46 protein-coding genes and 2 pseudogenes (2 of these 48 only partly in view) are annotated in these 57,671 nt (G+C 41.1%); 23 read left to right on the top strand and 25 right to left on the bottom strand.

Annotated elements, in window-relative coordinates:
* Positions 1-18 (top strand): annotated as a pseudogene (locus tag IPH84_02920) (SMP-30/gluconolactonase/LRE family protein); it begins 854 nt to the left of the window's first position.
* Between the two features lie 701 nt (positions 19-719).
* Here IPH84_02920 and IPH84_02915 read toward each other — a convergent pair.
* Complete coding sequence (locus tag IPH84_02915) at positions 720-2,516, bottom strand: alpha-L-fucosidase (GenBank protein MBK7172191.1); 1,797 nt, start codon at positions 2,514-2,516, stop codon at positions 720-722.
* Between the two features lie 116 nt (positions 2,517-2,632).
* On the opposite strand from IPH84_02915, the gene sbcD reads away from it, so the two are divergent.
* The 10 genes and pseudogenes from sbcD to IPH84_02865 all read left to right on the top strand — a co-directional run bounded on the left by sbcD (position 2,633) and on the right by IPH84_02865 (position 14,215).
* On the top strand, positions 2,633-3,853 hold the full coding sequence (sbcD, locus tag IPH84_02910) for an exonuclease subunit SbcD (protein MBK7172190.1): 1,221 nt from the start codon (positions 2,633-2,635) through the stop codon (positions 3,851-3,853).
* A 60-nt stretch (positions 3,854-3,913) separates the two neighbouring features.
* On the top strand, positions 3,914-4,855 hold the full coding sequence (locus IPH84_02905; GenBank protein MBK7172189.1) for an AAA family ATPase: 942 nt from the start codon (positions 3,914-3,916) through the stop codon (positions 4,853-4,855).
* Positions 4,856-4,932: 77 nt separating this feature from the next.
* Positions 4,933-6,987: a hypothetical protein gene (locus IPH84_02900; GenBank protein MBK7172188.1), complete on the top strand. Its 2,055-nt coding sequence runs from the start codon at positions 4,933-4,935 to the stop codon at positions 6,985-6,987.
* A gap of 133 nt (positions 6,988-7,120) precedes the next feature.
* Positions 7,121-9,158 (top strand): annotated as a pseudogene (locus IPH84_02895) (M13 family metallopeptidase).
* A gap of 120 nt (positions 9,159-9,278) precedes the next feature.
* Complete coding sequence (locus tag IPH84_02890) at positions 9,279-10,004, top strand: SIMPL domain-containing protein (protein MBK7172187.1); 726 nt, start codon at positions 9,279-9,281, stop codon at positions 10,002-10,004.
* 32 nt (positions 10,005-10,036) lie between these two features.
* Positions 10,037-11,206, top strand: a complete 1,170-nt coding sequence (locus IPH84_02885) for an ATP-grasp domain-containing protein (GenBank protein MBK7172186.1) — start codon at positions 10,037-10,039, stop codon at positions 11,204-11,206.
* A gap of 59 nt (positions 11,207-11,265) precedes the next feature.
* Positions 11,266-11,817, top strand: coding sequence for a sigma-70 family RNA polymerase sigma factor (locus IPH84_02880; protein ID MBK7172185.1), 552 nt, complete (start codon positions 11,266-11,268; stop codon positions 11,815-11,817).
* Between the two features lie 72 nt (positions 11,818-11,889).
* On the top strand, positions 11,890-12,174 hold the full coding sequence (locus tag IPH84_02875) for a hypothetical protein (protein ID MBK7172184.1): 285 nt from the start codon (positions 11,890-11,892) through the stop codon (positions 12,172-12,174).
* A gap of 155 nt (positions 12,175-12,329) precedes the next feature.
* Entirely contained in the window at positions 12,330-12,695 is a 366-nt protein-coding gene (locus IPH84_02870; GenBank protein ID MBK7172183.1) for a hypothetical protein, read from the top strand.
* Positions 12,696-13,870: 1,175 nt separating this feature from the next.
* Entirely contained in the window at positions 13,871-14,215 is a 345-nt protein-coding gene (locus IPH84_02865) for a hypothetical protein (GenBank protein MBK7172182.1), read from the top strand.
* 71 nt (positions 14,216-14,286) lie between these two features.
* Here the strand turns inward: IPH84_02865 and IPH84_02860 are convergent, their stop codons facing one another.
* Positions 14,287-15,648: a glycoside hydrolase family 47 protein gene (locus tag IPH84_02860; protein ID MBK7172181.1), complete on the bottom strand. Its 1,362-nt coding sequence runs from the start codon at positions 15,646-15,648 to the stop codon at positions 14,287-14,289.
* A gap of 224 nt (positions 15,649-15,872) precedes the next feature.
* Between IPH84_02860 and IPH84_02855 the strand changes: the two genes are divergently transcribed.
* The 5 genes from IPH84_02855 to IPH84_02835 all read left to right on the top strand — a co-directional run bounded on the left by IPH84_02855 (position 15,873) and on the right by IPH84_02835 (position 20,808).
* Positions 15,873-16,076, top strand: a complete 204-nt coding sequence (locus IPH84_02855) for a hypothetical protein (protein ID MBK7172180.1) — start codon at positions 15,873-15,875, stop codon at positions 16,074-16,076.
* 4 nt (positions 16,077-16,080) lie between these two features.
* Complete coding sequence (locus IPH84_02850) at positions 16,081-16,275, top strand: hypothetical protein (GenBank protein MBK7172179.1); 195 nt, start codon at positions 16,081-16,083, stop codon at positions 16,273-16,275.
* A gap of 74 nt (positions 16,276-16,349) precedes the next feature.
* Positions 16,350-17,141, top strand: a complete 792-nt coding sequence (locus tag IPH84_02845; GenBank protein ID MBK7172178.1) for a hypothetical protein — start codon at positions 16,350-16,352, stop codon at positions 17,139-17,141.
* A 10-nt stretch (positions 17,142-17,151) separates the two neighbouring features.
* Positions 17,152-18,126, top strand: coding sequence for a chorismate synthase (locus IPH84_02840; protein ID MBK7172177.1), 975 nt, complete (start codon positions 17,152-17,154; stop codon positions 18,124-18,126).
* A 60-nt stretch (positions 18,127-18,186) separates the two neighbouring features.
* A complete protein-coding gene (locus IPH84_02835) occupies positions 18,187-20,808 on the top strand; it encodes a hypothetical protein (GenBank protein ID MBK7172176.1) in 2,622 nt (873 codons plus the stop codon).
* A gap of 95 nt (positions 20,809-20,903) precedes the next feature.
* Here the strand turns inward: IPH84_02835 and IPH84_02830 are convergent, their stop codons facing one another.
* Positions 20,904-21,122, bottom strand: a complete 219-nt coding sequence (locus IPH84_02830) for a hypothetical protein (GenBank protein ID MBK7172175.1) — start codon at positions 21,120-21,122, stop codon at positions 20,904-20,906.
* 490 nt (positions 21,123-21,612) lie between these two features.
* On the opposite strand from IPH84_02830, the gene IPH84_02825 reads away from it, so the two are divergent.
* Positions 21,613-22,428, top strand: coding sequence for a ZIP family metal transporter (locus IPH84_02825; GenBank protein MBK7172174.1), 816 nt, complete (start codon positions 21,613-21,615; stop codon positions 22,426-22,428).
* 105 nt (positions 22,429-22,533) lie between these two features.
* Positions 22,534-23,484 carry an AraC family transcriptional regulator gene (locus IPH84_02820; protein ID MBK7172173.1) on the top strand — a complete coding sequence of 317 codons (951 nt, stop codon included), beginning with the start codon at positions 22,534-22,536 and terminating at the stop codon, positions 23,482-23,484.
* On the opposite strand, the gene IPH84_02815 is transcribed toward IPH84_02820, so the two are convergent.
* Positions 23,471-23,608 (bottom strand): hypothetical protein, encoded by a 138-nt coding sequence (locus IPH84_02815; protein ID MBK7172172.1) that lies wholly within the window; start codon positions 23,606-23,608, stop codon positions 23,471-23,473. The two genes, IPH84_02820 and IPH84_02815, sit on opposite strands and share 14 nt — an antisense overlap.
* Before the next feature lie 137 nt (positions 23,609-23,745).
* On the opposite strand from IPH84_02815, the gene yfcC reads away from it, so the two are divergent.
* From yfcC to IPH84_02795, 4 genes are all read left to right on the top strand, one after another.
* Positions 23,746-25,140 carry a putative basic amino acid antiporter YfcC gene (gene yfcC, locus IPH84_02810; protein MBK7172171.1) on the top strand — a complete coding sequence of 465 codons (1,395 nt, stop codon included), beginning with the start codon at positions 23,746-23,748 and terminating at the stop codon, positions 25,138-25,140.
* A gap of 9 nt (positions 25,141-25,149) precedes the next feature.
* Complete coding sequence (locus tag IPH84_02805; GenBank protein MBK7172170.1) at positions 25,150-26,139, top strand: endo alpha-1,4 polygalactosaminidase; 990 nt, start codon at positions 25,150-25,152, stop codon at positions 26,137-26,139.
* Between the two features lie 69 nt (positions 26,140-26,208).
* A complete protein-coding gene (locus IPH84_02800; protein ID MBK7172169.1) occupies positions 26,209-27,309 on the top strand; it encodes a PQQ-like beta-propeller repeat protein in 1,101 nt (366 codons plus the stop codon).
* Positions 27,310-27,487: 178 nt separating this feature from the next.
* A complete protein-coding gene (locus tag IPH84_02795) occupies positions 27,488-28,510 on the top strand; it encodes an NAD-dependent epimerase/dehydratase family protein (protein ID MBK7172168.1) in 1,023 nt (340 codons plus the stop codon).
* 7 nt (positions 28,511-28,517) lie between these two features.
* On the opposite strand, the gene IPH84_02790 is transcribed toward IPH84_02795, so the two are convergent.
* The 21 genes from IPH84_02790 to IPH84_02690 form a co-directional block, all read right to left on the bottom strand.
* The gene (locus IPH84_02790) at positions 28,518-29,630 is read right to left on the bottom strand and encodes an ABC transporter permease (GenBank protein ID MBK7172167.1); all 1,113 of its coding nucleotides are present in this window, start codon (positions 29,628-29,630) and stop codon (positions 28,518-28,520) included.
* A 14-nt stretch (positions 29,631-29,644) separates the two neighbouring features.
* Positions 29,645-30,742 carry an ABC transporter permease gene (locus IPH84_02785; protein ID MBK7172166.1) on the bottom strand — a complete coding sequence of 366 codons (1,098 nt, stop codon included), beginning with the start codon at positions 30,740-30,742 and terminating at the stop codon, positions 29,645-29,647.
* Positions 30,743-30,779: 37 nt separating this feature from the next.
* The gene (locus IPH84_02780) at positions 30,780-31,541 is read right to left on the bottom strand and encodes an ABC transporter ATP-binding protein (GenBank protein ID MBK7172165.1); all 762 of its coding nucleotides are present in this window, start codon (positions 31,539-31,541) and stop codon (positions 30,780-30,782) included.
* On the bottom strand, positions 31,538-32,476 hold the full coding sequence (locus IPH84_02775; protein MBK7172164.1) for an ABC transporter ATP-binding protein: 939 nt from the start codon (positions 32,474-32,476) through the stop codon (positions 31,538-31,540). The genes IPH84_02780 and IPH84_02775 overlap by 4 nt, the downstream gene beginning before the upstream one ends.
* A gap of 122 nt (positions 32,477-32,598) precedes the next feature.
* Entirely contained in the window at positions 32,599-33,021 is a 423-nt protein-coding gene (locus IPH84_02770; GenBank protein MBK7172163.1) for a DUF2147 domain-containing protein, read from the bottom strand.
* A 214-nt stretch (positions 33,022-33,235) separates the two neighbouring features.
* Complete coding sequence (locus IPH84_02765; protein ID MBK7172162.1) at positions 33,236-34,117, bottom strand: HlyD family efflux transporter periplasmic adaptor subunit; 882 nt, start codon at positions 34,115-34,117, stop codon at positions 33,236-33,238.
* 16 nt (positions 34,118-34,133) lie between these two features.
* On the bottom strand, positions 34,134-35,402 hold the full coding sequence (locus IPH84_02760) for a TolC family protein (GenBank protein MBK7172161.1): 1,269 nt from the start codon (positions 35,400-35,402) through the stop codon (positions 34,134-34,136).
* Positions 35,399-36,007, bottom strand: a complete 609-nt coding sequence (locus IPH84_02755) for a helix-turn-helix transcriptional regulator (protein ID MBK7172160.1) — start codon at positions 36,005-36,007, stop codon at positions 35,399-35,401. The genes IPH84_02760 and IPH84_02755 overlap by 4 nt, the downstream gene beginning before the upstream one ends.
* Positions 36,008-36,117: 110 nt before the next feature.
* Positions 36,118-37,119, bottom strand: coding sequence for a DUF4837 family protein (locus tag IPH84_02750; protein MBK7172159.1), 1,002 nt, complete (start codon positions 37,117-37,119; stop codon positions 36,118-36,120).
* 60 nt (positions 37,120-37,179) lie between these two features.
* A complete protein-coding gene (locus tag IPH84_02745) occupies positions 37,180-38,925 on the bottom strand; it encodes a LysM peptidoglycan-binding domain-containing protein (GenBank protein MBK7172158.1) in 1,746 nt (581 codons plus the stop codon).
* Positions 38,926-39,281: 356 nt separating this feature from the next.
* Positions 39,282-39,458, bottom strand: a complete 177-nt coding sequence (locus IPH84_02740) for a twin-arginine translocase TatA/TatE family subunit (protein ID MBK7172157.1) — start codon at positions 39,456-39,458, stop codon at positions 39,282-39,284.
* Between the two features lie 90 nt (positions 39,459-39,548).
* A complete protein-coding gene (locus IPH84_02735; protein MBK7172156.1) occupies positions 39,549-40,895 on the bottom strand; it encodes a peptidoglycan DD-metalloendopeptidase family protein in 1,347 nt (448 codons plus the stop codon).
* A gap of 7 nt (positions 40,896-40,902) precedes the next feature.
* Positions 40,903-41,700, bottom strand: coding sequence for a DUF4292 domain-containing protein (locus IPH84_02730; GenBank protein MBK7172155.1), 798 nt, complete (start codon positions 41,698-41,700; stop codon positions 40,903-40,905).
* A gap of 44 nt (positions 41,701-41,744) precedes the next feature.
* Positions 41,745-43,502: a tetratricopeptide repeat protein gene (locus IPH84_02725; GenBank protein MBK7172154.1), complete on the bottom strand. Its 1,758-nt coding sequence runs from the start codon at positions 43,500-43,502 to the stop codon at positions 41,745-41,747.
* Between the two features lie 55 nt (positions 43,503-43,557).
* Positions 43,558-43,992: a dUTP diphosphatase gene (dut, locus tag IPH84_02720; protein MBK7172153.1), complete on the bottom strand. Its 435-nt coding sequence runs from the start codon at positions 43,990-43,992 to the stop codon at positions 43,558-43,560.
* 20 nt (positions 43,993-44,012) lie between these two features.
* Entirely contained in the window at positions 44,013-45,497 is a 1,485-nt protein-coding gene (locus IPH84_02715) for an oligosaccharide flippase family protein (GenBank protein ID MBK7172152.1), read from the bottom strand.
* Between the two features lie 58 nt (positions 45,498-45,555).
* Positions 45,556-49,101 carry a HAMP domain-containing protein gene (locus tag IPH84_02710; GenBank protein ID MBK7172151.1) on the bottom strand — a complete coding sequence of 1,182 codons (3,546 nt, stop codon included), beginning with the start codon at positions 49,099-49,101 and terminating at the stop codon, positions 45,556-45,558.
* A 303-nt stretch (positions 49,102-49,404) separates the two neighbouring features.
* Positions 49,405-50,286, bottom strand: coding sequence for a class I SAM-dependent methyltransferase (locus tag IPH84_02705; protein ID MBK7172150.1), 882 nt, complete (start codon positions 50,284-50,286; stop codon positions 49,405-49,407).
* Positions 50,287-50,396: 110 nt separating this feature from the next.
* A complete protein-coding gene (gene mnmG, locus IPH84_02700) occupies positions 50,397-52,268 on the bottom strand; it encodes a tRNA uridine-5-carboxymethylaminomethyl(34) synthesis enzyme MnmG (protein MBK7172149.1) in 1,872 nt (623 codons plus the stop codon).
* Positions 52,269-52,321: 53 nt separating this feature from the next.
* Positions 52,322-52,750 carry an rRNA maturation RNase YbeY gene (ybeY, locus tag IPH84_02695; protein ID MBK7172148.1) on the bottom strand — a complete coding sequence of 143 codons (429 nt, stop codon included), beginning with the start codon at positions 52,748-52,750 and terminating at the stop codon, positions 52,322-52,324.
* Between the two features lie 6 nt (positions 52,751-52,756).
* Positions 52,757-56,086 (bottom strand): hypothetical protein, encoded by a 3,330-nt coding sequence (locus IPH84_02690; GenBank protein ID MBK7172147.1) that lies wholly within the window; start codon positions 56,084-56,086, stop codon positions 52,757-52,759.
* Between the two features lie 191 nt (positions 56,087-56,277).
* Between IPH84_02690 and IPH84_02685 the strand changes: the two genes are divergently transcribed.
* Positions 56,278-57,671 carry the 5' portion of a glutamate--tRNA ligase gene (locus tag IPH84_02685; protein MBK7172146.1) on the top strand. Its footprint extends 130 nt past the window's final position, so the window shows 1,394 of its 1,524 coding nt (coding positions 1-1,394); the start codon lies at positions 56,278-56,280; its stop codon lies off the right edge, out of view.

Raw genomic sequence — 57,671 nt, 5'->3', positions numbered from 1 at the left:
ACTGCCGGGGCAAGATAGGGTTGCGATTGAGTGGGTAGTCTATTTAAAAACAAAACCCTTATTAATTGGGGGCTTTCATTTTTCCTCACATTCCCCATAGTCGCCATCATTTGCTTCTTCCTTACATCATACTATTGAAGCCTGAAAATGTAAAATTGCGGTACATAACCCTTTCAGGTTTCGAAAACCTGACAGGTTAAAATAGCCCTAATGCTATCGTCCGTCCCCCTTTTTCTCAAAGGGGGTGTCCGCCCCCGTCGATGACGGGGATTTACCGCAATCTCTGTAAAAAAATTTTTCCCAAGAGTATCCATTACTAGTTTTATCTGGATAAAGCCTGAAAATGCAAAATTGCGGTTCTTAAACCTGTCAGGTTTCGAAAACCTGACAGGTTTAAATTACCATAAAGATTGTCACCAATTTTTCAAAAGGGGAGTCAACCCCCGGAGTATATTTTATCTTTATCTCAGAAGTAGACACGTAAATCTAAATTCTAATTCCTCCAACTCTCCCACTCTCCCCTTCTCATAATCTCCTCATCTTCAAGCCAAAGGCTCCCCTCCGGACATCTCCTCATCCCTTCATCTCCCCATCTCCTCATCCTATCATCTCCTAGCCAAAGGCTCTCCCCCATCTCCTATCTCTTCTCCCTCATCTCCTCATCTCCTCATCTCCTCATCTCCTCATCTCCTCATCCAACATTTAGGCACATCTCCCCCCTAATTACCGATCCTGAACACCCACGCCCATTCACAGGGTAATTCTGCAATTTTAATACTACTCAAATCAACACTGATGCCTTTTGATTCCCTTTTCCAGGGAAGTTCTCCGGGCCGGCCCAGCAGCTCAATTTTTGCCTGATCAGCCAGGTCCAGGTTTAACCGGAGCACATTATCTTTTGGCCATTCAAGGGCAATAGCATAGGTATTTTCATTCTGACGGGTATAACAATGCCAGGTTGCTTTTGAACGATAGGTGGCCTGCAAGCCCGGTTGTGAGCCTCTGTCGGCTTTGAGCGAAAAACGATCTGCCGGTATCACTTCTTTTAACTGGCTGGCTGATGACCAACGCAGAAATAGGTGCGCATTCTGGGTTTTTTCCTGGTATTCTACCCTTACAGGATACTTTCTCCCGGCCTGAAGTTTTATCATTCCATTGTTTTTCAATCCTTTACCCGCTTCCATCACATTGCTCTGGGTTCCGTCAACTGACTGATTTCCGGCATCAACAACCAAAGTATTGTCAATCCATACCTTTACTGCATCATCTGCTTCTGCTTCAAATTGATAGGTTTCAGAATAAAGGGGCTCTATATATCCGTTCCATTCTGCAGTAAAATGGTCCTCGGATATAGGTTTACCCGGAGAATTCCTGACCCAGTCAAAATTGAGTTCCATATCCACTCTTTCGAATGTCACATCCTTTTCTTCCATGGTAATCGGACAGGGCGTTGAGCCGTAGATAGCTTCCCCGTTGATTTTGAGCCATTCCCCCAATTGCATGAGCCGCTCCTGCTGGAGTAAGGGTATCTGTCCATCGCAATACGGCCCAACATTCAGGATCATTCCGCCTCCATTGGAAACGGCTTTTACAAAGAAATGGATAAGGTCGCGGGGGGTAAGATAAGCTTCCAACGCTTCATTCCTGTTTAGTCCGAAACTCCTTCCCAGTCCTCTTACCTCTGCCCATGGCCGGTCGCTGTTAACAAGCCCGGAGCTATATTCAGGAGTGCGAAAGCCAATGCCATCGCTGCCACCTCCCCAACGGTCGTTCACAATCGCCTCCTCCCCAATGAGTTGATAGTACCATGAGATTAATTCCGCCGAATGCCAAACGGAGGCAGGATGATCCCATTCGCCATCTGCAAAAATGAGTGAAGGCTTATAGGTTGAAACCAGCTCCCGGAATTGAGGAATCATGTGTTTTTCAACGTAATTGTTCACCCTTGCCGGTTCATCGGTTCCCCAACGATAGAGGGGGTGATTCCATTCAGGCAGTGAGTAATACAGTCCCATTTTCAGGCCTCTGCCCCTCACTGCTTCACTCAATTCCCCGACAATATCACGATGGGGACCGGTTTCCATGGTATTCCAGCCTGGAGCATACTTACTAGGCCATAAACAATAACCATCATGGTGCTTTGAAACCAGCACCACATACCGGGCACCCGCTTCTTCAAATAATTCCGCCCATTCCTGGGCATCAAACAATTCTCCTTTGAAGAGTGCCGCATAATCTTCATACTTGAAATCCTCTCCAAAAACCTCTTGTTGAAAACGGATCCTGGCAGAATCACCTGTTAATAATCCCCTTAGGAACCACTCGGCATACTGCTCTTTACCGCTCCAGGCCGGGACGGCACTCAGGCTCCAATGAATAAAGATGCCCAGTTTGGCATCCCTGAACCATTGTGGATCGGGCCTTTTTCTTAATTCATCCCATTCATTCCCTGTTGATTGGGAAAACAATTGTCCGATAAGTGTCAGCAGAAAAAGGGAAATGAAAAGTCTTTTCATGAGAAGAAAGGATTATAACTGTAAAAATAAAGAAAGAAGCTTAAGTTATAAACATTCGCAGGAGTCATGGTAATTCTTAAGAAATTTGAAAAAACTATGAATTCAAGAAGCATATGATAAGAATTCTCCATACTTCCGACTGGCACCTGGGAAAGCGGCTGGAACGTTTTTCGCGCCACGGGGAACAGGTTGAGATCCTGGAAGAGATCAGGCATATTGCTGATGAGCATAAAGCGGATGTGATTGTGATTGCCGGCGACCTGTTCGACACCTTTAATCCCCCGGCTGAATCGCTTGACCTGTTTTACAGTAGTCTTAAAAAGCTTGCCTCCGATGGGAAAAGGCCTGTTATCGCCATAGCCGGAAACCATGATATGCCGGAAAGAATTGAGGCTCCCGACCCTTTAGCCCGTGAATGCGGGATTATTTTTGCCGGTTTCCCTGATACCAGTATCCCTGAATATTCACTGGACGGCAAATTTACAATAGCTGCTTCTGAACCGGGATTTATGAATCTTCAACTACCCGGAAAGCCCGCGCTCAGGGTTTTGTCAACACCCTATGCCAACGAAATCCGGCTGCGCAAAGGCCTCAGCCAGGAAAAGGATCTACAGGATATACTGGCTGATCACTGGGGGATGTTAGCTGAACGGCATTGCGACGACAAAGGCGTTAATATTCTACTAACTCACCTGTTATTCATGAATGAAGGGGGTGAAGTTCCTGAAGAGCCTGAAGATGAGAGGCCGATCAACCATATCGGGGGAGCCCAGGCCATTTACACCTCAGCAATACCTGCTTCATTACAGTATGTTGCACTTGGTCATCTGCACAGGACACAGACTGTTACTACTGCACCATGCCCGGTGATTTACTCAGGTAGCCCCCTGTCATATTCATTCAGCGAAGCCGGTCAACAAAAACATGTCGTACTTATTGATCTCGAGCCAGGCAAGGCAGCCCGGGTTGAAATGATACCGCTTAAAGGAGGAAGGCCTCTGTTCAGGAAGCGTTCAGAAACTCTTCAGGAAGCAGAAGAATGGTTGCTGGCTAATCCAGATGCCCTGGTAGAGCTCACTCTGGTAAGTGACACCTATTTATCTGGCGAAAACCGCCGAAAATTGCAGGAATTACATGGTGGAATCATTGCCATCATTCCCGAAATCAGGAATTCAGTAGAAAATGCAGAACCGGCAGATTCAAGGGCAAACCATGTCCAGGCTGGCATTCAGGAGCTGTTTTGTGAATTTTTCAGCGCCAGGAAAGGCCAGGCACCTGATGATGGACTGCTTGAAGTCCTCAGGGAGGTGATTGCCGAAACAGAACAGGCCGACTAGTCAGATATTTAATTATTCCTTTCACTCCAAACCGCCGTCGATAAAGAAATCAACGAATCCATGATCCCTATCCGACTTAAAATATCCGGCATTTATTCATACCTGAAAGAACAGGATATAGATTTCAGTATGCTGACCTCCGCCCACCTTTTCGGGATTTTCGGAGCAGTAGGCAGCGGGAAAAGTGCGCTGCTGGAAGCCATTGTATTTGCTCTTTACGGAGAAAGCGAACGCCTTAATTCGCGTGAGTTAAGGGCTTACAACATGATGAACCTCAAGAGCAATGAGGCTTTTATTCAGTTCGACTTCCAGGCTCCCGGAAACAAAGGGCTTTACAGGGCCATTGCCAAAGGGAAAAGACATAACAGGAATAAAGAAGATGTAAAATTCGACCGGGCCCTTTATAAAATAGAAAACAATCAGCCCATTCCTGTTGAAACATCTACCATTCAATCCATTATTGGCATTAGCTACGAAAACTTCAGGCGTACAATCATCATCCCCCAGGGGAAATTCCAGGAATTCCTTCAATTAGGAGTAAAAGACCGCACGGAAATGGTGAAGGAGTTGTTTAACCTCCACCGCTTCGACCTTTCATTTAAAACTGGCCGGCTTCAGAAGAAAAACGATGAAGCACTGAATATTTGTGGTGGACGACTACAGCAACTTGGTGAAATCTCCCAGGAGGATATCGACAGGATCACCCAGGCAATCAAAGACCTGGCTGTTGAGCTGGAAGGCCTTGGACTGAAACTCAGGAACATGGAAATTGAGGAGGTAGAAATCCGGAAAACCAGGGACATTCTTATTTCTTTGAATCAATATCAGCAGAAATTACAGCAGCTTCAGGCAAGAAAAGGTGACATTCTTGAGGCTGAAAAGAGGCTTGCTGATTATGATGATTGTGTGTCGCAGTTCAAATCGGATCTCGATCTTTTTGATAGCCGGAAAACACAAATTCATGAATTAGAAGGGCGACTGGAAAAATCAATGCTGATCTGAACCTTGCCAATACCCGCCTGTCGCAGGCTGAAAAACAACTTGAAGAAGCCAGGATTCAATTTGATAAGAGGGAAGATTTGCTTAAAGAATCACTGGAATTGAAGATTTGTGCCGGCATCAACCAACGCAATAAGAAAGCTGCAGGGCTGGCTGAAAGAATTGCAAATGGAGAGAAACAGATTGCTGACACTGTTGCAAACCGCGACAGCCTGAAGGAACAATCGGCATTAATGCTGCAGACCCGCGACACCCTCAAAAAGCAATTGCCGGATCTTGAAAGGATCAAGTTAGCTGAGAATTGGTTTTCCACCTTCAGGCTGCTAAAAGAGAAATATGACGCTCAGCTTGCAATCAGGGAAAACACCCTGAAAGCTGTTGAACGAATCGACAATGAAATTCAGGCAATTATTAAACAGGCCAATTTGCCCGAAGGAGAATCAAAGCCCGAAATCGGTGTAATTTGCAACCTTCTGGAAGAAAAACTAAGCTCTGCTGAAGAAGAACTTAAAAATGTCCAGTCAGCCAATTTACAGTTGGAAGTTCAATTGCAGCTCCAGTCGTTTGCCAGTGAATTGAAAGAGGGTGACCCCTGCCCCTTGTGCGGCTCAACCGAACACCCCGGTTTAAGGGCACATGAGGATATTGGCACTCAACATGAGAAAAATATTCACCAAAAAAATGAGCTTGAACTCAAAACGAATGAACTACGGTCCCTGCTTACAAAAGCCAGGTTACTAGGAGATGAAGTTTCAAGAGTAAAGCGGGAGGAAGTCCAGGCCCTTGCCGGCATTGAGGACGCCAGGCAAATGCTCGAAAAGCACAGGCTTTCAAATACTTACCCTGAACTCTCAGAAGAGAAAATTAAGGAAGAATGGTCTGTATATTCGAAAATACAGCAGGAAAGCGGGCTAATTGAGCAGCGTATTTCTGAAATATCCTCAACACTTGAAAAAGAGGAAGATAACCTGAAAAAATTCAACGATTTACTGGGAGGAATCAGGATAGAGTTTGAAAAAACCCGGCAGGATGCTGAAACGTTGAAATCTCAACTAAAACTCGTTGATTACACACACCAGGCTTCAATTACCGAAGAAGCCTTACTTGAGAAGTCCGCTGGGTTGAAACTTCAGTATGAAAAAGCCGGTGAGCAGTTCCAGCAGGCAGAATCAGCCTTGAAAGAAGCCTTGTCACTTCAGAAATCCCTGGCAGGTTCCAGGCAAAATACCGAAGAATCGCTTGCCGGTATCCGATTATCCAATGAGGAACTGAAGAAGCAGCTGGAAGTGCGTTTTCTCTCTTCACGATTTAAGGATGAAACCACAGTCCGCTCAATTTTGCAGGCTGAAATTGACCGCACAAAAGAACAACAGGAAATCAGGCGTTTTTATGATGAGTGGTCGGGGGTTAATGCCGCTATTCAGCAATTGCAGGCACAGCTGAACAACAAAACTTACGATGAAGCGACCCACCAACTATTGCAACAGGATATTCAGGAATTAAAAACCCTGACTGACAAGAAGAAGGAAGAAAAGGGTGCACTTGACGGACTGTTGCTGGAGATGAATAAAGACCTGGCTGAATCCCTTCAGCTGAAAGCAGAATTCAGAAAACTTGAAATCCGGCGAGACAATTTGAAGACGCTTTCTGATTTATTCAGGGGACAGTCGTTTGTTAATTATGTGTCGACGATATACCTTCAGAACCTGGTTGCATCTGCCAATGAACGATTCTATCGTCTTACCCGGCAGCAGCTTAAACTGGAACTGGATGAGGAAAACAACTTCAGGATCAGGGATTACTTAAATGACGGCCAATGGAGGAGTGTGAAAACCCTTTCCGGGGGGCAGACATTCCAGGCTTCACTTTGCCTGGCACTGGCCCTGGCTGATAACATACAACAACTGAATGAGGGCGGGCAAAACTTCTTCTTTCTGGATGAGGGTTTTGGAACGCTCGACAGAGAATCACTCGAACTTGTATTCGACACCTTGAAATCACTGAGAAGGGAGAACCGCGTTGTTGGGGTAATTTCCCATGTTGAAGACCTTCAGCAGGAGATAAATGCCTGGCTGAAGATTACCCGTGACGAAGAAAACGGAAGCCAGGTTCAGCCAAGCTGGCAACTTGAATAAAAAGCCTTTTGCCGATTGCTAACCACAAATCACCGATTCGTCATTTGTATTGAATCCATATTCCCTACTTTTGAACTTCCACCCTTCCAGCGTGGCCTTTAAATTTATGCACCACCCATAAAACAGCTGAAAAATGAAATTTGCCGCATTGCTTTTATTTGTATCCCTGGCTCTGATTTCCTGTAAATCTAATCAAAGCTTACCGGTTGGGCAGGACCCCATGGCCTCACATGTCGATTCAACGATTAGTCCGGGAGCCGACTTCTTCTCCTTTGCAAATGGTGCATGGTTCAAATCTCATCCCATTCCGGCTTCAGAACAAAGTAATGGCTTGTGGCAAATGATCCAGGATACGATCAATGATCAGATCAGGAATATCTGTGTTTCGGCAGCAGGACTTAAAAACGAAGCCAAAGGCAGTGATAAGCAGAAAATAGGGGATTTCTATTTCTCTGGGATGGATAGTATCGGCTTGAATAAGAGAAAATTATCAGATATTTTACCTGACCTGAAGGCAATTGATGCCATTACCGACTTACAAGGACTAGCCAGGGAATCAGCACGGCTGAGGCCTTATGCCGGTTCTGCCTTTTTTGGTTTTTATATTTTCCCTGACGACCGCATCAGCTCAAAAAATGCCATCCGACTGCAACAGGGTGGCCTAAGCCTATACGACAGGAGCTATTACCTCGATATGGATGAGCGTTCCGTTTCCCTGAGGAAAGATTTTGAATCCTATGCATCAAAAGTATTTGTGTTACTGGGGTACGAAAAGAAAGCCGCTGAGAAAGCCGCCGGACAACTGCTTCGGATTGAAACCAGCCTCGCAACTTCCTCCAGGAAAATTGAAGATACAAGAGATCCTTTGACCAACTATAACAAAGTATCCCTGGGCGGGTTGAATAAACTGTCCCCCGATTTTAACTGGACACTCTTTATGCAGGATATGGGATTGAAGGCTGTTGACTCAGTAATTATTGGCCAGACAGAATTCATCACTGCTTTTAACCGCTATTTTAAAACTTATTCGGTTGCCGACTGGAAAGACTATCTTAAGTTTCATTATTTCAACGGATTGGCACAATACCTTGATGATGAATCCTATGCAGTATTCTTTGATTTCTATGGAAAAACCCTTTCAGGAGTGCCTGAGCCCAAACCCCGCTGGAAGAGGGTGGTGGAACAAACCGATGGTTCATTGGGTGAACTTATTGGGAAGGTTTATGTGGCTGAATACCTGCCAAAAGGAACAAAAGAGAAGCTGCTGGAAATTGGTGAAGCAATCAGGGTTGTTTATGCAGAGCGGATCAAGACGCTTGACTGGATGAGTCCTGAGACCAAAGAGAAGGCCCTTGACAAGCTTTCTGGCATCGTAATGAAAGTTGGTTATCCTGATCAATGGAAAGACCTGTCAACACTTGAAATCAGCAGGGAATCCTATACCCGCAATGTGATGAATGCCTTTAAATGGCAGTTCGATTACATGATTGCCAAATATGGAAAACCCGTTGACCGCACCGAATGGGATATGTATCCACAAACCTATAATGCCTATTACAATCCTTCAAACAATGAAATCTGTGTGCCCGGATGCAATATCCTTGTGCCCGGTTACGAGCATGTAATGGCCGATGATGCCATCCTTTACTCTATCATAGGTGGTTCAACCTTCGGGCATGAAATTACCCATGGCTTTGACGACCAGGGTTGTAAATATGATAAGCTGGGAAATCTGAATAATTGGTGGACCTCTGCCGATAGTGCCAATTTCTTTGCAAAAACCCGGCTGATTGTAGAACAGTTCAATGAATTTGTGGCTGTTGACAAGCTACATGTTAATGGTGAAATGACACAGGGTGAGAACATTGCCGACCTTGCCGGTATCAGTATGGGTTATGAAGCTTTCAGGAAAAACAGATCAGTTTAAGAAAAGTGAAAAGATAGGCGGGTTCGGCCCTGACCAGCGTTTTTTCCTGGGATATGCACTTGCCTGGATGATCAATATGCGACCCGAAGCCCTGATCAACCTGGTAAAAAGCGATGTACACTCTCCTCCACAGTTCAGGGTAAATGGTCCCCTGGCCAATATTCCCGAATTCCACACAGCTTTTGGTATCAAAGAAGGAGATGCCATGTGGCGTCCTGAAGCAAAAAGGGTTAAAATCTGGTAATCACTATTTGTGAAATATCCGTAATTTCTGGCTTATTATTTGCTATCAATTCCCTTTAGGGTGATCCTGAAAATGGATCATCCGGTCTTCTTTTTTTAATTCACTCAAAAAATTCCAATTATGAAATCCTTATTGAACATCCTGCTGGTAGCAACCCTGGTAATTGTTACGGCTCCCAAATTAATGTCGCAAACAAACACAGTAAAGGAAACCCCTTACATAGAAGTAACCGGAACTGCAGAGAAATATGTGGTTCCTGATGAAATTTATATCTCAATTGCCTTAAAAGAACGTCAGGAGGGCCGTGAAAACAAAAGCATTGAACAACAGGAAGCACAATTGAAGCAGGGACTTTCTGAAATAGGTATCGATTTAAAGGATCTTTCCCTTTCAGATGCAACATCAGATTATGTTCGGGTTAAAGTGGCTAAAAAGGATGTGATCAGTAAATCAGACTACCTGTTAAAGGTAACCTCAGCATCCATGGTTGGAAAAGTATTTGAAAAGCTCGATGAACTAAAAATTGAAGAAGCCCAGATTGCCCGTGTAAGTCATTCGGAAATTGAACGGTTCAGGAAAGAAGTAAAAATACAGGCTATCAAGGCAGCCAAAGAGAAAGCCGACTATTTGCTGGAGGCTATCGGTGAAAAAGCCGGAGAGCCCCTGATTATACAGGAAAATCAATATGGAATTGCACCTTTAGCCAATTCTCAGTTTATTGAAGAACAACAATCATTAGGATTATATTCTACCCAGGGATACTATGCCAAATCTGAACCTGTCCTGCAATTCCAAAAAATCAAGGTAGTCTCGTCATTCTACATTAAATTTGCCATCCAACCCTAACATATATTCCCCGTATAAGGGGATTTTATCCTATGATCCTCTTAGACCTTCCCTACGTTTCCGACTACCTCAAAGAGACCATTGCAAGAAATCAATACCCGGTATTTGAGCCTTCGGGAAATCTGCATTTCAATCCTGAACAGCATTCATTCTGCCTGACAGAAAAAGAAGCTATTGAATATTTCAGGAAAAATCCGGAAACAAGGGTTTATACCAATTCTGAAAACTCCACTCATTGGATGATCCGGAATCTTGGGTTTACTGACAGGACAAAGCTGGTTACACTTTTCAAGGATAAGGTGGCATTCAGGGAGTTAACCCGGTCGATGTACCCAAATCTTTATTTCAGGAATGTTCCATTTGAGGAAATTAAAGGCATTGTTGCCGAAGAATTGCCTTTCCCCTGTGTAATAAAACCGGCTATCGGATTTTTTAGCCTGGGGGTATATACCGTGAACCACGAAGGTGAATGGGATCGGGTAAAGCAATCACTTTTTAATGATATTCAATACATCCGGAACCTCTATCCTACTGAAGTTCTGGATACGGCAAGGTTTATTATTGAAGAATATATTTATGGTGATGAATATGCCTTTGATGCTTATTTCGATCATGAAGGCAAGCCTGTGATGCTCAATATCCTGAAACATTATTTTGCCTCAGGTGATGATGTAAGCGATCGGGTTTATGTTACTTCCCGTCAAATTATGAGGGAAAATATGGAGCTGATGCTTGATTTTCTTGAAAGATTAGGGGCCAGGGTAGAAATGAAGAATTTCCCCCTTCATGTGGAGGTGCGGATAGATGAAAAGGGCAGAATGGTGCCGATCGAAGTGAACCCCATGCGTTTTGGTGGTTGGTGCACAACTGCTGATAATGCTGGGTTTGCCTATGGATTAAACACTTATGAATACTTCCTGGATGGGAAGAAACCCGACTGGGATTCGATTCTTGCTCAGGATAATCCTAACCTATACAGCCTGATCGTTCTGAACAACTCAACAGGAATACCAGGGAAAGACATCAAATCCTTTGACTATGAACGCTTGCTGCAAAATTTCAACAAACCCCTGGAGTTGAGAAAGACAGATTGTGCGAAATTCCCTCTTTTTGGCTTTATTTTTACAGAAACAGCCCCTGAAAACTCTGCAGAACTTGACCGTATTCTTAGAGATGATTTAAGAGAATATTGCAACTTTTAAAGTAATTTCCGGTTTCATTCGTCTATCATGGAATCATGATAGCAACAGAACAATTACTAATGGCAAATTCCCGGAATCAGCGTATAGGTACGTGGGTGAAAGACTATGGGAAACGTCTCTTTGGATTTATCCGTGGAAGGGTGAACTCCGACGAGGAAGCCAGTGATATTTTGCAGGATGTTTGGTACCAGCTGAGTTCAGTGGTTAACCTGGATGAAATTGAACAGGTTGGCAGCTGGTTGTTCCGTGTAGCCAGGAATAAAATTACTGATGATTACCGGAAAAAGCAGGTCAGGACTACCGAAACCCTTGATATCCTTAACGAAGAAGGCGACTTTGAACTTCGTGAAATCCTGCTTGCAGACCCTTCAGATCCGGAATCGGCTGAACTCAGGGACTTATTCTGGGCAGAGTTATTTAACGCACTGGATGAGTTACCTCAAAAACAAAGAGAGGTTTTTATCTGGAATGAACTGGAGGATCAAACCTTACAGGAAATAGCCGACAGAACAGGCGAAAACCTGAAAACCATTATTTCCAGGAAAGGATATGCGGTAAAGCACCTGAGAAGCAGGCTCGAAGACCTGTACAACGAATTTATTGACCTTTAAAACCTTAAAGATATGTTTAGTCCGATGAATAAAAAATTAAGCGGCTGGAAAAAAGGCCTTGCTTTCCTGGTAATGGTTCCTTTGGTCTTTACAGCCCTATCATTCATAGTCATGTATTTATGGAATGCAATTCTTCCTGATATACTGAATGCCAGGGAAATAACTTTCTGGCAGGCTTCCGGATTACTTATCCTTTGCCGGGTATTGGCAGGAGGATTTGGTTTCAGGAACAAGGGATTTCATCATCATCCCTCACATCATCAGGCACTCCGTGAGAAATGGGTGGGTATGAATGACGAAGAAAAGCAAAAGTTCAGAGAAGAATGGAAACACCGTTGCGAAATAAAAAAGGAATAAGCATCACAAATGTGTATCTATCTGATTTAATAATTCTTAACTAGAGTGCTGAAAATTTATTTGAATATTTTAAAGTAATTGAATCTGGATTGCGTCTTCTAATTATGGACAGTATAAACAAACATCGCTGTCGATTCATTTAAAAGCAAATAATTATGAAAAGCAAATTCAGATTTTTCTTCGTACTCGTTCCTATAGCCTTCATTGTTCTTGGATCGTTGATTACAATGGGATTATGGAACTGGCTGATGCCGGCACTCTTTGGACTTGGAACATTAAGTTTCATTCAGGCACTTGGCATCCTTTTCCTTGCTCGGGTTTTATTTGGCTGGAGGGGTTTTCACCGGTTCAGGCCACACGCATTCGCTTATGCACATGGCAGTTGTCATTCACATCACAGGACCGAATGGATGCGTCATCGCTGGGAAAAGATGAGCCCCGAACAACGTGAAAAATTTTCAGCACGCTGCGGTTATCATCCACAAGAAAGCCCAATTAACACTGGAGAGGATAGAGTTTAAATCTTCTATCCCGAAAATTGAGTTCCGCTATATTAAACCTGACAAGTTTAATATAGCGGAATCTTTGTCCCCCTTTTTTCAAAAGGGGGTGTCCGCCTAAGGCGGACGGAGGATTTCGGCTTTCTTACAAACTTAACTATAGTCGGTTTTTTCCTCCTTATCCTAAAATCTTTATTAGGAAAATTCCACTAAATAAACCTGTCAGGTTTCAAAACCAGTTAAATTGCAGAAGACTAAAGTGATTGCCTTTTCTCCATTCAAAAACCGAACAAACCTGTCAGGCAAACCGACAGGTTTAAACGCAGGATTATCCTTAAAGGATTTGCAACTTTCTCGAGTTATTCCAAAATCCTATGGAAAATCTCCACATAAACCTGTCGGTTTCGAACCGACAGGTTTAAGCAGCCCTTGCAAATACTTTTTTTGTTCCCAAACCCCCCCGGAAAACCCCCCGGTTTCCGTCACATTAATCAACTTTACTTATTCTTGAAATTGGTGAACTCAACAATTTTTAGTTGCCATTTTCACCCTTCCGTTCGGAATTAAATCTAGAAAAGACTAAATCTGACATTCAGCCACTTGAATTAGCATACTATTAAACCACCATGACTCTCTGCCGGTTTAATGTTGACACTAATGTCCATAGGATGACCGGGGCCTTGAAATGCAAAACCGGAAGAAAATAAGTTAAAAGACAACCCTTTTAAATGGACGTTCAAAAAGCCCTCCCCCTTGTTTATTAATTGCTTTGGAATAGCGTTGAATAAATCGAAAAGAATCGTGCAGTTTTGGTAATTATCAAACTGTTGGAGTGAACCACTATTTCATTCCTTATCCTAATTAGAATGAAAGGGTTTCTTAAAAGGCACCAAGCCAAAGTCTCGCTTTGGATCTATATACTTCTACCCCCCCCCCCCCCCCCCCCCCCCCCCCCCCCCCCCCCCCCCCCCCCCCCCCCCCCCCCCCCCCCCCCCCCCCCCCCCCCCCCCCCCCCCCCCCCCCCCCCCCCCCCCCCCCCCCCCCCCCCCCCCCCCAACTCCCCACATTTCTGAAATATGGTTTTCAAATTAACCGGATCCAACTCAGTATGGATTAACATTGTATAATTCAGTACCTGTAAATGAACAAAATGCAATCCTTCATGTTAAAAAGTGTATCACCAAAAACCCAAACATATGAAGTTACTCGTTTATCTCACAGGATTATCCCTTGTATTCTTTTCAATGAATGCATGTACTCAGGACGAAAAAGATGACAATTCAGGCACTACGCCCGGACCACTTTTTACCGAGGTTAAGTCGGTGGTTTCAGGGAGTTGTGCAACCTCCGGTTGTCATTCCTCTCCATCCAATGCAGGTGGCTTGAATCTCGAATCAAATGACAACATTGTCGCAGCCGGATCCATGATCCATCTAAAAGCTGTTGAACAAGGTGTTATGCCTCCAACAGCCCCTTTATCGACAGCGAATAAGACAAAAATTTCTAACTGGATCAACGCTGGAGGGAAGCTGTCAAACTAAAAAACTAACATGCATTTTATTCAGGTTTGTAATCTGTCAGACGATGGGTTTCAAACCTTTTTCTTTTCTGTTTATCGTTTATAAGGATGAGCTTCTGTGTTGAAAATAACCGAATTAAAGTCAAGAGACTGATTGTCATCAAAAAGAAGAAAGGCATATTTTAAGGTTTCTGCAAGAAAAAAACTTTCCATATAGTCTTCTTTTTCCTTGGTAACCACGCTTTTCAATGCACAAAAGCCTGTTTCGTTTTTACAATATTTCACAAGGCTATTGAACATGATGGTTCCCATCTTGAGGTATTCCGGGTCCTTGGTATACTGGTACAGATAATAGGCTCCTTCAATGTTCTCTGGCCTTAAGGAATAATTAGGCCATGTAATTTCCATGGTAGCATAGTTCAGGCCTTCGGGCTCAATCCCGTGCAATTTCCACATTAAAAAATTGGAGTTTTGAAGGGCACTTGCCTTATCGAGTTCACCGGCCATTGCCAGGCTTCCTGCAAAAAAGGCATCCAGTGAGCCATAATAGGTTCCGGTAATTTTCCCATCTTTCATATCAGCATGCCCATACCAAAGTCCATTTTCCTTATAATCAGCCAGGTATTTATTCACCGCTTCAAGGCTAACATTCCACATATCCATCATCTCCTTATCGTTAAACAGAATTCCGGCCTTCAGCATATATTCAAGATAGGAGTCAATTCCACCTGAAATATGACTTGCAGTGGATTTCCATTCTCCGGTTTCTACGTTGATGGAAGAGCCTGTCAGGTTAAGGTCCGAGCGGAATGAATGCAGGGAAATCATGGCTTTTTTGGCCACTTCATAGTATTTAGGATTACCGGTGTGACGGCTAAGAATTCCATATTCAATTACGTAAGTGCCAATTTCTGCAGGATTGGAGACCTCCCCCCTGGTTTTGCCGGTTTTCAGGTTCACATAACGATATGGCATCCCTGTGGGTGAATCAAATGACTTAATAAGGCGATCACCCAGGTCTTGTGCCAGCTTCAGGAAGCGCTTGTCTCCATCGAGCTCAAAAGCAGAAAGAAGGCCTCCCAAAATACGGATGGATACTTCAAAATTCTGAACGTCCATATCTATATCGAAATTCAGACTGTCAAGAATAATCTTCTTCGCTACGGCAGCCTCTTCCTTTAACCCCATGATCATCATTACATCATAGGCATCTACTGGTGTCATCAGTAAAGATTGTGCATACCAGTTATGGCCACTTTTCGAAAGTGGTTTTAAAGCATCCATTCCCCAGGCATACTGTTTATAACCTTGCCATGAATGGATAAATGCCTGTTTTACCTCCTGAGCCATGGCGGCATTTTCAGAAAGTGATGAAGAAGTTGCACTCATGGCACCGGCACCAGGGTCGTTTTGTGCCCAAAGCGAAGAACTGCACAGGCCCAGAAATACAGCCAAGGATAATAATTGCTTTCTTTTTCATTATTTGTTTTTTTCGGGCGAAGATAAAATAAGAGTCGCTTACCCATTCAGCATTTTAAAAAAAATCATCCTAAATGAAAAATAATATGGAAATTTGAAACAAACATGTTCTGCAGAAAAGACAAGCCCATGAAACGCTTTCAAAGGTATTTCGAGCATACACTCATCATTAGTCAGGCGACGGAAATATATGAATTGATATGAAGTTGAAAATATACCCTTCTGAACTTTTTGGCAAAGTGGCAGCACCACCCAGCAAAAGCATGACTCAGCGAGCCATTGCAGCAGGTATGCTTGCAGAAGGGTTAACCAGGATCATAAATCCCTCAGCCTGTAACGATTCGCTGGCTTCACTTCAAATAGCCTCCGACTTAGGCGCTTATACTGAAATGAAAAGTCCATGAATGGTTGATAAAGCCCGGTAACAAACCCAGGCAAAATGAGCTAAATTGTGGAGAATCAGGGCTGGCAATGAGAATGTTTGCCCCGATCGCTTCATTATCTGATGTTCCTGTTACCTTTTCCGGGCAAGGTTCGCTGAATAAACGGCCGGTTACTATGATTGCAGATGCACTTACACAGCTTATTAAATTTTCACTTTAATCAGCAAAGGCTACCTGCCTTCGTTTTGAAAGAGGTCCTATAAAAAGGAGGACCATGCTATTATCGATGGTTCTGTGAGCTCTCAGCTTTTAACCGGCTTGCTCATGGCTTTACCAATGGCACAGCAGGATTCAACAATCCAGGTTATCAGGTTAAAAAGCAAGCCCTATATTGAAATGACCCTTCAATTGCTGGCCGATTTTGGTATTGAGATTCAACATCAAAACCTGGAAAAGTTCATCATAAAAGGAAAGCAGAAGTACATTTCCCGGGAATATCCTGTTGAAGGCGATTGGAGTAACGCAGCTTTCATTATGGTTGCCGGGGCTATTGGGGGACAAATTGAGGTTTCGGGCCTGAAAATAGATTCCCGCCAGGCTGATAAGGAAATTTTATCCGTACTCACAAAAGTCGGTGCAAACCTGCAGTTACTTGAAAATTCAATACTGGTTTCAAAGAATAAACTGAATGCCTTTCACTTTGACGCCACCGACAGTCCGGACTTGTTCCCTCCTTTGGCAGTGTTAGCGGCCAATTGCCAGGGGATATCAGTCATAACCGGTGTAGACCGGCTTGTCCATAAGGAAAGTAATCGGGCTTTTTCAATTCAACGCTCTCTTGAATCAATGGGAATAAAAGTTCAGTTGCAGGGAAATGAAATGATGATAGAAGGCGGTAGAATACATGGAAATACCATCGAACCATTCAATGACCACCGGATTGCCATGATGGCTGTAGTAGCCGCAGTCAGTTCAGACAAAGAGATAACCCTGACGGATGCTGAATGTGTGAATAAATCCTATCCGGATTTTTACTTGACAATGAAAGCAGCCGGTTTAGCAATTGATCAATTACATACTCTATAAACTCAATACAATGAATTCATTTGGCCGATTGTTTAAAGTATCACTCTTCGGTGAATCACATGGAGAAAAGATAGGGATTGTGATCGATGGTGTCCGCCCGGGAATACCACTTTCTGTCACTGATTTCCGCCACGACCTGGAACGAAGGAAACCTGGCAAAACAGGAACAACAGCAAGAACAGAAGCAGACGAAGCACAAATTGTTTCAGGAATTTACCAGGGACATACCACAGGTGCCCCTTTAACAGTATTGTTCGACAACACCAATACGCGTCCGGCCGATTATAAGCAGTTCGTTCAACAGCCTCGTCCGGGCCACACCGACTTTGTAGCCGGAAGTAAATATCTTGGTTTCTCAGATCCCAGGGGTGGAGGGCATTTTTCAGGAAGAATGACCGTTGCGCTAGTTGCTGCTGGCGTTGTAGCAAAGAAAATGATACAACCTGTAATGGTTCAATCGACCATTCTCGAGATTGGGGGCCTGACGGAATATGAAAAGCTGCTGGAATCTCTCCTATTATCAGGAGATTCTGTGGGAGGACTGATCGAATGCAAAATTCAGAATGTACCGGTGGGATGGGGAGAACCCTTTTTCGACAGCTTGGAATCCATCATCAGCCACCTGGTGTTCTCGATACCCTCCATTAAAGGAATTGAATTTGGGTCGGGATTTAAGGCTGCTGTCATGAAGGGAAGTGAACACAATGACCCGATCATTGATGAAAGCGGAAAAACGAAAACGAATCATTCCGGTGGCATTAACGGTGGCATCAGCAATGGGAATGAAATTGTATTCAGGGTAGCTGTCAAGCCTACATCAAGCATTTCATCAATGCAGGAAACCTTTGATTTCAGCACAGGGAAATCAGAGAAACTTATCATTTCCGGCCGGCATGATACCTGTGTTGCACTCAGGGTACCTGTGGTGCTGGAAGCTGTGACGGCTATTGGATTGGCCGACTTTTCAATTATTTCCGGATGGTAACCCTGTTCATCAGCTATTGATTTTATTCTGCCTTTAGTTTGACACTTAATGCGCTTTGCTATGAAATCCCTGCTTCATCACGGATATATATTATTTTGCTTTTTCCTGACAATTCAGCTGTTCGCCCAGGAGTCAAACCCTGTATTCATAAGCCAGAGATACAGTTATATCACTGACGAACCCCGTGTTGAGGTCTTCGTTTTATCGAAGCAGAATATCTCCTCTTTGAAGATCACCATTTTCAATAAGCAGCAAAAGTGTTTTGATTCAATTTTTACAGAGATTCCAGCCCAAAAGCCAGTGCTTTTCTCGTTCAGATCTGATTTTCTTGAATATGGAGAAAACACCCTACACTGCATTCTTTCTTTCTCAGGCATTACAAAGGACACAACCCTCATTTTAACCCGGTTAAAACCAAAACTAAATGCAGTTAAGATTGATCATTTGTCTGGAATCCTGTTGGTTGAAGATTTACCTTTTATCCCCTTTGGGTTTTATTGTTACTCACCCGTTCAGCCCGGCCTGGCAGAAGAAGAGGTGGTAAGAGGGTTCAACATGCTATCACCTTACCAGGTTATTTCTGACAGCACATTCGGTGCACGACAGTCCTATATGGACCGTTGTGCTGATCTTGGGATGAAAGTAAACTATAACTTACTCACTATATCCGGAGGAGGGGGAAATACCCGTAACGAAAAGCTTGATCATCACCTGAAGCTGAAGTTGCTGGAAAGGGAAATCCTGGCTTTTCGTGATCACCCGGCACTTTTAGGCTGGTATATCTCAGATGAGCCGGATGGGCAGGGTGTAAAACCTGAACAAATAAAGGAGTTTTACACACTCATCAAAAAACTGGATCCTTATCACCCTGTATCCATCGTTTTTGTCGATGCTTTCCCCGCAAAGCAATTCAGCGATGTGATGGATATTGTAATGACGGATCCCTACCCTATTCCTGACCAGCCGGCATTAAGCGTGATCAAAAATGTACACGAACTCGATGAAATGTTTCGGTACCGGAAACCCGTCTGGTTGGTTCCTCAGGCATTTGGTGGTAATGAAACCTGGAAAAGAGAGCCCAATGATAAAGAACTTCGGGCAATGGCATATCTTTCACTACTTAATGGAGCGCGTGGCTTCCAGTCATTTATCAGACATGGGTTAAATGGATTCCCAAAATCTGTCATCGCCTGGAATGAGTTGGGTAAAATTGCCATGGAAATGGCTGAACTCACCCCACAGCTTTCTCTGTCAGATGAAATAACAGAATGGGCAAAAACAGAAGGCGATTTTTACTTCAAAGCTTTTAAGGATACATTAAATACAGTTACCCTTATTGCAGTAAATCCCTTCAATAAACCTGTTCAGGCAGAAATCCGGCTTCAGGGTTTATCCTTTGACGGCATGCTTGAATACCTTTTTGAGAACCGGTTGGAAAAAGCACAATCTGACGGATCAGGCCTGATCATTAAAACATTCCTTGATGGATACGGAACTCGTCTGATCCGTTTCAACCTCACAGAAACCAAATCAATCCCGGTGTTTACAAATAATCAGATGGTGGATCCTGGTTTTGAAAACAATGCATCCACTGGTGTTCCCTCTGCATGTTATGCTTCTGTAGGGACCGACAGAGGAGCTACTTATTTCACCGATACCCGTATTTCCAAAGAGGGACGTCATTCGTTAAGGTTAACCACCCCAACTGAATACGGAGGTGTCACGCTTTCGTTTTTCCCTGTCACAGTAAAGGCTGGTGTTACTTATTTCTATTCTTTTCATGCCTATTCCCGCATGAATAAAAACATCCTGAAACTTGATATTAACCAGCTTTTCGGTAAGAATATCGTTTCAAATATTATAAGTATTGATAGCGGATGGAACCACTACGAATTTTGTTTTATTCCTGAATCGGGTGGAAAAGCAACCATTAATTTAGAGCTGCAAAGTAAGGGAACTGTGTGGATCGATAATCAGGAATTAACTGAAAACCCTTCTGTTATTCTGACCGGAAGTGTTTTTGATTCCCTTATTGAAGTAAAAACCTTCAATAAAGTAAAGGAAGAATCTCTTTATTACAGCATTGATAACGGAGCATTGAAAGCCTGTCCACCCATAATAAAGCTGGATAAAACCTGTACCCTTTCAATTGTAAGCAAACGGGATAACAGGGTAACCAATAAGCTAAGCTATCCTATCCATCCGGGATACACAAAACCCAGGGGAATTGCACTTTTTACATCTTATGATCAGAAGTATTCAGCCGGTGGGGCAGAAGGACTCATTGACGGCCGGTTAAATGGTTTCAATGCCGAACCTTGCTGGCAGGGTTATGAGGTAAATGATTTTGATGCACTGCTCGATATGGGGAAGCTGGAGCATTACAAACATGCTATTGCCCGCTTTGGAAGTTTTAAGAATATCTGGGTGTATGCACCGGCGGAGGTTGAGTTCAGTATTTCTTCTGACAATCAATACTTTGAGACTGTCAAAATTGTTGCCGGCCCAAATCAAACAATATCAGCTGAAGATGGTGTAATCCCTTTTGCGGTTGAATTTGACAAGCCCTTCAGATATCTTCGGGTGAAGGCAAAAAACATCAAATCTTTGCCAGCTGACCATCCTTATGCCGGAATGAAAGCCTGGCTATTTATTGATGAAATCCTGGTTAGTGAACGATAATTGGGTTCTTTTAACTTGTTGTAGGATAAACTGTTGCCAGGCAAGCTATTAGATAGTTTATTAAAAGATTAGCAGAATAGAAAATTGCCCAAACTTCAGGGTTTCCTCACATATCCTGCTTCTATAAAAGGTTTAAACCTTTCAATCAGGAAGTGATCCCAAACCTTTTCAACAATGGCTGGGATCCCTTCTTCTACTTCACCAGCCCCATGAACACTGAGTATTAGTTTCGTTGAATCATTCCCGGCAGGTGTAAAGGCATAGGTTGTCACCATTTGAATAGCTATCCCCGACAAACCCAGCGGGCCATCCATCCTAAGCATCTTACCTCTCTCTGCATAGATGACAGTCGCATGCTTAACACCATCACCTTTTTCATTAAATATTTCAAAAAAACCTCCGCCTGGTTTTGCCTCAATATAAAGCTTATAAGGTTTATCAGAAAATGAATGATCCCACCATCCGCTGATATCACCGGTTATGGCATCATAAACGGACTCAGGGGTACCAGGAAGAACAATTTCTTTTTCGAAAGAAAAAACATCATAGCTGGTTTTAGGTTTCTGGGCATATAAACCATTGCTAAAAATACAGCAAAGTAGAAAAATATGAGTGAAAGCGTTTTCATAGAGGTGAAAATTGGAAGAAACATCAAATATAGTCCATCAACTTAATTTATGGTAATAACGGAATAATACCTTTTGTGCAAAAATAACATTGGGTCCCTCCCTTAAAAAGCCGTGTTTCAGGTGACAGGGAATTTTTTTCTAATTTTATGCTGAATTTGAAGAATAAGACTCCCCGATGAACCTGAAGGCTTTACTTGAGTATAACCCTATATTCCTGGCATTGATGGCTACCCTTTTTACCTGGGGTGTTACTGCCCTTGGTGCATCAATGGTTTTCTTTTTCAAAAGCATTAATAAGAAAGTTCTCAATTCAATGTTGGGATTTGCTGCAGGAGTTATGATTGCAGCTAGTTTTTGGTCGCTTCTGAAGCCGGCTATTGAAATGGCAGAAGAAAATGGGATGATACCCTGGCTGCCAGCTCTTATTGGTTTCTTATCAGGAGGTGCTTTTCTTTATTTAGTTGACAGGTTGCTCCCTCACTTACACATGGGATTTTCGATCGATAAAGCAGAAGGGATTAAAACCTCCTGGCAGAGAAGCGTGCTCCTGATACTGGCAATAACCTTGCATAATATACCTGAAGGGTTGGCTGTGGGTGTAGCTTTTGGTGCATTGGCAGCAAACCCTGATGTTGGCCTTTTGTCGGGAGCCATTGCACTGGCTATCGGGATTGGACTGCAGAATTTCCCCGAAGGTGCTGCTGTGGCAATCCCACTGAGAAGAGAAGGGTTTTCACGACTCAAAGCATTTCATTACGGTCAGCTTTCAGGAATAGTTGAACCCATCGCCGGTGTGCTGGGAGCTTACCTGGTATTATCGATTGCACCTTTGTTGCCCTACGCGCTTTCATTTGCTGCAGGTGCCATGATTTTTGTCGTTGTGGAGGAGTTGATTCCCGAATCCCAGACAGGTAACGAAACCGACCTGTCGACTATTGGTGCAATGCTGGGGTTTGCCACTATGATGATGCTGGATGTTGCCCTGGGTTAACATGCTGAATATTCCTGAATTCCTCTAAAGAAAACAATCTTATTATCCTGATTATACCTCGCCCGGAATGATACATTTCACTTTCCGAACTGATAATCCATTCAAATGAAAACAAGTCCCCCCCTTGACCCCCTGGAAAAAGAATACCTGTCAAGAATCAATAAAACCATTGATTATATTGAAGCTAACCTGATTAAGCAGTTTACCCTTGAAGACCTGGCTTCGGCAGCAAACTTTTCCAAGTACCATTTTCACAGGATCTTCCTTGCGATGATGGGTGAAACACCTTTTCAGTTTATCCAGAGAATCCGTCTTGAAAAAGCTGCTTCCCTAATGGTATATAATCCAACAGAAAGTATTTCGGAAATTGGTTATAGGTGTGGATTTAATGATATTTCCGTTTTTTCGAGAAACTTTAAACATCATTTTGGAAAATCAGCCACCGACTACAGGAAAGAATCCCATCAACAAAGCAATTTAAGTCAAACGGATAGCAATTCAAGTCGAGCCGAAATTCGCTCCTCCACTTACTTTTGTTTCGAAACCAAAACAATTAAATGGAGGACAAGCATGAAATCTTTCAAAAATGCGGAAGTCGTTGAACTTCCATCTATGACGGTGGCCTATATCAGGTATACCGGGCCTTATAAAGGCAATCAGTCTCTCTTTGAGAAACTCTGGAATCAGCTGTTTTCATGGGCCGGTCCCAAAGGGCTTATCGGAGGGCCTGATTTTAAATCACTCATCATTTATCACGACGACCCTAATGTAACAGCAGAAGACAAACTCAGGATGAGTGTGTGCATTACTGTGCCTGCCGACACCAAAGTAGGCGGAGATGTTGGAAAAATGCAGGTTGAAGGGGGTAAATATGTGGTTGCCCGATTTGTGGTAAAAGCCAACGAATTCCAGGAAGCCTGGGAATGGGTTTATGGGCACTGGTTCCCTTCAAGTGGTTACCAGCCCGACGACAAGCCCTGCTTCGAAATTTATCCGGAAGCCCCAAAGGATGATCAAATGGTAGTGGATATCTGTGTTCCGGTTAAACCTCTTTAATTCCCCGGTATTCAATCCCTGTCGCAGGAACATTTACTACCTGTGACAGGGATTTTTTCATTTTAGCCACGGCCTTACATTGGTTGCCTTCAGCTTCATAATCTTTGCTGTGTAAGGAATCCATGATTCCCATGTAAGAAATTCCCTATCTTTACTCAAATTTCATTACCTGTTCATCCGAAACCGGATCGAACAGGACAGATCTTTGATGTGGTATCCCATTTATCCTGATAAGGGTAAATTCTTACAAGATTCCGAAGCATGCAAGAGAAGAAAAAAATGCCTCACACCATCATTATTGTACTTACAATACTTTTGGTTTTTCTGATTATGACCTGGATTATTCCAGCCGGACAATTTGAAAGGAAGGCCTTCAATGGCAAAGAGATTGTAGTACCGGGAACTTACACTACTGTTGACCGCCAGCCCCAGGGTTTAATGGATTTTCTTACGGCACCTATCAGGGGGATGATTTCTGCAGCCCAGATTATTGCTTTTGTGTTATTGATTGGAGGGGCTTTTGGAATTGTGACAAAAACAGGTGCCATCAATGCAGGATTGAACAGCATTCTCGAACATACCAGGAAGAATCCAAAATTCAAGGTCTTTATTATCCCAATCATCATGTTCCTCTTTTCCTTTGCCGGGGCAACTTTCGGAATGTGTGAAGAGGTAATGGTTTTTATCCTGATCACGATACCGCTGGCCATTGCATTAGGTTATGACTCCCTCACAGGGATCGCCATGCCTTTTATCGGGGCAGCATCAGGTTTTGCAGGTGCATTCAGCAATCCTTTTACCGTTGGAATTGCCCAGGGGATTTCTGAAATACCTATTTTCAGCGGTTGGGAATACCGGATATTTGTCTGGCTTGTTCTTGCAGCCATATCCATCACTTTCATGATGATTTATGCAAGGAAAATTGAAAAAAACCCTAAGAAAAGCCTTGTATATGATTTGGATCGTGCACGCGATTTATCTCTCTTCAAAACGGAAGAAGACCTTTCATTCAGTGCCAAAAGGAAAATTGTCCTGGTTATTTTCTTTTCAGCCATCATCATGCTCATTGTAGGAGTAAACCTCTGGGACTGGTACATCAATGAAATTGCCGGCCTTTTCATCGCCATGGGATTAATAACGGCATTTTTCTACCGACTTCCATCAAATACTGCTGTTTCAGCCTTTCTTGAAGGGGCCAGGGATATGATGACTGCTGCAATGGTCATAGGTTTAACAAGGGGTATGCTGATCATTGCTTCAGATGGAAAAATTATCGATACTATTTTAAATGGTATTGCTGGAACCACTGATGGACTGCCCAAAATCATTTCCGTGCAGTTTATGTTCCTGTTCCAATGCATGATGAATTTCTTTGTACCCTCAGGCTCAGGGCAGGCTGCACTCACAATGCCTTTGATGGCGCCGCTCAGCGACCTGATGGGAATTACCCGCCAGACTGCGGTTCTGGCATACCAGCTGGGTGATGGACTTTTTACCAATATTTTCCCTACCAGTGGCGTTACTATGGGTATACTGGCCATCGGTAAAATCCCTTACGACAAATGGCTTAAATTTATGTACCCGCTCTCCATTGCATTTCTGATTGCAGCATTTCTTTTACTCATTCCTCCGGTTTTACTCTTTGTTTGGAACTAAATCCAACCAATGTCAAAGGTCAAGTCCATATTCTTTCTCACCCTGTTCCTTGGTATTGCTTACATTCAAACAGCGTGCAGGAAGGATTCACCAGGGCCTTTGGACAAATCTGCTTTCGAGGATGTGAAATTCTGGGCTTACCAGATTGATGAACTATACTCCTCCTCAAGTATAGAGGCTCTTGAAAACTCGCATTATGATTTAATTGTTATTGATCAGGTGCGTAGCCTGAGAGGTGATGAGGATTACAACACAAAACAGGATGTAGACAGGATTAAGAATTCACCCAACTCAAAAGGAAAACAGAAGTTGGTAGTCTGTTACCTGGATGCAGGCCAGGCTGAAAAATACCGGTATTACTGGCAATCATCCTGGGATACAAATCCTCCGGAATGGTTGATGGGTCCCGACCCAGATGGGTGGAACGACAATTACAGTGTTATGTTCTGGCATGCTGAGTGGAAGTCCATCATAAAAAACTACCTTTCGAATATACTGGATGATGGATTTGATGGGGTTTACCTTGACTGGCTTATGATTTATGAAGTGCCATCAGTCATGGAAGCAGCACAATCACAGGGCCTTAATAGCAAGAATGAGCTCATTGGATTTATTGAAGAACTTAAATCAATGGCAGTTTCGAGGGATCCTGATTTTATCTTCATTTGTCAGAATGCTCCTGAATTAGGCCAGGAAAAAAGGTTTACCGACTTATTTGATGCCATTGCACAGGAACATGTCTGGTTTGATGGGGCCGGTGATCCCGACGATGGGGGTGATGAAGGAGATCATCCGGTTGATCCACAGGATACTGAATACATACTGGAACAGTTGAATACATGGAAGCAAAAAGGTAAAGTTGTTTTCAATGTTGAATATGCTGTTTCAGCTGAGAATGCCGCAAAATCTTATTTTTGGGGAGAACAACACGAACTGCTGACTTATGTAACCAGCCGCAGACTGAATAAGTTGAGTGCAACACCACCCCCTTCCTACTAATATAATGCAGCGTTTTCCTGCTTCCATCGTACTAAGAACATTGATTTTATAGCAAAAAACCGCCTCTAAATGAAATCACTTTTCATCTTATCAATATTACTGATGCTGATCCCATTTAAAGGGACACCTCAGACATTTTCAGGGGAATTTTCAGAAAATGAACCCTCTTTATCCTGGGTCTTCAGCACGCGCCAACCTTTTTATGCATCACCCTTTATCCATGACGATGTAATTTATATCGGGGGGACTGATAGCATTTTCAGGGCCATAAACCTCCATAATGGTCATGAGATCTGGCAATATGCCTGTGGAGGGCAAATACGGTCTACTGCCTGTCTAAATGGCGGGAACATCATTTTTTGCAATGGAACAGGAGAATTAATCTGTTTAAAAACCGATGGCTCATTGCAATGGAAGTTTAATGGGGGTTACGAAACACCCTACGATTTTGCCGATTATCATCAGTCATCACCTGTCCTGAGTGATGGAATCATCTACTGGGGCTCCGGTTCAGGTATTTTTTATGCCTTAAAGGCTGATTCAGGAGAACTTGTCTGGAAGTTTGAAACCGGATCCCATGTGCATACTACAGCTGCAATTGACCAGGAATCAGTATATTTTGGTTCCTTCAACGGCTATGTGTATGCCCTTAACTTAATGGATGGTTCTTTGCGCTGGAAATTCAAGACGGTTGGCCATCAGTATTTCCCAAAAGGTGAAGTGCAGGGAAGCCCTGTGATAATAGGTAACCAGGTCATTATTGGTGCCAGGGATTACAATTTATATGCACTCGATAAAGAAAAGGGATATTGCCATTGGAATAAAGTTTATACGCTGGGATGGGTATTGTCGGCTTCCTTTTATGATTCCACCTTGTTCATTGCTGGTGCTGATGAGCGCATCCTTGCAGCTATTAACCCTTGGACGGAAGTTACCTCTGGAAAAACAAGATGGAGTTGCTCATGTTTGGCAAGCCGGCTTTTCAGGATGAAACCCTTTTTATCGGAACGACCATCGGAAAACTGCATGCGGTGGATATTCGTACCGGGAAGGAAATATGGGTGTTCAATACGCCATCTTATGAGAAAAACCGTTTCAGGTATTTCAAGCCCGATGATTCCTATCGTGATGATATTTATTCAATTATCACATCCGATTTACACTTTCTAAAGGTAGAGGAAGAACTTGGCGGCTTTTTTTCAAGCCCGGCATTGAGCCGGAACAGAATTGTTGCTTCATCGGCTGATGGAAACATCTATTGTATCAGTTTAGGATCAGAGTAAAAAGCAGCGTGTAGTCGGAACAACAAGATGAAGAATACTGTTTCTAAAATTATTAGTTTTGTCATATGATTCTTGTAACAGGAGGAACCGGACTTTTAGGCTCTTATTTACTGTTCGCACTCACTGCGAAAGGTGAAAAGGTTCGTGCACTGATCCGATCAAACCAGCACATGAATAACATCCGGGAAATTTTTAACTTCCTTAAAGCCCGGACAGATCAATTTCCACTTATTGAATGGATAGAAGGGGATGTCACCGATTTTTATTCCATCGATCAGGCAATGAATGGAATAGATGTTGTTTACCATTGTGCCGCCAAAATTTCATTCGACCCCCGCGACAGGAAATCAATGATTTATACCAATGTGGAAGGAACCTCCAATATTGTGAATGCCTGTCTGCAGCATAAGGTGAAAAAGCTTTGCCATGTCAGTTCCATTGCTTCCCTTGGCGTAGCAGAACAGGGAGAATATATTGATGAAAATTCCAAATGGAAAACATCAAAACGCAACAGTGGTTATGCTATCAGCAAATATGGGAGCGAGAGAGAAGTCTGGCGCGGAATAGAGGAGGGATTAGATGCCGTTATAGTAAATCCTTCTGTAATCCTGGGAGCCAGCTCTCAACCTAAGGCCACTAACCGGTTATTTCACAGTATTGAAAAAATGATACCCTTCTACAATGAAGGAGTAAACGGCTATGTGGATGTAAGAGATGTGGTTGCTGCCATGATCCTGCTTATGGAAAGCCCGGTAACAGGAGAAAGGTTTGTTTTGAATGCTGAAAACCTTTCGCTTCGGGAACTTTTCACCACAGCCGCTGGATTACTTGGGAAAAAGCCACCTTATATTCCTGTAGGAAAAGTAATGATGAGCCTTGCCTGGCGCCTTGAATGGGTAAGAACCAGGATTACAGGAAAAACAGCCTTGATCACCCGTGAAAATATGCGTTCGGCTCAGTCAAAGACTTATTATTCGTCGAAAAAATTTGCTGACCGGTTTCAGTTTACGTTCATCCCTGTGAAGAAAAGCCTGGAAGATGCATTCATTATCCTGGGAAAGATTGATCACCCCGGGAACGTCAACTAATACAAGCTCAGGATACTTTTTTATACCTCCAGATAGCGAGGAACAAGGAAATTACTGCATATCCCAGCAGTGAGAAGAAATCACCCGCGATATCCTTAAATTCTGAACCTTTCAGCATAATCATACGCATAACTTTGATGAAATAGGCTATCGGGTTGATCAGATTTAACTGCTGTGCCCAGGAAGGCATACTCTCAACCGGGGTAAATAATCCGCTCATCATGATGAAAACTACTGCAAAGAACCAGGCAAGAAACATAGCCTGCTGCTGTGTATCTGTTAATGTTGAAATAAATAATCCTATTCCCAGCACTACCAGCAGGTATACAGATGCCACACCGAAAATGAGCCCGATATTTCCCAGGATGGGTATATCAAAAATAATTTTAGCCACTGTGAGTCCGAAGGCTAGTTCAAACATGGCTATGAACCAAAAAGGCAAGAGTTTCCCAACAACAAACTGATATTTCCTGATGGGCGAAACATTGATCTGTTCAATGGTTCCTATCTCCTTTTCCCTGACAACATTCATTGAGGAAAGAAACATACCGATAATAGTGACCAGCAGAACCAGAATCCCTGGAACCATATAGGTGGTGTAATTGAGTTCGGGATTAAACCAGAATGTGTAATCTACTTTTATTGGCTGCTTAAAATCGATGCCTCCCATCATTTCCACAACCAGGTTTTGGTTAAAATCCATAACAATTCCATTGCCATAGCCGTTCATGATGGCCGCAGCACTTCCGTCGATGGCATTCGTAATGATTTTGACACTGGTTCGGGCTTCTTTGGCAATCTCCTTTTCAAATCCATTGGGAATAACCAATACCTGGTGACATGCTCCCTTTCTGAGATTCTCCAGGGCTTCATCATAACTTTGAACATATCCTTTCAACGTATAAAAAGCCGGTGCCTGGAACTTAGAAATCAAAGCCCTGGATTGTGGCGTATTATCCTGGTCAAAAACCACAAGGTTAATGTTCCTGATCTCAAAGGTAACAGCATAGGCAAGTATCAGAAGTTGTACGATGGGAATGGCAAATATTACCGGCAACATCGTTTTATTCCTGAAAATCTGGCGGAATTCCTTTTGTAATATATAGTAGATCGTTCTCACAAAGATGGGCTTGATTATTCGAGTCTGATTTTGAATTTCCTGATACTTAGAGCGATGAAAAATACCGCCATTCCGGCAATGATCAGCGTTTCCTTCCATACATACTGAATTCCTAATCCCTTCAGCATGATAGATTTGATAATGATGATAAACCAGCGGGGCGGCATAATATTACTCAGCAACTGAAGCAGGTAAGGCATATTCTCAATCGGAAAAATGAATCCTGAAAGCAGAATGGTAGGTAACATCAGTGCAAACATCGACAGCATCATTGCCATTTGCTGGCTGTTGCTAACTGTTGATATGAAGATTCCCAGTGACAAAGCCATGATAATAAACAAAATGCTTTCAAGCAGGAGTAGCACCATATTTCCTTCGAGTGGCATTTTGAAGATGAAAAAACTCATCAGCAGGATGGTCAAAGCATTGATGAAAGAAATCAGCACATAGGGAATCACTTTTCCGGCCACAATCTGTATTGGATTCAGCGGAGAAACCAGCAGAATTTCCATGGTTCCCATCTCTTTTTCCCTTGCAATGGAGATGGAGGTCATCATAGCGCTGATCAGCATCAGCAGAATGGTTATGATGCCAGGGATAAACATGAATACGCTCTTTAGCCCGGGATTATATAACATCTGACTTTCTGTTACAATTTCAACAGGAAGAGCCATCCCTTTGAAGTATTCCTGTTGATACGACTGAATAATAGCATTAGTATAATTCACTATCAGGTTGGCAACATTGGGGTCGGAGGCATCAGCAATCAGTTGAACATGTGCTTCCTTCTCGTTTTCAAGGTTCTTTGCAAAATCCTTTTCAAAAACGATGATTTCTTTCACTTTCCCTTTTCTGAAAATTTGCTGTATCTGGTTTTCATTCTCGATCTGGTCGCCTCTTACAAAGAAACCTGAGGAAAGTAACTTATTGGTGATTTGCTGAGTAACATAATCGTTTGAATGATCCAGGATGGCTACAGGGGCATTTCTTATTTCAGTCGAGATGGCAAAGCCAAATATCAATACCTGGACAACCGGCATCCCGAATAAAATCAGCATCGACCTTACATCCCTGAAAATATGATAAAACTCCTTGATGATAAAACCCCTCATGATTGCAGCTTCTGTTTACTTACAATTTATACTGGTATTATTCCTTTGCCCTGGCCAGTTTGATAAATACATCCTCCATTGTATCAACTTTATAGGTCGACTTTAACCTTTCAGGTGTATCCAATGCAACAATTTTTCCATCCACCATGATACTGACACGTTCACAATACTCTGCTTCATCCATGTAATGTGTGGTGACAAATACAGTGATTCCTTGCCGGGCAGCTTCATAGATCATTTCCCAGAACTGTCGCCGGGTTATGGGATCCACACCCCCTGTAGGTTCATCGAGAAAGACAATGGCCGGCCGGTGCATGATAGCTACTGAAAAAGCCAGTTTTTGTTTCCAGCCAAGCGGGATCGATTTGAGGATGCTGTTCTTTTCGCCTGCCAGTCCAAGTCTTACCAGTAATTCATCAGTGCGTTCCCGTATCTGCTTGGCCGACAATCCATAAATTCCACCATAAAACCGGAAATTCTCCCATACAGTCAGGTCATCGTACAATGAGAACTTCTGACTCATGTAGCCAATATTCTTCTTGATTTTCTCCGACTGAGTATACACATCAAATCCTGCGACCTTTACTTTGCCGGAAGTGGGTGATGATAAACCGCTTAATATCCTGATTGCTGTGGTTTTTCCTGCTCCGTTCGCTCCAAGGAACCCAAAGATCTCTCCTTCTTCAACATTGAATGTAAGGTGATCGTTGGCAATGAAATGGCCAAACCGTTTCACCAGGTTCTCGACCACGATAATGGGGTTCTTGCTTTTCAGTGCTGAATTCTCTGTGACACTCATTGACCTGATCCGAAATTGTTATTATTATTCATTAATTCCATGAAGCAATCCTCTATGCCTGGTTTAATCAACTCCAATTCAACAGAGATATGCCCCTTTGATTCAAGATAAGAACGAATAAGCCCCCAAGGGTCACCCACGGCCTTTATAGTAAGGTGAATGTTGCTTCCGAATAGAAAGGCCGTTCTGCAGGCCTCAAATTGCCTTAAATCGGCAAGCAGCTTATAGGTATCATGCGACCCAACCGACCAAAGCTGATGTTGAAAACCTTCAATAATGCCCGAGGGAGTATTAAGGTCCAGCAGTTGTCCTTTTTGCATCAGTGCAACTCTGTCGCAACGACTGGCTTCGTCCATATAAGGGGTTGAAACCAGAATTGTGATCCCGGTTTTCTTCAGTCGATCGAGCATCTCCCAGAACTCCCTTCGTGAAACAGCATCGACCCCGGTAGTAGGTTCATCAAGAATCAGCACTTCCGGTTTATGGATCAGGGCGCAGGAGAGTGCCAGTTTTTGTTTCATTCCACCTGAAAGTTTCCCTGCCCTTCGGTGTTTGAAAGGCTCAATCTGAATATAAATATCTTTGACAAGGTCATAATTTTCTTCAGGAGTAGTATTGAAGATGCCCGCAAAGAAGCGGAGGTTTTCTTCTACGGAAAGGTCGGGATAGAGTGAAAACCTTCCGGGCATATAACCAAGAATTCTTCTTATTTTTTTATAGTCCTTTACCACATCAAGACCTTCAATGGTTACACTTCCCGATCCTGGAAGCAGTAAAGTTGTGAGTATGCGGAATAAAGTAGTTTTCCCTGCACCATCAGGACCTATAAAACCGAATAATTCACCTTTTTTTACCTCAAAAGAAGTAGCTTCCAGCGCTATGGTATTCCCATAACTTTTACTCAGGTTTTCGACGATAACTGATGCTTTTTTCATTCGTAACAGGATATACTTCTGGCTATCTGAGCCATGAACAGTAGTTAACTATTTACGGTTCAGCTTGTTTTTCAATAACTTGTGGCTGAAAGAATTCTTAACTCTTTGTTAAGAACAACCGGCTATTTTCGCTGGGCAGATTCCTTAGTCCAGAAGGCTGTTTTTCCAAGTCCCATCCAGGAAGCGCCAATATAGCCCCTGATTTTAATTTTAGTGGGAGTCTCGAAATTCATATAGCAACTGTAGGTTTTCCCACTGGCAGGATTATAGATAGTGCCTTCGCTCCATTCATTATCCCCGCTATTGTAGGTAAAATCCTTCAGGATCTGTAACCCCATTACCGGTCGGCTTTGCAGCTTGGCTTCAGGATTCTTGTCGTCAACCTTGGGTTTACCGTTTTTTAAGGGTTCTTTTAACCATACAATCTTTCCATAGTATTTCCCGTTGGTAGCCTTGAAAATCTGAACCTGCGATTTTTCAGCGCCTGTTTCATCATCATAGGTCAGGTAATAACCTACAATTTTATCAGCTTTTGACTGGGCCATACACCATGATGAGGACAACAAGGCCGAAATGACAAGGATTGTGATGAAAGTGTACTTCATAGGATTCGTTTTGGTTAATACAATCTTACGAATTTTTCTTCTAAGTTTCATTTTCTTATTAATGAACTGTTAAGGCAGTTATTGGTATACCCGTCTAAATTCTCAGTTAAACCCCCTGTTTAATTGCGCATAATACCAGAATAAAGGGGACATTTTATTTGTTGAAATTTACTTCTCCCGGCATTGATATTTTCAAGCTCCCATCATTTTTGACCCTTACTTTAATTCCATAAACCAGGTCAACTCTTTCTTCCTTGGTTTGGATGATCTTGGGTGTAAATTCTGCCTTTTGGCTAATCCAGCTCACAATACCCTCCAGTTTTCTGTTCGATTTGCTATCCTTATCAATCAAAACCTCCACCTTTTGCCCCAGTTTAACGGATGGAAGCTGGTTGCCTGATACATATACCTTCAATTCCATGGTTTCAAGGTTAGCAATTTTGTAAAGGGTTTTCCCTGGGGTTGTCACTTCTCCTGATTCAGCATACTTCACCAGGACAGTGCCTTCAACAGGATTTCTGATATAACATTTTCTGATTGATTCTTTAACAATATCAATCTGTCGGTCAATCACAACCTGCTCTTCCAGGATGCCCGAATTTTGCGTTTTAATTGAAGATATTTGTTTTTCAACAAGTTCTATTGCACCTGTGATATCGTCAAGTTGCTTGGGCGTAGCAGCTTTATCTTTTAATAGTTTCGAAATCCGTTCTTTTTCAACCAGGAGGTTTGCTTTCTGCTGCAGCTGAACATCAATCTGCCCCTGAACTCCTGACATTCGGGTGGCTATGGCATTTCTTTGGGCCATCAATTGTAATTTCTTCAGGTATAAATCAGTAGTATCAATCACTCCGATTTGCTGTCCATTGGATAGGGCTTGTCCTTCTTCCACATCTAACTGCAAAATCCGGCCGGCTGTTTCAGAAGAAACTGATACGGTAACGGCTTCAAAATTGCCAAAGGCATCTGACAGTTGTTGATTGTTATTGCATGATGAAAATGCAAGGGCAATGAAGATGAAGATAAGATTTCTCATTGTGAAAGTTTTTCGTTTAAAGGTTTCCTGTCAGAGCCAGATAAGCTGCTTTTGCTTGTAAATACTGAACTTTATGAAGCTCTTTCGATAACCGGGCCTGTATTTCGGCATTATAATCGGTAAGGTATTCAGTTGCTGTTATGATTCCGTTTTCGAGTTGAGAAGCAACTGCTTTCGAAATTTCAGCCCTCATTAGGATGAGTTTATCATCATTCACAAGTAATTCTTCCGATCGGTTTATTTCAGAAAGATATTGCCTGGCTTGGGTTTTTACATTCAGGTCGAAGGTCTCCTTCTGTTGCTGCACAATTTGTTTGTTGATATCCATGATTCTGATCTCTTCCCTGTTCTGATGCCAGTTCCAGAAATTCCATGTCACTTTAGCTCCGACCATATAATACACATCGGCTTCTTCCTTAAACATATTCAGTCCTGGTCGGCCGTATCCCAGGTTTCCAAATGCAAAGGCCCTGGGATGGGTTTTGATTCCGGCCATTTTCTTCATTACATCAATCCTGTCGTTTTGAAGGTCGAAGAGCGACATTTCCGGCCTTTTATTCATATATCCTCCAGATTGATAAACAATATCAGGTTCTGAGAGCTTAACATCCGCAGGAATATCAGTCCCGGTAAGCAAACTTAACATCCCCAGGAATGAAGTTTTTTGTGAATTAAGGTCAATCAGCTTCTGATTCACTTTCAACTTTTCCGACTCGAGGATGGTAGCATTATAGGGTAAAATAAGCCCGTTTCGAATGCCCGATTCAGTTTTATTGAGACGCGACTGCAGTTCTTCAAGATTTATTTTCAATACATCAATGGAGTTATTAATCAGCATGATGCCAAAATAGAGCTGATTAATCCTTTCCTTCAGTTTATACAGCTCAGATTCATTAGTTTGGGCATTGATCTGCAGATTCTTTTCTTCGAGTAATCGCTGCGCAGCGGTTGCACCTCCACCATATAATACCTGGGTGGCATCGAGACTCATTTTGAATTGCTCTTGTGGAACTTCCGGGATGTTCATTCCGGGAATAGAAATAGGCAATTCTGTAACAGCACTTTGGTAGGTAGCCTGACCATTCAGGTTAAACTGGGGCAGGTTGTTTTTATCAATAATTTTCTGCTGTATTCCGGAAGCTTCATGGTATAATTTCCCCTGACCCGATAATGGATGATTTCGCAAAGCGAGTTCATGGCATTGTTCAAGCCTGAGCTCTGTATTCTGTCCGAATGCCGGGATCATCATTGCAATGAACAATCCGGATACTAATAATCTTTTCATTTTATTGAAAGTGAGTTCATTACAAATTCGATGATTTGTTCTTTCCTTTCTTTAAGAAACACATTGTACTGGGATTCATCCTTTCGGAGCACACCCTTTACGATTGGTTTTGCAACGAAAGGAAAAATACACATTGCCAGAAGATTAACCATAAAATGATCAGCTTTAACAGCCCGGATAGTTCTCAGATCAACCTCTTTTTCAATTTGTCTCAGTATAATTGTCGGATCAAGTCCCATGGCTGTAAACTTATCAACAAACCGCCCGGGATTGGTATTTAATTCCTGGATCACAAAGCCTGGTATGTATGGATTTGCCAATAGGATATCAATATAGGTTTCGACAAACTTTATGATTTTAATTTTTAGTGGTAATTCTGATTCAAGCACCGATTTAATCACGGGTAAAAAACTGCCTAAAGCTTGTGCAAATACAGCCTCGAACAGATGGTCCTTGCTCCTGAAATAGTAATGCAGCAAGGCTTTATTGATCCCTGCCTGATCTGCTATTTCCTGCATCCTGGCGCCGGAGAAACCTTTTTGAATAAAAATAGTCCTTGCAGCTTCCAGAATGATCCCTTCGGTATTTTTTCCCTCTTGATTCATATCAAAACCTTATAACCAATTGGTTTAATTAATTGGTTTAACCATGTGGTCAAAATTACAACAAAAAAATACCGATGCAACAAGAACCGGTATTTTTTGTGAAAATAATTTTATTTCAGCGTTGGTTCAGGCAGGAAGCTCGAACCCCAAATTATTGATTCTAACTGCCTTACGTAATTTTTCTTGGGTTTATTCGGATAATAAATATATCCATCGAAAGTAACAATGCGATGGCGAAGAGTATCAATTACACTATAATTTATATAAGGACCTCCCATAAAATCGCCTTTTGTATCCCATAAACCACGTGTTTCAACAGCAAATAGTTTATTGAACTTGATTTTTCGGGATACCGGTTTAAGCACCTCATCGGCTACCTTCATATAAGAACCATCGGTCGGACCGGGAACATATTTCCGGGTATAATCATTTCTTTGACTGAGGATATTTTGCAACGCAAGCTGATTGGTATCAGTATATGGGAAATAATAGATCATCAATCCAAGGCTCATTTCATTGGTTTCTTTTCGCAGCCAGAGGAAGTCTTTTTCTTTTTTGGCCTGGTAGAAGTCAGAAGAAACAATCATCTTAATCCCAAAATCCTTTTCAAGGGTACTTTCTACCCCGAGATTTCTTTTTAAGGCGTTCTGGGCACTAAAACGGGCACGTTCATTCTGGTTAAATAGTTCTTTAATAGCAGACCGGTATTTGGCAAAGACGATATCGAAAGAAGCATTATCAGATGCAATAAGCTTTATCACCCGCTGAGGGTGCGACCAGGTATTCTTTTGAGTTTCCAGGCCACCTTTCCCGTTTTCTTTTTTCACATCAATAATGAAAACATTACGATGCGTTTGCAGAAAGCGACTGAAATTTGAATAGGGAACATTGATTAAGGAATACTCTGCTTCTGACTCAGGCAGGCCCTCCATTTCGACTGTAAAATACTGCTTGATTGCGTTGCCAATAGGTCCGTCCCACAGAGCCTTATCGCAAACCACGAGAATTTCTGAACCTTTACCTGTTGAATTTGGATCTGTTGATTTTCCGGAATCGCATGAGGAAAGAAAGGACAACCCCAGGATCAGGGCAATAAAGAATCTATAATACATGGTCGAATTATGTAGTTTACTAATCAGCTATGAACCAAATGTATCGAATGGTATCCTTTATCAACCTCCGGGAATAATTACTTTAATCTTCTGGCCAACTTTCAATTTTTCTTCTGCTTTTATATTATTCCATTCACGGATTTGATTCACGGTAATTCCTTCATACTTTTCAGCAATACTCCACAATGTGTCTCCTGATTGCACTGTATAATAAACCAATTTTTCTGTTATGTTGCCTTCTGCCGGAACTTTAACAGGAGCCTTAATATTGGTATCTGCTTTTGCTATTTCACTATTAACCGGAACTGTGGGAGAATTAATGCGAAGCTTTTGTCCAACCATCAGGTTCTTACTTTTCAGTTTATTCCAGGCGGTTAAGTCATTGACTGAAACTTTATACTTAGCAGCTATTTTTGAGAGGTATTCTCCTTTTTTTACTATATGGTATTTAGGCTTAACTGAAGAAGTTGCCGGAGCCTTCTTTACTCCCTGTGTTGGGGCGTTTTCTCTGAGAGAATCCTGCTGGTTTAAAGCAGTATTCCTGTCAAGATCAGTTTCCTGTGTTGCGTTTTGTGGTTTAGATTTAGCTCCTGGTACCGGAACTTTCGTCTGGACATAGATAGCAAGTTTCTGACCATTATAGACACTCGCTTTACGTAATTTGTTCCATTTCTTGATTTCCGTAGTTGTGCAATTGTATTTCCTGGCAATAGAAGAGATGTTTTCTCCTTTTCTGACCTTATGTGTAATTTTTTTGGTCACTAAGTTATAAGACCCATCGGAAGCAGCCTGTGCAAGGAATTGCACCGGATCATAACCTTTCAGCTGAAATGCAGCATATAAAGAGGGCTCATTATTAATGAAATCAGCCACGGTTTTCTTGGGCAGACGGATATAATAAGGATTTTTCGCAGTAGCTGGGATGAAACCTTTACGGAATGTGGGATTCAAATATTGAAGATCTTCGAGAGGAAGTTTAAGTTTTTCAGCAAGAATTCCAATTGTAAGTGGCGACGTTACGGCAACGGTATCCGTTTCATGGTAAACAACCCTTGGCATTACCGGGTATAGGTTATGCTCGTTGGAATAATTCATTACATAGTTCACTGCTATAAAAGCAGGAACATAATCGCGGGTTTCACGGGGTAAATATCCACGGATTTCCCAGAAACTCATTTTCCCGCCAGACCTTCTGATTGCCTTATTTACGTTTCCTGGTCCCGAATTATAGGCTGCAAGCACCAGCAACCAATCATGATACATGTTGTATAAGTCAATAAAATGCCTGCAGGCAGCGTTGGTAGCTTTCACCGGATCATTTCTGTCATCAACATAGGAAGTGGCTTCCAGGCCATAAACCTTCCCTGTATAGTACATAAATTGCCAGAGACCTGTAGCTCCCACCCTTGAACGGGCCTCAGGATTCAGTGCTGATTCCACAATCGCCAGGTATTTAAGTTCAAGTGGAAGATTATACATATCAAGCTGTTGCTCAATCAGGGGGAAATAAATCTGGGCAAGGCCGAGTACTCTTGAGGTGGTACCCCTTTTCTTTGTAGCATAAAGGTCAATAAAGGCCTTTACATAGGGATTATAAGTGAGTTCAATAGGAGACTCCACATCCAGCCTCTGCATTCGGTAATAGTATATAGAGTCAGGATAGGTAGGAACAAAATTGGGCAGAAAGTTATACTTGTTATTAAAAAGTTGATTTTTAGTGTTTTCTACACTTTCAAAGTATTTAAGATTGCTTAAGCTGTCAAGTGCTGCAACAATCAGGTTGTCGTCTACAAACTCGGTTTCCATTATTCCGGAACCCGGCTCATTTGTGTTTTGGACCTGCTGAGCAAGAACAGAAGTCCCTAAACACAAGAACAACAAAAGAATCATTCCTGAAAATCTCATGCTTACTGTTTTCGTTTAATTTATATAATTCCCTTACCCCAATCCCATAATAAATATGGTGGTGGTAAAAATATAAAAAACAAACGGTTACGGGCTTGTTTTCTATACTAATAATTCACAATCAACTGTTAGTAGGTGTAACGAACGATAAGGATTGTTTAGTATGTATGCCCTATCGGCAGAATGTTACCTGAAATGAGCGAAAACTATCGTCATTAAAGGAAACGAGGCAATAATAGGTTTATGAGACTACAAATTTAATTGCCGGTCTGATTTCCTGGTTTGGATTCCTCATCTTCACCCTTCACACCATCTTTGAAGCTTCTGACCCCTTTTCCCAGACCTCTCATGAGTTCAGGAATTTTCTTTCCACCAAAAAGCAGTAAGACAATAGCCAGGATCAGAATTATTTCGGTTGGACCTAATTTACCCATAGTGATTGAATATTTTGGAGTGGTGTATTCTATTGGCTACAAAGATAATTGAAATAGGAACGCTACTGTTTTTTTTTTGATTTATCAGGTCTAACTCCCCAACCATTGACCAGGATTCTGTAAAGATTTTCCGTTCCATAATTCAAAATGCAGTAATGTCTTGTTTAGGTCCGGGTCTGTATAGATGGTGCCAATTTGCTGCCTGGTTTTTACTTTATCACCCTTTTTAACTGATACATCCAAAAGATTTGAATAAACCGTTAAATAATCTCCATGCCTGATAATTACGACATAATGAAGATTCGTTATAGACATTACACTTGAAACAACTCCATCAAAAACAGCCCTGGCTTTTGATCCGCTAACTGCGGAAATATCAACTCCATTATTCCTGATCTTGATATTCTTGTATTCAGGATGCGGATGTTCCCCAAAAGTAGATGTAATCGTTCCTCTTTCAACCGGCCACGGAAGCCGCCCTTTATTCCCCGAAAAACTATTGGATAGAGCAACTTCTTCCACTGTGGAGGACATACTATTTGTACGGGCCGGGACAATTGGCTTGTTATTTACATTTTCTTTCCCGGTTTCAGAGGGTTTGGTAGTACCAGGCTTTTTTGAACCTTCAGCAGGTTTTGCTGCAGCTGTTGCTTCCGAAGCTTTCCGGGCTTTTTCTTCGTTCGCTTTTCGAATTTCTTCGGCAATTACAGATTCTATCGCACGTTGTAGTTTACCCAGGGCTGCTTCTTTCTCCTTTAACTTTACCAGAAGTGTTTTTTCTTGCTTAGTAAGTTTTTTTACGGCTCTGTCTTTATCCGTTTTTTCCTGTGCCAGTTGATTTTTTTCTAACTCCTGACGCTCTTTGAGTGTCAGTTTTGAGTTCTTTTGCCTTTCAAGTTCCAGCTTTTTTGCCCCTAACAATGATTGGGTCTGAAGGATTGCATTAGCTTGTGTCTTCCTGTAATCAGAGTATTGTTGCAAATATTTGAGCCGCTTAAAAGCCTGGTTAAAGTTTTTTGAAGAAAAAATAAACATCAAGCGGCTATAAGCATTTCTATTCCTGTAAGTGGAATAAATAAGCCGGGCATACTCTTTTTTTAGATTTTCTATTGAAGTAGATAACCTGAATATTGTATCACTTAAAGTGCCAATCTGGTTTTCTAAACCCGAAACCTCATCCCCAATTGCATGAATCAGTTCTTCCCTGTGATTGATCTTTTTATTGATCAGGAATAATTGATTCAAATTTGCTTCCTTGTTTTTCTGTGTCTGATTTAACTGCTTATTGGTATTGGAAATTTCCTGTTCTAATTTACTTTTTCTTTCCTGCAATTTAACTTTTTGATTTTGAGCAGGAATAAGCATAACAAAGCCAATGATCAATGAAGTCACCATTAATGCAACTTTAAATCCTGGTAGCTTTGAACTATTTATCATAAAGATCCTACTTAAATTCAATTTTTTCAATTGGACTATAATTGTCCGGGATATTGAAAGGATATGATTGATCCTGATCGAGGGTTAACTTTGAGTATTCAATGTTGATCCTGATTTTCTCCTTATCTGTTTCGATTTTATAATCCAGTATTAATGGAATACGCTGTCCGCTGTTTAGTTCAAAAGCAGAATATTCAGCAACAAACTTCCGGCTGTCTCTTTCTGCCTCCTTCAACATAACCCTTGTGATCTTAAAAGTCTCAGGCTCAAGCCATATGCTTTGAAGTGGAATGCTAATCTCTTCCTCACTCCTTCTGACATATCTCTTTAATTTCAGACGGTTACTTGTACTTAGCTTATATTCATGATTATCAACAGATGCCTTAAAAGTATTGGTTTCGTAGAGTGAAAAATCATTTCCGGTTATGAATGCCTGGGCCATATCAAAATCAAGCGTCTTATTCAGAAGCTGATTTATATATTTGAATTCTTTTGAAAGGTATGAAGCGTTGATTCTATTGAGATATTTGATTGAATCGGGTGTGAGAAGGAATCGGGCCATCTCAATACCCAGCATTGGAGTAATGGAAATCCATATTATACTATCCCTGCATATACGTATCTGTCCGGAAAGATTGGTTTTCTTCTTGTCACGGGTGAAACTGGCCGTGAATTTAGCAGAAATCGTCCTGAACTGAAGCTCATTTTCCTTAAGTTTTTTAATAAGAAACTCTGACCCTTCATCTTTCAAAGGCTCTCTAATAGCTTTTCTTGACGATGTGCATGATGTTAACAATATGATCATTATGATCCATAGCCCTAACCAACTCTTTATTCTAACCATTGATGTTATTCAAATAAGTTTTTCTCTTTTATTTTCTTTTCGAGGTTAATCCCGGTACCTCCGGCATTTTTAGCTTTTTTCCAATATTCCAAAGCCTGATTTTGATCTCCTAACTTAAACATTATGTCCCCCATATGCTCTAAAAGGTCTGCATCTTCCCCGGGACTTGCAAGAATGGCCTTTTCAACCCATTCTTTAGCTTCCGCAAAGCTACCGTTTTTATACAGAACCCAGCCATAGGTATCCATATATGCAGGACTATCAGCAGCCAGGCTTACCGCTTTCGAGGCCATTGTTAAGGCTTTATCCAGCTTTTCACCTCTAAGGGAAAGATAATATGCATAATTATTCAGCACATAGGCATTATTGGGGGTCGATTTAAGGACTTTTTCATAGTTCTCATCTGACAATGCATACTGTCCCGATTGATTATAGGCATCACCCAGGTAGGTGTAAAATTCCAGCAGAAGTTGCTCATTGGTAGTTACAAATTTAGCGCCAGTATTCAGACTCTTTATGGCTTCTGCCGGTTTCTTCAGCTGGAGATTGGAAATACCATTAAAAAAGTAGGGTAATGGTTGGAGGGGGAACAGATCAAGTGCCCGGGCACTTTCATCCTGGAGTGCTTGCCAGTCAGACAGGGCCGCCTCCGTTTGCATCAGGCTTTCCCAGGTTGCATATCTGCTGCTATCAATTGCTATAACCTGTCTTAACAGTTCGCGGGCTTCATTGTATTTCGCATCATTGAACATTAAATCAGCAGAAAGAGAAAGGGCTTTACTGTCAGATGGATGAGCTTTCAGGAGGATAGATGATAGCTCGCTAATTTCAGGCTTCTTTTTGTTGTAGAATTCATCCAGGCTATAATAAGCCATCAGAATCCTTAATTTCGTATCTATATCCAGGGTCGGATTGGCGAATCCGGTTTTTAATTCTTCCAGTGATTGCAAGGAATCTCCTTTTTTCCTGTAATAATCGGAGAGGGAGATATGGACATAAGGATTAGCAGGATCAGAAAGAATGATCTTTTTATAATATTCTGCAGCAATATCCGGCTTCTTGTCCTGCATATAAATCTCAGCAAGCATTGAATAATATCGTACTGATTCTGAAGGATTTTCTTCAATTAACTGCTCTATTTCACGGACAGCCTTTTCCGCTTTATTCTGCAAAAGATAGATACGGTGTTTTTGGAGGGATACTTCTTCATTAATGCCAATAATTTCTTCTATTGCATTATAAGTATTAATTGCATCATCACCTTTACCCAGCATCAGGTAGGCAGAAGCCAGTTCGTACAAATAATCTGCATTACCCGGAAATTTTTTAACGAGCTGCTGGCAAGTCTTTAACAAATCCTCTTTCCGGCCCGACTTCCCATAAATATCAACCGCTAACAGCCGGTAATAGGGGTTTGAAGGATCAATTTCAATAGCCTTCTCAATCAATGTTGCAGCAGTATTAAAATCATCCTGGGTATAATAGATCTGAGACAATTCATACATTGCGGCATCATCTGATGGATTTAATTCAAGACATTTATTGAAATAAGAGGCTGCTTTTACCAAATCTCCCAGCAACCGTGCCTTAGTTCCATCGATAAAGGCTTCTGTAGAGGCCTTTTTGTCGATCATAGTCTTTTCTTCCTGGTGCCTGTTTTTCTTCCGTCCATGCCCCTTTTCCTGGGCATTCACTAATACCGATGGAATTAACCATAGGAACAAAAAAACCAAATAGAAGTATTTTATCTTCAACAATCTCATTTTCAAGTAAATTAATATATTTTATCCGGATAATACCGGTAAAAGCTTGAACAACTCAATGTGTCCCTGTATGTCCAAAACCTCCTTCTCCCCGAGTTGTTTGGGATAATTCCTCAACCTGATTCCACTGAATATGTTCAAACCGGGCAATAACCATTTGCGCAATACGCTCACCGGGATTTAGCATGAAAGGTATTTCGGATAAATTAATAAGGATAACCTTTATCTCTCCTCTATAATCAGGATCAATGGTACCCGGTGAATTTACTATAGAAATCCCGTGTTTGGCAGCGAGACCACTGCGAGGCCTTACCTGGGCTTCGAATCCTTCGGGAAGTTCAATAAATAAGCCGGTTGGAACCATTAACCTTGCTAGTGGTTTTAGTACAATGGGTTCCGTAATATTTGCCTTTAAATCCAGCCCGGCAGAATGCTCTGTAGCATATTCAGGCAAGGAAAATGGTGATTGATTAACAACTTTTATCTTCATTCCAATCCTTTTAATGATGATTACTTCTTTAATTTCATCAAGACCATTACTTGATGCAGTTTAATTTTTTCCATCCTTATTACGAATCCACCGAAAATGGCAATTAAAATTGTGTTTAATACAAGCCTGATCCATAAATCCAGCCCTTGCCATAATATACTGATGGCAAATAATCCAATTCCAGCAATAAAATACAGGAATATGATCCTGAGATTATAGGGTATCGGATAAAACCGAAGACTTAGCCTGTAACTGATTACGATCATTACAATATAGCTCAGTAAACGGCTCCATGCTGCTGCATAATAACCGAACCTCGGCATAAAAAATATGTCAATTACAACGGTTACAGCCAATCCGATTAATGTGATATAGATCGCATACCGGGTATGTTCAGTCAATTTATACCACATTGATAAGTTAAACGATATTCCCAGTAAAATATTGGCAAGTAATACTAATGGGAGTACATCCATTCCCGACCGAAATTCTTTTCCAAGGATCAGGGCAAATAAATCGGCATAAAAAACAATTACCAGGAATAACAGAAGGCCCAGAATTACAAAGTATTTCATGACATCGGCATATGTCTGTTTCATATGGTCTTTCTCTGCTGAAGAGAAAAAGAAGGGTTCAGCTGCATAACGAAACATTTGCACAAACAAAGTGATAAAAACTGCCAGTTTCATCACAGCGCTGTAGATACCCAATTGATCAAGCCATGGAGAAGTATCCGGGGAAAAATATCTGAACAAAATCCTGTCTACATAGTCATTGGCAATGCCTGGTAAGCCGGCTATCATCAATGGAAGAGAGTATATCATTAATTTCTTCCACATCTGATGAGAGAATCGTAGAGGAGTCCTAAGTATTTGTGGGAAAAACAGGATTAAGGATATTACCGCACTCAGTAGAATAGCCAGGAGTATATAGCCATAGTCAGGGGTAGGAGAAATATACTTTAGCAGAAAGGAATCTGGATGCTTTGTAAACCATGCCGGTAACCAGAAAAACAAAAGAAGATTAAAGCCTACTTCTGATAGTATTTTAACAGATTTGAAAATGGCAAACATCCAAGGTCTATTGTCAAATCGGAGCTTAGCGAAATAAATTGCCGTAAAGCAATCAATACTCAGAATCAATGCCACATATTTCAGGTAAATGGAAGGATGACCCATAGCACCAGAAATACTACCTGAAACAGAGAAAATAAAGACACTAAATATTAATGAAGAAATCAATATCCAGGTTGAAGCCGTTGAAAACAAATGATTGGCTTCATTTTTATCTTTGTTTGCAAAACGAAAAAAACCTGTTTCGAGGCCATAAGTCAGAATTACCTGCAACAAAGCTATATAAGCGAGTAATTCACTTGCAAGGCCATAATTACCCGGACTCAATATGCGGGTATAGATGGGAACAAAAAAGAAATTAATGAACCTGGCCACTATGGAACTCATCCCATAGATCGCCGTTTGCGAAGCCAGCTGCTTGATCGGATTCAATAGGTTGTTGGTATTTCAGATTACAAAAGTACTGAAATTCAAACTTCTGTTTACATGTCTATACTGATGCGGCAATGGGCAACAAAATATAGAATGTTGTACCTTCTTCGGGATGTGAGTCGAACCATATTTTCCCCCGGGAATTATCAATAATATTCTTGACCATCGCTAATCCTAAACCCATACCTGCTGATTTGGTTGTGAAGTTTGGTGAGAAAATCTTTGTTTGCTGATCATTGGGAATCCCAGAGCCATTATCAGTAAATTTAATCAGGCATTGATTATTCTCATGCACGAGTTCAATCTGAATATGGCCTTCTTTTCCCTGGGGAATCGCTTGAATAGAATTCTTAATCAGGTTATTGAACACCCTAAGCATTTGATTTTCATCGGCATACACAAAATAACTGTTCGCTTCAGCCGGATAGTGAATGGAAACATTGTCCAAATCTCTGAATAGTTGTGCTGAAGAAGATATAATGCCCTGGATATCAATTATCTGGAAATTTGATCTGGGCATTTGAGCAAAATCAGAGAACTCAGAAGCAATTGCTGATAAAGTGTCAATTTGCAGGATTAATGTCTGCGAAAATCGTTTCAGTCTGTTTTCCCAATCAGGGGCATGATCATCCCAGGCTTTGATTAGGTGTTGCATGCTTAACTTGATTGGAGTTAACGGATTTTTGATTTCATGAGCTACCTGACGGGCCATTTCTCTCCATGCAATTTCTCTTTCAGAGCGTGCAAGCAATTCAGCGCTTTGCGACAACTCATCAATCATCCTGTTGTATTCTGCAACAAGATCACCTATTTCATCCTCGCGTTTCCAAACAATTTTCGCATTTGTACGTCCCAGTTGAATTTTACCCAGCTGATTACGAATAAGTTGCAGCGGCCGGGTAATATATCTGGAAATAATTACAGCCAATAAAACAGCTATGGCAATCATCATAATATAAAGATTGGCATAGGTGGCCAGAAGCCTTGACATCTCTTGTCTTAAGTCTTCCTGCCTCGAAAAATATGGGAGATTTAAATAACCAATTAATTGATTGTTGAAATTTCTCAGCGGTGCATAGGCTGAAAGATAATTATATCGCCCGATCTTTTCTTTTTGGATGTAAAATGATCTTTTCTCATCCAGCAACATAGAGAGACCTGAAGGATTCATATAATCAGAAATTAATCCTTCGTCAAAGATTTGTTCTCTTGAAGAGGCTAATAGTCTGCCGTCCAAACCAAACAGATTGATATCAGTAAAATTGGTGTTTGAAAGGTTCATTAAAGCTACATTCAGATCATCATACAGATTTTCATTCAATATATTTGAATTACCATACCTGTTCTCCAGTTCAACCAGAACTGTATTCATTTTTTCGTTGACAATATCCTTGTTCTTTGTAAAATTCAACTGATTGAGGTATATCAATGTTACACCTCCAATGATGATAGATGAAATAAGAATAATTGCAATAATATAGATTTGGAGCCGAACCCTGAAAGTAAGTGTTATATTACTGAATATAAATGATTTACCGGCAAAAATCATGATTATACCCATAAGTAACAGGAGGGTGAGAAAAAGGTATGAAAATGGTGCCAGTATATCAGCAATGCCTGGTTTTTCTTTGCTGATGATAAGGGTTGTGTGTGAATCAATTTTATGAATAAGGTGAGAATAACCGTTATGATAGAAGAAATTTAACTGGTTCCCTAATGTTAGGTTTTTAGAATTCTCAGTACTATAAGAATATTTCCCAACACTTCTGATCAGGTCATTATTATTATAAAACGCATACGAATATCTTGAAAAGCTTTCGGAAGCAGCCGATGACAGATCCATTAATAACTCAGGATAACCCTGGCCCCGGCTTGCATTCCTGGAATCAATTTCGATATAGAGGGTATGGTCGTCTTCAGGTAAAAGTGATCCTTTTCGAAGTTTTGTTTTCCCCAGGTAATAAGTTTGATCTATGGATTGATTCAGGAAAAAGAGTCCGGATGAATCTACGGGGCTAAGGTATTGGTCAATTTGATCATTGAAATAAATATCGCATTCCGTAATTTGGTTAAAGGCATTAATATTAAGCTTTTTCCCGGGATGGCAGAGAGTCAATTGAATATGGTATTTTGACCAGAAGCCCTGGAAGTATTTCCGTTGAATATACTCAATGGTTTTAAGTTCCCTTTGGCTATCATTGTCAGAATCTTCCAATATTAATGGAATTTGCTTATCCTGGTGGATTCTATTGATGGTGAGTTTGTAATAATATTCTGCCAATTTATCTCTTGATTCAGCGAGATGGGTAGCAACGATTTTTCGTTGTTCCAATTCCTGAAGATTTACAAATACATTAATATAATAGGTTCCAATCAGGGCTAAAATCAACAGGAATACTGTTCTCCTTCCTGAGTGGATCAATGATATTTTTCTTTCTGGTTGATATAATAGTCCGATAATTATGAAGAGAGCCAAAAACAATCCAACCATTGGATTTCTCTGATCTGAATTCCAGTTCCAAAAGATATAAATGATTAATACGGTGAGTGAAATTGTGACCTTCGTAACTTTGCTTAATGAAAGAGCTTGACTTAAATTAAGCAGTTTTTCGGCAAGCAGGATAAATGAAAGCGAAGCTACTCCAATTACAAATAATGCAGCAAAGCTATACTCTGACAAGCTTAGAATATTGTAAAACTGAAGGGGAATACTTGAGTTCAAAATCAGGCTTCTCAATACTGAATACAGAATTTCAAACAATGCAAGCAGTGCACCTATGCAAAGTATAAAAGCCAGGATATTGATGAAATAAGATCTTTTATTCTTTAGCAGCTCAGAGGGAACATACTTAAACAGGAAATAGGTTATTTGCAGGAAAAGGGCTGAATTAATCAGCAGGTCTCCTAATGAGGGTAACCAGTCAGACGCGGCAAAGTAGACCGGATTAAATAATTCTAAGGAATAAAGTGAAGATGGAAATTGGAAATAAAATTGAATTGCTCTAAGAAGTAAGACATCCAGCACAAAGAATATAAGTAAAAGAACCCGATGTCCCCACAGTTTCATGATAAACCGGTAAGCAGTAAACAAGGCTGAAATCAGGCATAAGAAACTTGTTACATATAAAGTAAAAATGAGAAACATCAGGTATGACTGAATAGGATGAGATTCTTCAGTACTGATGGAGAAGAGGAAATTACCTTTTGCGTCAATAATGTTATTCATTGACGGTTTTAAAGATATTTCGGTACCTTTCGGAGCGTTGAATTTTTTATAGAATCCTTGTGGCAGATAATCATTTTTGTACCGGTATTCATTTTTTATCAATTGCAGCCCATAAATAGTGAAAAGCCCGGTTTTTTGAATTCCTACCTGGTAATACCCGTTGCCACCAAAAATGATTGCACCAGATTGAATCCTTTTATCATGAATCGATGGGATCAGGCTTGAGTTGTCAGACCAGGAAATAAGACTATCATTTTTATAAATAAGAAAAATTCTACCAAACTCAGAAAGTTCTTTTTCATACTTTCTCTTGAATTCATTTTGTTTTAAAAATTCAGGTTTATTTAAATGAATTGAAAGATTAGAAATTTCATGCAAAAGATCCTTTTCACTTTTTTGAATTTGATTATTGAGTCTTGAGGTAACTTTTCTGGGTTCGTTATTCTTTTTAATAATTAAATTCAGTCCACTCCCAGCCAGAAACAGAAAAAGGCTGAAGCAGAGCTGAACAATTAAAAATTTGCGCAATTTATTCCCGGAAATCATGCTTTTTCAGTAAAATCCTTCATTGTCAAGGCCTTAAAAGAGGCCCAAAATTAGCCCCTATAACGAACGATCTGTCAATTTTCAGGGCTCAATACTATAGAGGGGGTTGTGGCTAATACAGCGCGTTTAATTGAATTATTTCTTTTTTGAGACGAAAATGAGGCTTGAATGGTTCCTTTTTTTCCTTGCCTTCCAATTTGAGCAAAATCCATTCCAAAACCCATGTATCCACCGCATGTTTCCATGGATATATTTTTCACTAAGTAAACTTACATAATATGAATCAAATTTCATTGGTAAAATTTCAATGCTGCTGAATGAAAATTTTTCCAGGAGCATTTTCATGCTTTTTTCTGAAAAATGATATAAATGTCGGGGGACATCATAAGCTGCCCAGTTTTCTTTATAAAAAGCAGCATCCGGAGAGTTTGAATTTGGTACGGCAATTATTAGAATTCCTCCAGGTTTTAATAATCGGTTGAGTTCCTTCATTCTTCCGGGTAGATCGGCTACATGTTCCAGAACATGCCAAAGGGTGATGACATCAAAACTATCATCTTTCATAATCGAAACCTGTGATTCGTCAAATACATCAAGATGATAGGTTTCCTTTGCTTTTTGTCTGACTTGTTCATCAGGTTCCACACCGGTTGTTTTCCAACCTCTGGATTTCATATAATTCAGAAATTCTCCGGTTGCACATCCAACATCAAGGATATGGTTTCCTTTTGCATACTTACCAATGAGATTAAATTTTTGAGATAAAGTATACTTCCTGATCTGCTGATAGACCTGGTTAAAAACACCTTTTTTAGCATTAGAATGAGATATATATTCTGAAGACTGGTAATATTTCCCCAGATCAGCAGGCAGAGGTCTGGGATTGGTAAATATAAATCCACAGCCCTTACATTGTTGAATTTTGAAGATTTCCCCTGACAGAAACGAGTCTTTACAGGATAAATAGGGGTTTAATTGATTTGAACCACAAATGATACACGAGGTTATTAACTCCATTCACACAATGTTTTAAAATTGTCTTTACCTGGTAATTATTAAAATCAAATTATGTTTCGGAGCCAAAAAGAAACTTTGCATTTCATAATGTTCCACGTGAAACGAAAATTTTATCGACCCAAAAAAACTAAAAGAACGGCTACATCTGAAGGAGAAACTCCACTAATCCTGGAAGCTTGACCAATTGTTTCTGGTCGATTTCTACTTAATTTCTCACGAGCTTCAAATGATAATGAAGTAATCGCTTTGTAATCAAAATCACTTTTCAAGCTGATATCTTCGAATTTCGAAAGCTTCTCTGCCATCTCCTGCTCTTTTGAAATGTAGCTCTCATATTTTAACAGGATTTCAGTTTCTTCAATGATTTCCGGGTCGTCAAAATGATGCAGTTTCATAAATGTTTTTAAGCTCTCTACATGTTCCATCAGATGATTTAGTGTAATCTGAGGTCTAAGTAAGAGGGCATTTAATCTACTTCTTTGACGAATGGGAGCGGTTTCAACTTTTTCCAATAAGTGATTGATATCCTCTGGCTGAACATTTTGCTCTATCAGGAAAGAGGTAAGCTTCGCAATTGCCGCTTTTTTATGATTAACTCTAGACAACTGTTCCTCCGAAGCCAGGCCAATCTGATAGCTCTTTTCTGTTAATCGTAAATCAGCATTATCCTGTCGTAATAGGATACGGTATTCGGCCCGTGACGTGAACATCCGGTAAGGCTCATCAACACCTTTATTTATCAGGTCATCAATTAATACACCTATATATGCATCTGAACGTTTCAAAATAAAAGGATCCCTTTTTCTAACATTCAAACTTGCATTTATTCCAGCCATTAATCCCTGTGCCGCAGCCTCCTCATATCCGGTTGTTCCATTGATTTGGCCTGCGAAAAAGAGGTTCTTTACTAACCTGGTCTCCAGGGTATAGTTTAGTTGAACCGGTGGGAAATAATCATATTCAATAGCATATCCGGGTCGAAAGATTTTTGCTTTTTCAAGACCTTCAATCTTATGCAATGCTTTCACTTGAATATCTTCCGGCAAAGAAGAGGAGAATCCGTTCAGATAGTATTCTACAGTATTCCAGCCTTCAGGTTCAACAAAAAGCTGATGCCTGGTTTTATCTGCAAAACGGTTTATTTTATCTTCAATAGAAGGACAATACCTCGGTCCAACCCCTTCAATTCTGCCTGAAAACATGGGTGACATCTCAAAACCTGTTTTGAGTACTTCATGCACTTCCGGACTCGTATAGGTAATAAAACAACTTCTTTGTTCAGTCAGCGGAGTGGTATTAGAATATGAAAACTTTCCTGGAATTTCATCCCCTTTCTGCTCCTGCATCCTGGAAAAATCTATAGATCTACCATCTATTCTGACAGGCGTTCCTGTTTTCATTCTTCTGGATTCAAAACCAAGTGAAACCAGGTTTTCAGTTAATCCTTGAGCAGAACGCTCCCCTATCCTACCTCCACCGAAAGATTTTAATCCAATATGAATAATTCCATTCAGAAATGTTCCATTGGTCAATACCACAGCTTTTGCTGAAATATGTTGCCCCATTGAGGTATAAACACCCTTAATGGAGCCTTCTTTCACCTCCACTGCTGTTACAGTATCTTGCCAAAAATCTATATTTTCCAGGTCCTCAAGTTGCATTCTCCACGCTTCAGCAAACCGCATTCTGTCACTTTGAGCCCTTGGACTCCACATCGCCGGACCTTTTGAACGATTCAGCATTCGAAACTGAATCATGGTCTTATCAGTAATAATTCCTGAGAAACCACCTAATGCATCAATTTCCCGCACTATTTGCCCTTTGGCAATTCCTCCCATAGCAGGATTGCATGACATCTGGGCAATAGTACCCATATTCATCGTAATCAGCAATACCGAAGAACCCAGTTTTGAAGCAGCCGCTGCAGCTTCACAACCGGCATGCCCCGCCCCTACTACTATAACATCATATTCTTTAAACAAAATCCAATCGTTTCACGTGGAACAAATTCTTTAATCTGTTGTATGATAGGCTCTTAGACAGATATTTGCTGTGAAATAACACTCAAACATTCGTCTTCCCTATTCCTCATTTCTTCTTTATCTGCTTTCGATTTATCTTTAAATCCAAGTAAATGTAAAACCCCGTGAGCCATCACCCTGTAGAGTTCTGCATCAAAGGAACCTGAGTATTTTAAAGCATTTTCCTTCACCCTTTCAATACTGATAAAGATATCTCCCGAGATTTTATTATTTTCATTGTAATTGAAAGTAATGATATCCGTTAATGAAAGATGGTTAAGATACTTTTTATTCATTTCAGCCAGAAATGCATCCGAGCAAAAAACGTAGCTGATTTCACCTACCGATTTCCCTTGTCCTTTAATGATATCCCGAATCCAGGCTTTTAAAATAGTCTTGGATTTAAGTTCAATTTTTACTTCCTGACTGGCAAAATGAATCATGGTTTCCTATTCAAATGATAAAAAGTATGTGTTGACTTTCCCTTTATAGAAAGGTTTAAGTGTTGGAGGCACTGTTCGAATCATTTCATTTTCCTTCTCTTTTATCTTCTTATATTCAAAGAATTTAGAAGGATTGTTATAGAAAATATCTTTTGCCTCATTCGATTCTCTCTTCTCTTCCAATTCTCTTTGTTGCATCGCTTTTTCAGATTCAAGCATCCTGGTAAGGATTTCCTGTTGACGAAGTAAGGTCTCTTGTGTAATCCTTTTATTTACAAGGTCGGTTTCAGTTTGCTCCATTCTTTGCATCATTTCCTTGAGCAATTTATCTGTGCCGCTTCCCTCCATTTGAATTTCATCGCCAAATTCCTGCATTTGTTTTCTCAATGCTTCCTGCTGGGCAGCCATCCTTGCCAACTGTTCACTTAATTGCTTTTGTCCTTTCTGCCCACCAGGTTTGTTCATACCTTCCTTCATCTGTTGCAATTGTTTATTAAGGCGATCCTGCATCTGACGCATAGATTTCATCTTATCACCAGCCCCACCGGGTTTATTGCATGAACCATTAGAAGAACCTTTTCCCTTATTTTGATTCTTTTGCATCTGTTTTAGAGACTCTGAAAGCATAAGGGCCAGATTATTAACCGATGTCATGATGTATTGCTGTTGACCCTTCGCAACAGGTACCGATCTGTCATTCAGCGATTTAGTGGCATCTCCGACATTTTTATTAATGCTTGCAATTTCCCTCATAATAAAGGGTTCAATCATTGGTTGACGTTTACTGATTGCAAACAAACTGTCCTCCACCATCTTGAGGTCATCTTTGAGGTTATTCTGATCTTCTATAATCTTAAGGAATTTAGGATTATTAGTCCCAATTTCTCCCAATTTATCCATCAAATCCTCTTGCTTGAAGGAAATCTTCACCAGGTTATCCAGTATCTCTCTCAGCGCTGCTTCATCTTCAGCATCTGCTTCCTCTTCCATCTGTTCCTGCATCTTCTCAAGTTTAGCACCTAACTTCTCCATGGATTCAGATGCTTTTTTCTGTGACTGAGAAGCCGCTTTATTCTTGTTTTGTTTCAGATTTTCCTTGCTATTATTCATTTCCTGCTGAATGGATTCTTCCTCAGGTTTTGTCTTCTCCAAATCATTAGGCTTTTCTAAGGCCTCATTCTTTTTTTGCAGATCATCCAAATCTTCTTTCAGCTTATTGAATTCTTCATTTAGCTTTTCTTGCTGATCCAATAATTTTTGAGATTCTTCTTTCTCTGCTTCACGGGTCTCCTTTTCAAGCTTATTTTGTTCTTCTGTAATCTTCGAGAGCTTATCAATCGTTTCCTGGAGTTTCTTTTCAAATTCAAGCTGCTTAAATAATTCCAGGCTACGATCCAGCTGTTTTTCAAGGTCCTTGTTATCCAATTTCATTTTTTCCAGCATCTGCGATACCTTGTCTTTATCCACCTTCTCCATTAACTTCTGCATCTCCTCCATCATCTTTTTCATCTCTTCAGGAAGGATTTCCTGGAATAGTTTTTCCAGTTGTTTTTGCTTTTCAACCAATTCAGGTGATATCTCCTTATACTGCTGTTCCTGGCGGCTTTTCTCCGTATTTTCCTTTTGAATTTCCTCTACCTGTTGCTTCAAAGCTGCATGTTTATCCAACAGTTGTTTTAATTGCTGCTTCTCCTGCCAGCCAATCTCCTTCTTATCGACCATCTTCCTTGCCATGTCATCAATCTGCTTCTGAAGGACCTGAGATTGCTGCATAACCTGCTCCATCTTATCCTTTATATCCTCATTCTTTTTCTCTGTTTCCTTCTCTATCTCTTCCAGTGTGGGTACTTTAAAAACCCTCATTTGCGAGCGCGTAGACTTATTTCCATGAATGCCATCATTGTCCCAAACCTCAAAGAAATATTCAATTTCATCGCCCGGACTAACATACAATGTAGAGATATCAAGAAAATAGTAGAATTGTTGCTGGTTGATTGACCGATCCACTGTGATCTCCTTCTCTTTCGCCTCACCGGCTGTTTCCTGTCCGGCTCTCTTTATCGAAGAATGGAATATCAATCTCTGAATCCCATAATCGTCTTTCAGCACACCTTTGAAGTACAACCTGCTATCATAAATCGAATCTTTGAACTCATCAACATCAATAGAAGGATAGAGATCAGGTATAACATTTATGGAATAGGCAAGTGAATCCCTGGAAATGAAAAATTCATTTGAGGAAAGTATCGAGTAATCGGATGCACTTAGTACTTGTTTTGTGAATTGGAAAGTATTGCTGTTTCCCCCTTCCAAATTAAAAGTCTTATCACCAAAGCGGACCTTTATTTTCCTGGTATCACGGGTATAAAACTTCCAGGTTATAGTCGAACCTTCAGGAATGGTAAGATCTCCGTTATTATTAAAGTCTTCGGATTTTCTATTCAGATAAGAAGGATATTGAGCCTTTATATCAAAAGAAAGAATCATTGGTTTTGGAAGAATGCTTATCTCATACTCCTTCGAATTGTATAAATCAGCTGTAATAACGAATGCCGTATTTTGCTGAAGGTTTTTGAAAGTATAGTTGAATGAGATAGGATTTTCTTTATCCATCTTATATTTCGCTCCGCCTGTTTCGATGTAAAGCTGGTCTGGCACCTCGTCACCAGTTACCTTAAGCCTGAGAAGAAAATCATCCTGTTGAATGGCCTGAAGCTTTGGATTTAATATTGTTATGATGAATTTGGATGGTTTTTCAAATATTCTGCCATGTTGAATAATTCTTTGAGAAGGGCCCGTTATCAAAGAAGGGGAAATTAGTAAAGCAGCTAATATAAAAACCAATGGTGGCAAAGCATATCTTAGGTATTTCCTGTTCTCGGCAAGGTTTACTGCTTCACTAAAGGGTACCGGGTTAAGTTGAGCAATTTTCTGGTCAATACTTGCTTCTATGAGCTCTTTACTGGCCCCAAACTCATTCACTGAATCCTTTAACTGAAGGGTATTAATTAACCGATCCCTGACTTCACCAAAATGCACACCAATAATTCGGGCCGCTTCTTCATGGGAAATAATTTTCCCGATACGAACCCATTTCGAGTAAGGCCAAAGAATATATCTTGAAACAATCAGAAGGCAAATCCCAATAAACAAATAAAAGAAGACAGATCGGGTTATTGTATTATACCAGGAAAAATACTCCAGCAAAACCAGGATTATGTAAAAAAATCCCAATGATGCTACTGAATACAAAACACCTTTAAGAAGCTGGTTCTTGTAGTATTTTCGGATAAATTCATCAATTTTCCGAATCAGTAAGTTATAGTTGTCTTCCATGGTAATCAAATCCTTAAGGAAAAGCCGTAGTGAAGTTCAGTCTATTAAAAAACGAAAGAGGCTGCTCCATAGTATTTAACCTGCAAAGGTAACAATTACACCGGATTGTTTGTTTACAGGCTTAGGCCTTACCCCTCCTCTTCCTGCTGAACGGGTTTTTGTATCTTTGCCCCAATAAAATACGTTTAGAAATGAAAGATGTCAGGGTACGTTTTGCCCCCAGTCCAACGGGTCCCCTTCATATAGGAGGCGTTCGCACAGCACTATATAATTATCTCTTTGCACGAAAATCGGGGGGTAAATTTATTTTACGAATTGAAGATACTGACCAGGGTCGTTTTGTACCAGGCGCTGAGCAATATATTGTGGAATCACTGAGCTGGTGCGGAATTCAATTTGATGAAGGTGTACATATTGGTGGGCCTCATACCCCCTACCGTCAAAGTGAAAGAAAGGATTTATACCGGAAATATGCTGATCAGCTTATTGAATCCGGTCGTGCCTATTATGCCTTTGATACACCAGAACAACTGGATGCATTAAGAAAGGAATATGAGACGAGAAAAGAAACTTTCCAATACGGGCCATCAACACGAACAGGACTATATAACTCACTGTCAATGCCTGATACGCAGGTTCAGGAATTACTAGATTCAGGAACACATTATGTGATAAGGATCCGCATTCCTGAAAATGAGACAATCCAGGTAAATGATCTTATCAGGGGATTGGTTTCTGTTGAATCCTCTTTATTAGACGATAAAGTACTTTTCAAATCTGATGGCATGCCTACCTATCACCTGGCGAATGTGGTAGACGATTATCTGATGAAGATAAGCCATGTAATCCGAGGTGAGGAGTGGTTACCATCAGCACCGTTGCATGTTCTTCTTTATCGGTACCTTGGATGGGAGAATCAAATGCCTGAATTTGCCCATTTACCCTTGTTACTGAAACCTGATGGGAATGGAAAGCTAAGTAAGCGGGATGGTGATCGACTGGGATTCCCGGTATTTCCACTACGCTGGACTGATCCTTTTAGCAAGGAAGTGTCATCAGGATACAGGGAATCAGGGTATTTACCTGAAGCCTTTATGAATATGCTGGCCCTATTGGGATGGCACCTTGATTCAGACAAGGAAATATTTTCCATGGATGAGTTAATTGAATCATTTTCTATTGATCGTTGCAGTAAATCAGGGGCAAAATTTGATCCTGAAAAGGCAAAATGGTTTAATCATCATTATTTATCCTCGCTGGCACCTGAAAAGCTGGCATCCTATCTAAAACCTATTTTGGATGAAAAAGGAATTAAATCTGAAGATGCATATATTGTTAAAGTCTGTCAGATGATTCACGACCGGGCTAGCCTGATTCCTGATCTCTATGACCAATCCTGGTTCTTTTTCAATGATCCTGAAAGCTATGATGAGAAAGTAGCATTAAAAATCTGGAAACCTGATACGAAAGCCATACTTACTGATTTTATTGAGCTAATTAATGATATCGAGCCCTTTACAGCAGAAAACATTGAATCTTCCTCTAAATTATTCGTACAAGAAAAGGGAATCGGCATGGGACAGCT

The organism is Bacteroidales bacterium (assembly GCA_016707785.1).
GTDB lineage: Bacteria > Bacteroidota > Bacteroidia > Bacteroidales > UBA4417 > UBA4417.
This window is presented reverse-complemented; position numbering and strand designations above follow the sequence as displayed.

Excerpts from the sequence above, each read along its gene's own strand:
- IPH84_02915 (MBK7172191.1), bottom strand. The coding sequence starts at position 2,516 with ATGAAAAGACTTTTCATTTCCCTTTTTCTGCTGACACTTATCGGACAA.
- IPH84_02905 (MBK7172189.1), top strand. The coding sequence starts at position 3,914 with ATGATCCCTATCCGACTTAAAATATCCGGCATTTATTCATACCTGAAA.
- IPH84_02890 (MBK7172187.1), top strand. The coding sequence starts at position 9,279 with ATGAAATCCTTATTGAACATCCTGCTGGTAGCAACCCTGGTAATTGTT.
- IPH84_02885 (MBK7172186.1), top strand. The coding sequence starts at position 10,037 with ATGATCCTCTTAGACCTTCCCTACGTTTCCGACTACCTCAAAGAGACC.
- IPH84_02880 (MBK7172185.1), top strand. The coding sequence starts at position 11,266 with ATGGCAAATTCCCGGAATCAGCGTATAGGTACGTGGGTGAAAGACTAT.
- IPH84_02875 (MBK7172184.1), top strand. The coding sequence starts at position 11,890 with ATGGTTCCTTTGGTCTTTACAGCCCTATCATTCATAGTCATGTATTTA.
- IPH84_02870 (MBK7172183.1), top strand. The coding sequence starts at position 12,330 with ATGAAAAGCAAATTCAGATTTTTCTTCGTACTCGTTCCTATAGCCTTC.
- IPH84_02865 (MBK7172182.1), top strand. The coding sequence starts at position 13,871 with ATGAAGTTACTCGTTTATCTCACAGGATTATCCCTTGTATTCTTTTCA.
- IPH84_02855 (MBK7172180.1), top strand. The coding sequence starts at position 15,873 with ATGAAGTTGAAAATATACCCTTCTGAACTTTTTGGCAAAGTGGCAGCA.
- IPH84_02840 (MBK7172177.1), top strand. The coding sequence starts at position 17,152 with ATGAATTCATTTGGCCGATTGTTTAAAGTATCACTCTTCGGTGAATCA.
- IPH84_02835 (MBK7172176.1), top strand. The coding sequence starts at position 18,187 with ATGAAATCCCTGCTTCATCACGGATATATATTATTTTGCTTTTTCCTG.
- IPH84_02830 (MBK7172175.1), bottom strand. The coding sequence starts at position 21,122 with ATGGATGGCCCGCTGGGTTTGTCGGGGATAGCTATTCAAATGGTGACA.
- IPH84_02825 (MBK7172174.1), top strand. The coding sequence starts at position 21,613 with ATGAACCTGAAGGCTTTACTTGAGTATAACCCTATATTCCTGGCATTG.
- IPH84_02820 (MBK7172173.1), top strand. The coding sequence starts at position 22,534 with ATGAAAACAAGTCCCCCCCTTGACCCCCTGGAAAAAGAATACCTGTCA.
- IPH84_02815 (MBK7172172.1), bottom strand. The coding sequence starts at position 23,608 with ATGGATTCCTTACACAGCAAAGATTATGAAGCTGAAGGCAACCAATGT.
- yfcC (MBK7172171.1), top strand. The coding sequence starts at position 23,746 with ATGCAAGAGAAGAAAAAAATGCCTCACACCATCATTATTGTACTTACA.
- IPH84_02805 (MBK7172170.1), top strand. The coding sequence starts at position 25,150 with ATGTCAAAGGTCAAGTCCATATTCTTTCTCACCCTGTTCCTTGGTATT.
- IPH84_02800 (MBK7172169.1), top strand. The coding sequence starts at position 26,209 with ATGAAATCACTTTTCATCTTATCAATATTACTGATGCTGATCCCATTT.
- IPH84_02795 (MBK7172168.1), top strand. The coding sequence starts at position 27,488 with ATGATTCTTGTAACAGGAGGAACCGGACTTTTAGGCTCTTATTTACTG.
- IPH84_02785 (MBK7172166.1), bottom strand. The coding sequence starts at position 30,742 with ATGAGGGGTTTTATCATCAAGGAGTTTTATCATATTTTCAGGGATGTA.
- IPH84_02780 (MBK7172165.1), bottom strand. The coding sequence starts at position 31,541 with ATGAGTGTCACAGAGAATTCAGCACTGAAAAGCAAGAACCCCATTATC.
- IPH84_02775 (MBK7172164.1), bottom strand. The coding sequence starts at position 32,476 with ATGAAAAAAGCATCAGTTATCGTCGAAAACCTGAGTAAAAGTTATGGG.
- IPH84_02770 (MBK7172163.1), bottom strand. The coding sequence starts at position 33,021 with ATGGCCCAGTCAAAAGCTGATAAAATTGTAGGTTATTACCTGACCTAT.
- IPH84_02765 (MBK7172162.1), bottom strand. The coding sequence starts at position 34,117 with ATGAGAAATCTTATCTTCATCTTCATTGCCCTTGCATTTTCATCATGC.
- IPH84_02760 (MBK7172161.1), bottom strand. The coding sequence starts at position 35,402 with ATGAAAAGATTATTAGTATCCGGATTGTTCATTGCAATGATGATCCCG.
- IPH84_02755 (MBK7172160.1), bottom strand. The coding sequence starts at position 36,007 with ATGAATCAAGAGGGAAAAAATACCGAAGGGATCATTCTGGAAGCTGCA.
- IPH84_02750 (MBK7172159.1), bottom strand. The coding sequence starts at position 37,119 with ATGTATTATAGATTCTTTATTGCCCTGATCCTGGGGTTGTCCTTTCTT.
- IPH84_02745 (MBK7172158.1), bottom strand. The coding sequence starts at position 38,925 with ATGGAAACCGAGTTTGTAGACGACAACCTGATTGTTGCAGCACTTGAC.
- IPH84_02740 (MBK7172157.1), bottom strand. The coding sequence starts at position 39,458 with ATGGGTAAATTAGGTCCAACCGAAATAATTCTGATCCTGGCTATTGTC.
- IPH84_02735 (MBK7172156.1), bottom strand. The coding sequence starts at position 40,895 with ATGATAAATAGTTCAAAGCTACCAGGATTTAAAGTTGCATTAATGGTG.
- IPH84_02730 (MBK7172155.1), bottom strand. The coding sequence starts at position 41,700 with ATGATCATATTGTTAACATCATGCACATCGTCAAGAAAAGCTATTAGA.
- IPH84_02725 (MBK7172154.1), bottom strand. The coding sequence starts at position 43,502 with ATGAGATTGTTGAAGATAAAATACTTCTATTTGGTTTTTTTGTTCCTA.
- dut (MBK7172153.1), bottom strand. The coding sequence starts at position 43,992 with ATGAAGATAAAAGTTGTTAATCAATCACCATTTTCCTTGCCTGAATAT.
- IPH84_02705 (MBK7172150.1), bottom strand. The coding sequence starts at position 50,286 with ATGGAGTTAATAACCTCGTGTATCATTTGTGGTTCAAATCAATTAAAC.
- ybeY (MBK7172148.1), bottom strand. The coding sequence starts at position 52,750 with ATGATTCATTTTGCCAGTCAGGAAGTAAAAATTGAACTTAAATCCAAG.
- IPH84_02690 (MBK7172147.1), bottom strand. The coding sequence starts at position 56,086 with ATGGAAGACAACTATAACTTACTGATTCGGAAAATTGATGAATTTATC.